The following is a 57,671-nucleotide window of genomic DNA, read 5'->3' as shown; positions in this document are numbered from 1 at the left end:
CGAACAGGCGTTGGCGCTGGCAGATGGCTCCGTATTTACTGGTCGTCAGGCTCTATCGAACAAACTTATCGACGCGCTTGGCGGTGAAGAAAAGGCGCTTGAATGGCTTGAAGGTAAGGGCGTAGACCCGAAACTTAAGGTCGTTGAATGGAAACCGGTTGAAAAATCCACCTTTGGTTCTCTTTTCTCGCAATCGGCGATGAAAATGGCTGCCAAACTGCTGGGTCTGCCTGAGACAAGCACTGGAGTGCTCCACGAAATTACTGGCGACAGGATGTTTCTTGACGGACTCGTTTCGGTTTGGCACGTTGACGGCAAGCCCGTGGGAGCGCAATAAGCTATTTACATATAAGATCAGTGGCATAGTCCAGTTCGACTGTGTATCCTGATCTCAAAACCAGAAGGGAATTTTGCTGTGATCAAATCAGAGCTTGTGCAAATAATTGCCAACCGCAATCCGCATCTATTCCAGCGCGATGTGGAGAATATTGTCGGCGCCATCTTTGACGAAATTACAGATGCTTTGGCTGAGGGCAATCGCGTCGAGCTACGAGGCTTCGGTGCATTTTCCGTAAAGAACCGGCCGGCCCGCAGCGGCCGCAACCCGCGAACAGGTGAAAGCGTTGACGTCGAAGAGAAGTGGGTACCGTTCTTCAAGACCGGCAAGGAACTCCGCGACAGGCTGAATGCAAACAGCTGAATCCATACTTAGTGAATAAGCAAAAAGAGGCTTCAATATGATTAATCGCGTGGTCGCCGTACTGATTCTCGTACCGATCGCGATTATTCTGATCGCTTTATCGGTTGCCAATCGCGGTAATGCCCTGTTTACGATTGATCCCTTTAATCCGGGCAACCCTGCGCTTTCCTACTCGGCTCCTTTGTTTGTCTGGTTGTTTGCCGCTTTGATCATCGGTCTTGTTCTCGGCAGTCTTGTCACTTGGTCCAATCAGGGCAAGCATCGCAAGCTGGCGCGTCAACGCAAGCTCGAAGCAGAAATGTTACGCAAGGAAGCGCGCAAGGCAGCCACTGAAACGGCCTCGACACCCAATCTTCCCTCCTTGCATTAATTTCTATCAAGGACCTTTAATGAAACTCGTCTCCCCCGTTGAGGTCGATGCCCTGTTGAACTGGCCCGACATGATTAACGCAATCGAGCTGGCATTCCGCCAAGGCGTGATCCAGCCCGTGCGCCACCATCATACTGTTGAGCGCCCGGATGGAGCGGCCTCCACACTGCTTCTAATGCCCGCATGGTCCGATTTTGATGCGCTGGGCGACTCGTCCAAGGGTTATATGGGCGTTAAGATTGTAACTGTCTCGCCAGATAATGGTGCCGTCTCGAAACCTGCCGTGATGGGTGTATATCTGTTGCTCGACGGTAAGACCGGTGAACCAAAAGCTCTTATAGATGGTCAACGCCTGACCTTATGGCGGACAGCAGGGGCGTCCGCTCTTGCAGCACGCTATCTCGCCCGGGAAGATGCATCAAAGCTTGTGGTTCTCGGTGCGGGCGCACTTTCGGGCTTTTTGGCCCGAGCTCATAGCGCCATACGTCCAATTAACGACATCTCGATTTGGAACAGAAATTTTGCCGGAGCCGAGAAAGTAGCGGCAGAGTTGATCCGGGACGGTTTTAACGCCAGAGCTGTTGAAGACAAGGATGCAGCGATCGCGGAGGCCGATATCATCACCGCCGGTACGCTATCCACCGAGCCGTTGATCCTTGGAAAACATCTGAAAGCCGGCGCGCACGTCGATCTTATCGGTGCTTTTACGCCGAAGATGCGAGAAAGTGACGATGAGTGCATCAAACGAGCGCGTGTTTTTGTTGATACGAGAGACGGAGCGCTAAAAGAGGGCGGTGATATCGTCCAGCCGATCAAGGCCGGGGTAATCGATTCCGGCCACATAATTGGCGATTTGTTCGACCTCACACGAGGAACAATGAGAGGTCGTCAATCGACGGGCGAGATTACGTTGTTCAAATCCGTTGGCGCAGCTCTTGAAGACCTTGCTGCGGGTATCCTTGTCTATGAAAAGGCAATGGCGTAGTAACCTTGGAAAAGGTTGCAAGGAAAATACGGTTTGAAATCGCACGGCGGTAAAATTAGAAAAACGAAAAACGGCAGTGGCCGACAAGGTGACGTTTCAAAAAATGCTGTGCAGCGGCAAAGCGTAACGAAGCCCCGCCCGCAATTCGCCAAAGCGCACCGTTCCTCCGATGAAGAAACGGAGCGTGCATCGCCGCGAACAGAACAAACTCCAAAGCGCGTGGTTACCCGCCGTACCGGTGCACGTCCGCAGGAAAAGACCGGGCTTATTCTGGAAACGCTTCCGTCTGAAGATTATGCGCTTCTTGATAGCGGCAATGGTTTGAAACTGGAACAGTACGGCCCTTACCGGATTGTCCGCCCGGAAGGTCAAGCGATCTGGCTTCCGGCGTGGAGCAAGAGCGAGTGGGACAAGGCCGATGCAATTTTCACCGGCAATACAGATGAAGAGGGCGTTGGACGTTGGCAATTTCCTAATGTGCCGTTGGGTGAAACCTGGCCGCTCGCTTATGATGGCATTTCGTTTTTGGGCCGTTTCACCTCATTCCGGCATGTTGGCGTATTTCCTGAACAGGGGACGCATTGGGCGTATATGCATGATCTGATCCGCGGTGCAAAACGCCCGGTCAAAGTGTTAAACCTCTTTGGTTATACGGGGGTTGCTTCACTCGTAGCAGCCCGGGCAGGCGCCGAGGTCACGCATGTAGACGCGTCGAAGAAAGCCATTCTCTGGGCACGCGAAAATCAGGAAATGGCTGGACTATCGAGCAAGCCTATTCGCTGGATATGCGAAGATGCAATGAAATTCGTGGCGCGGGAAGAACGCCGCGGAAATGGTTACGACATCATCCTCCTTGATCCACCTGCCTATGGGCGCGGCCCCAACGGCGAGGTCTGGCAACTTTTCGACAATTTGCCAGACATGATTGATTTATGCCGATCAATTCTTACCCCAAATCCCTTGGCGGTCGTCTTAACTGCCTATTCGATCCGCGCATCATTTTTTGCCATTCACGAATTGATGCGGGATACGTTTACGGGCCTTGGCGGCGAAGTGCAGTCCGGCGAACTTATTCTTCGCGAGCGCTCCTCAAAGCGCGCCCTTTCCACATCTCTCTTCAGCCGCTGGGGTGCATCATGAGCAAGCAGGACGACCACCATCGCGGCAGCGGCATTGTCCGCCCGGGCAAAGTCAAGGAAGTCACCAGCCTTACAAACCCGATCGTCAAGGATCTGCGTTCGCTGGCATTGAAAAAATTCCGCGATCAGCAGGGTGTGTTTCTTGCCGAAGGACTAAAGCTCGTCATCGACGCACTCGACCTTGGTTGGACAATCAAGACCTTGGTTTACTCCAAAGCCGGTAAGGGAAACTCGCTTGTCGAGCAAGTTGCCGCCAGAACGGTGGCCAAGGGCGGCGATGTGCTGGAGGTCAATGAAAAGATCATCTCGGCAATAACCCGGCGTGACAACCCGCAAATGGTAGTCGGGGTGTTCCAGCAAAACCTCCAAATGCTTTCCAACATCCGTCCACAAGCCAATGACGTTTTCGTGGCTCTGGATCGGGTTCGGGACCCTGGAAACCTCGGTACAATCATTCGAACTGCCGACGCAGCAGGCGCCAAAGGTATTATCCTCATCGGCGACACAACGGACCCGTTCTCGCTTGAAACGGTTCGCGCGACAATGGGGTCGGTATTTGCAGTTCCCCTCATCAGGGCAACGGAAGCAGAATTTCTATCCTGGAGAAAGAGTTTCACGGGTCTGATCGTTGGAACGCATCTCAAGGGTTCAGTGGACTATCGGACTATCCCTTACGCCAATAAGCCGGTCGTCTTGTTAATGGGCAACGAGCAGCAGGGCCTACCCGATCAGCTGTCCTCGGCATGTGATCGGCTGGCGCGAATACCCCAAGCCGGCCGAGCTGACTCCCTTAATCTTGCCATCGCAACCGGAGTAATGCTGTTTGAAATCCGGCGTGATGCCCTGAAGCTTGACGCGACCACTTGAGAAAATGCCATTTATGAGCCGCACGCGTTTTTTTAGCCTTTCTGCAATCATCATGGTTGCTGTCCTGACCGACCAGATAATCAAATATCTCGTCGAAACAGGTATGGATTATCAGCAGCAAATCGATCTTTTACCCTTTCTGGCATTGTTTCGTGTTCACAATGAAGGCATTGCCTTTTCAATGTTGAGCGGAATGCACGACATTGCGCTCATAGGGCTTACACTCGTCGTCATAGGCTTCGTAAGTTACCTTTGGTGGAGTACAAACCCGGATCGGTGGATTTCTCGTGCGGGCTTTGCGCTTATTATTGGCGGCGCTCTCGGTAACCTCATTGATCGCAGCGTTCATGGCTATGTAATCGACTATATTCTTTTCCATCTGCCATCATGGTCATTCGCCGTTTTCAATCTCGCCGATGCCTATATTTCTGTTGGTGCAGCATTGGTTGTAATTGAAGAGTTTTTTGTTTGGGCTAAAGAGCGGAAGAACCCGCCTGATAAGGCAAACTAGCTGATCAAGCATCGCCGGTTTGGCCTTCGTTTTACGTCATGTTGCCGTCATTAAATCGTAGTAATGAGGGCGAGAACGACTACCGGTCAACCTCCGACGAGGGTCAAATCGATATGGACATCTCCTTGCTTGAATCCGCTTCAATCTCTAAAGATCAAAGCATCATGTCGCAGGTTGATTCAACATCTTCGCCATTTACGGCTCCACAGATTGTCTCGGTGCTTGGCCGAATCGGGACTATGGAGGTTTGCCTTGCGCAAACCGAGGACGAAATTGCCTCCTCCCAGCAATTGCGGTTCAAAGTATTCTTTGACGAACTGGGCGCCAAAGGTTCTGCAACATTAGAGCAGCGCGACGCTGATCGGTTTGATCCCTTTTGCGATCACCTCCTTGTTTATGACACAGCAATACCTGGACCAAAGCACAAACAGATCGTTGGAACATACCGACTCCTGCGCTCCGAAAAAGCTTTCGAGACAGGCGGTTTTTATACTGCAAGCGAATTTTCCATCGAACGCCTCGTCGCCGCCAAGCCGGATTTACGTTTTCTCGAACTTGGCCGTTCCTGTGTCCTGCCTGAATATCGCTCGAAACGTACTGTCGAATTGCTCTGGCAAGGCATCTGGACCTATTGCCGGTTCCATTCAATTGGCGTGATGTTTGGATGCGCATCCTTCCAAGGCACTGTTCCGGCCGCCCATGCTTTGCCGCTCTCCTTTCTTCATCACAATTGCCGGGCAACGGCCGACTGGGATGTCAAAGCTTTACCTGCTCTTTATCAAGCCATGGACCTTGTTCCGAACGAAGCTATCAATGCCCGTGTGGCACTCTTTGCGATGCCACCCTTGATCAAAGGTTATTTGCGACTTGGTGCAATGATAGGTGATGGTGCCGTTATCGATCACGATTTTGGCACAACGGATGTTTGCATCATTTTGCCCGTTAGCCGCATCTCCGAACGCTACGTCAGCCATTATGCGGCCGAATCGAAACGTTTCGGATAGACATCGTTTTATCACCTGTGGAGAATATCGCAGTTTGACTCTGCAGAGGTGTGTAAATTCGCGGATACCGAATAGATTGCTCCTGCTTAGCTCAGGAGACAAGTTTTGGCCGAATTGGCATCCTCTGTAATTGAACAATCCCCATATGAAGCGAATATCTCGGCGCGTCCAACGCCGATGATGGAGCAGTATATCGAGATTAAGGCGACTAATCCTGACAGTCTTCTGTTTTATCGAATGGGCGATTTTTACGAGCTTTTTTTCGACGATGCCGTCGAAGCTTCCAGGGCCCTCGGGATTACCCTGACAAAGCGTGGAAAACATCTTGGCGAAGATATTCCCATGTGCGGCGTCCCGGTCCATGCCGCTGATGACTATTTGCAGAAACTGATAGCACGAGGCTTTCGGGTTGCAGTTTGCGAACAGGTGGAAGATCCGGCCGAAGCAAGGAAGCGTGGTTCAAAATCCGTTGTAAAGCGCGATGTTGTTCGATTGGTTACACCGGGAACGATCACTGAAGAGAAACTCCTTGATCCTTCTGAAGCAAACTATCTGATGACTATGGGCCGCGTCAAAGGCGCGGATAAGACCCAATTTGCCCTTGCCTGGATCGACATCTCAACCGGAACTTTCCGCGTCAGTGAATCGGACGCTTCGCGTTTACTGGCAGATATACTCCGCGTCGACCCTCGCGAACTGATTGTGGCGGACACAGTTTTTCACGACCCGGAATTGCGTGCAGTTTTTGATATTGTCGGGCGCGCTGTGAGCCCCCAACCGCCAAGCCTGTTTGACAGCGCCACAGCAGAAAATCGCATACAACGCTATTTTGATGTCAGCACTCTAGATGGGTTTGGTCAGTTTTCACGCGCTGAACTCTCCGCCATATCGGGCGCTATCGCCTATGTAGAAAAAACACAGCTCGCGGAACGCCCTCCCTTGATGCGTCCGGAGCGGGAATCGGAAGGTTCTTCGCTTTTCATAGATCCAGCGACGCGGGGGAACCTTGAGCTCCTACGCACGCTTTCCGGCAAACGTGAAGGTAGCCTGCTGCGAGCGATTGATCGAACGACTACCGGCGGCGGAGCGCGTCTTCTGGCCGAACGTTTGACATCACCTTTAACAGATACCACAGCCATATCCGAGCGCCTCGACTCCATCTCATTCTTCCTTGCGCGGCAATCCCTTGCCGATCTGATGCAAGGAGCCCTGAAAGGCGTTCCGGATATGCCCCGCGCATTGTCGCGGCTGGCTGTCGGTCGTGGCGGCCCCCGTGATCTTGGGGCTCTCGCGCTTGGTCTGGAAGCCGCCTCCGAGATTTTTCACTTGTTTTCGGGTGAAGAATTACCATCGGAACTTGCCCGCGTTCGCGAATGTCTCGCCCAATTGCCTCTGGATTTTGCCGCACACCTTGACCGGTCTTTGGCTGATGAATTGCCGTTGCTAAAACGTGATGGGGGATTTGTTCGTGCGGAGTATCACGCCGAACTCGATGAAATGCGTGCTCTGCGGGATCACTCGCGCCGGATCATCGCCGGCTTGCAAGCCGACTATATGGAAACCACAGGCATCCGATCGCTGAAAATCAAGCATAATAATGTGCTGGGCTACTTCATCGAGGTAACTGCGAACAATGCTTCCGTCATGACGGATAGCGTTGAGGCAAAGAGCAAGTTCATACATCGTCAAACAATCGCCAATGCCATGCGGTTTACAACCACCGAGCTGGCTGAGCTTGAAACCAAAATCGCAAATGCAGCAGAACGGGCTCTTTCGATCGAACTTGGCATCTTCGACGCTTTGACAAATGAAACGATTCTCAATGCTGACGCCATACGTGCTGGCGCACTCGCATTATCAACCCTTGATGTATCCGTTGCTCTGGCTGCTCTCTCCGGCGAACAAGGATATTGCCGCCCACTGGTCGACGACAGCTTAGCCTTTGAAATTGTCGCCGGGCGTCATCCCGTGGTCGAGCAATCCCTTAGACGACAGGCAGAAAATCCTTTTGTTGCTAACGACTGCAATCTCTCGCCGCTCACCACCGGTAAAGGAGCCATTTGGCTCCTGACGGGCCCCAATATGGGCGGTAAATCAACTTTTCTGCGCCAGAACGCGCTTATAGCCATCCTCGCCCAAATGGGTTCTTTTGTCCCTGCGGGTTCAGCGCATATAGGCGTGGTCGATCGGCTGTTCTCCCGCGTTGGTGCATCCGATGATCTGGCGCGCGGCCGCTCTACATTCATGGTAGAAATGGTTGAAACGGCTGCGATTTTGAACCAGGCAACGGATCGTTCCCTTGTGATCCTTGATGAGATCGGACGCGGCACTGCCACTTTCGATGGTCTTTCCATCGCGTGGGCAGCGGTTGAATATTTGCATGAGAAAAATCAATGCCGCGCAATCTTTGCAACGCATTTTCATGAAATGACTTCGCTTTCCGAAAAGCTTGAGCGCCTAAGCAATGTAACAATGCGGGTAAAGGAATGGGACGGAGACGTTGTATTTTTGCATGAGGTTGCCAAGGGTGCAGCCGACCGTTCCTATGGTGTGCAGGTGGCACGTCTGGCGGGTTTGCCTGAAGCTGTCGTAAATCGGGCCCGCGATGTTTTGCATCAGCTGGAAGCTGGCGAAACCTCTGGCAAAGCGGATAAGCTAATTGATGATTTGCCGCTGTTTTCCGTAGAGGTAAAACGACAGGCACCCAAGCCAGTCCAAGGGAAAGACAGTGCGCTCCTTGTCGCCCTATCGGCAATTAACCCCGACGAGTTGACCCCACGCGAAGCACTTGAAGAACTTTACCGCCTGAAAGGACTAAGCGCACATTAGCGCCAAGACGTATTACTGCCTGCTTCAAAATGTAATCGTTTCGTTTGGCGCAAATTCGCGCTATAGCGTGCGGCCATCATTTGTAAAGTCGTGTTCATGAGCGCCACAGACCTGAAACTGGAACAGATCGTCAGCCCGGACAGGCTTCATCAACAATTTGAAGATCTCGTCAAAGCGGCAGCCAAGCAGGGCAAACCGTCTGTCGAGCGCAGCGATGTTTTGCAGCTCATCAAGCAAACGCTGGAACTTGGCCGCAAAAGCGCTGAAACGATGCTGATGCAAGATGCCCGCGGCACGCGATGCTCCGTGCGTCTCTCATGGTTGATGGATCAGATCATTACGGCGCTCTATAATTTTGCAACCCGCCATGTTTATCCCGCAGTCAATCCTTCGACTTCAGAGAAAATGACGATCATAGCGGTTGGTGGTTATGGTCGCGGCGGTCTGGCTCCAGGTTCTGATATCGATCTGTTATTTCTCCTACCCTATAAGCAAACCCCCTGGGGTGAGCAGGTGGTCGAATACATTCTATATATGCTTTGGGATATTGGCCTGAAAATCGGTCATGCTACCCGCAATCTGGATGAATCAGTCCGCTTATCGCTTTCGGATATGACCATCCGCACCAGTATTCTGGAGGCACGCTATATTTGCGGCAATCAGGAGCTGTTCGACAAGCTCATTGAGCGATTTGATAAAGAGGTTGTTGAGGGCACCGGTCCCGCCTTCATCGAAGCAAAGCTTGCAGAGCGGGATGCGCGCCACAAGAAATCCGGCGCAACCCGCTATCTCGTTGAACCGAACGTAAAGGAAGGCAAAGGCGGTCAGCGCGACCTTCATACTCTCTTCTGGATCGCCAAATATTATTATCGCGTCAAGACAAGTGATGAATTGGTCAAACTGGGCGTGCTTTCGCGCGCGGAACACAATATTTTCCGCAAGGCTGAAGACCTTTTATGGGCAGTTCGCTGCCACATGCACTTCCTTACAGGAAAGTCCGAAGAACGTCTTTCTTTCGATATACAGAGCGAAATCGCAAGGCGCCTTGGCTATACCGCGCATCCCGGACAACGGGATGTCGAGCGCTTTATGAAACATTACTTTCTTGTGGCGAAAGAAGTTGGCGATCTAACGCGTATCATTTGTGCTGCGCTGGAAGAGGAGCAGGCGAAGCATGTTCCAGGTTTCAACCGGATTTTCCTCACTTTTTCGCGCCGAAAACGTAAATTGGCGGGAACCACGGATTTTGTTGTCGACAATCACCGCATTACGATTGCCAATGACGGAGTATTTCACAAGGACCCTGTGAACCTCATCCGTCTTTTCCATCTTGCTGACAAACATGGGTTGGAATTTCACCCGGATGCGATGCAACTGGTTACGCGCTCTCTTTTTCTGATCAAAGCAGACCTGCGCGACAATCAGGAGGCCAATAAACTCTTCCTTGAAATCCTGACTTCAGAGCGCAATCCGGAACTTATCCTACGCCGCATGAACGAATCCGGCGTATTGGGTAAGTTCATTCCGGATTTTGGCAAAGTCGTCGCGATGATGCAGTTCAATATGTACCATCACTACACCGTTGATGAGCATTTACTGCGATGCATCGCAGTAATGTCCGAAATCGAGCGCGGCGAACTCGAACAGGAGCATCCCTTAGCCAATCAGATCATGCCCGGCCTGAAAAAGGACCGTAGTCTCATATATATTGCGCTTCTGCTACATGACATTGCGAAAGGCCGCCCGGAAGATCATTCCATTGCAGGTGCACGTATTGCTAAACGCATATGCCCGCGCTTGGGTCTTTCCAAGGCCGATACCCAAACCGTGGCCTGGTTGGTCGAGCAGCATCTGACAATGAGCATGGTCGCGCAATCACGCGACTTGAATGATCGCAAAACAATCGAAGACTTTGCCGAGATTGTACAAACGCTCGATCGCATGAAACTGCTGCTGATCCTGACGATCTGCGACATAAAAGCGGTCGGCCCCGGTGTCTGGAACGGCTGGAAGGGGCAGTTATTGCGAAATCTGTTCTACGAAACCGAATTGATGCTTACAGGCGGCTTTTCGGAAGTGCCGCGCAAAGAGCGAACGGACCACGCCAGAGCGCAGCTTGAGCATGCTCTGTCATCGTGGCCGCAGGTCGAACGTCAATCCTATCTCGCACTTCACTATCAGAACTACCTGCTGACAGTGAGCATTGCCGATCAGGTGCGCCATGCGACCTTTATTCGAGAATCTGACGCCAGTGGCAAAACACTTGCTACCATGGTGAAAACTCACGATTTCGAGGGTGTGACGGAAATTACTGTCCTTTCTCCAGATCATCCGCGACTTCTATCCGTCATCGCGGGTGCATGCGCGGCTGCAGGCGCGAATATCGTCGACGCACAGATTTTTACCACTAGTGATGGGCGGGCGCTCGACACAATCCTGATCAGCCGTGAATTTGCAACTGACGATGACGAGCGGCGGCGCGCCACGCGCGTTGGACGTTTAATTGAGGACGTATTGTCGGGCAAAACCTATCTGCCTGAGATGCTTGCCTCCAGAACAAAGCCTAAGCGCGCTGCAAAGGCATTCAAGATTACGCCCCGGGTGGAGATCAACAATACTCTATCAAACAAATTCACGGTAATCGAAGTTGAAGGTTTGGATCGTCCGGGCGTTCTGTCAGAGATCACAGGAGTAATCTCCGACTTATCGCTCGACATTGCCTCGGCACATGTGACGACATTCGGCGAAAAGGTTATCGACGTGTTCTATGTGACCGACCTTGTTGGCCATCAAATTACCAATACGACCCGACAAAGCCGCATCCGTAAAAAACTTCTCGCGCTTTTCGGCGAGGGCGACATTATTACAGCCCAGCCTCAACGGCAAAACGCCCTCATGACGGCAGAATAGTATGAGCCTCGTCAAGAAATTTGCGACCGTCGCGTCCGGCACATTGATGAGCCGTGTCTTTGGTCTTACCCGCGAAATGCTTATGGCCGCAGCTCTTGGAACGGGTCCGGTTGCGGATGCGTTCAATGCTGCCTTCCGATTTCCCAACACCTTCCGCCGATTGTTTGCGGAGGGTGCATTCAACGCAGCCTTTGTACCTCTTTTTGCAAAGGAAATTGAAGCCAACGGTATGGATGGGGCCAAGCGGTTTTCGGAAGAAGTCTTTGGCGTTCTGTTCAGCGTTCTGATGGCTCTGACCATTATCATGGAACTGTCCATGCCTCTCATCGTGCGAACCGTGATTGCTCCGGGATTTGTCGATGATCCGCAAAAGTTCGGCAATACGGTTTCGATGGCGATCATCATGTTTCCATATCTGGCATGCATGTCGCTGGCAGCCATGATGGGGGGAATGCTGAACTCCCTTCACCGTTATTTTGCCGCTGCAGTAGCGCCGGTTTTCCTGAATATCATTCTGATTGGCGTGCTCGCCTATGCCTGGTATGCCGGCCATGACGGCATTGCAATTGGCTATGGCCTTTCCTGGGGTGTAATGGCTGCGGGGCTGGTGCAATTGACTATCGTCTGGTTTGCCGTGCGTAAAGCTGGAATATCGATTGGCTTTCGCCGCCCCCGCATGACTGCAAACGTCAAACGACTTTTGGTTTTGGCTCTACCCGCAGCAATTACAGGCGGCATAACGCAGATAAATCTGCTGATAAACACCAATATCGCTTCCGGTAAGGAAGGCGCAATTACGTCACTGGCAAACGCTGATCGCGTCTATCAACTCCCACTCGGCGTTGTAGGTATCGCTGTCGCAACTGTGCTCTTGCCAGAACTTGCCCGCGCCCTTCGCTCTGGAAATTTGAAAGAAGCGGGCAACCTCCAAAATCGTTCGGTCGAGTTCATCTTGTTTCTTACATTGCCAGCCGCTGCAGCGCTTCTGGTCATGTCCGAGCCGATTATTCGGCTCTTGCTCGAACGCGGCGAATTTACCGCTGAGTCAACAAGTCGTGTTGCGAATATTCTTGCGATATATGGTCTTGGCCTACCCGCCTTCGTGCTGATCAAGGCGTTCATACCCGGCTTTTTCGCACGTGAAGATACCAAGACGCCTATGATCTTTGCGGCCGTTTCGGTGGTCATCAATATAGCCATGGCGCTGACACTCTTTCCCATTTTGGCAGAGACAGGCATTGCCACCGCCGAAGTGACAGCTGGATGGGTCAACGCCATCCTTCTGTTTGCTACTCTTGTCTGGCGAGGGCATTGGGGACGTGACATCCCGCTTTTGACCCGTATACCGCGATTGATCATTGCCGCTGCCATTATGGCGCTTGCATTGTCCTATGCACTCAAATGGGCGGAGCCCTATCTCGTCGCGCAAGCACCTGTCCATGTTCAGGCAGCTGGCGTTTTCGGTCTCATCTTCATGTCGATGGTCATATATTTCGCATTGGCCTTTGGCAGTGGCGGCGCAAGTCTTGGCATGATCCGCCGCAACGTAAAGCGCCGTGCAAAAGCACCTGAACCACCAGCGGAGAATCCATAATGGCCCGCGGAATTGGACTGATCACACTCGTCGTTGATGACTATGATGAGGCGATTGCCTGGTACACAAATGTGCTGGGTTTTTCCGTTGAGAGCGACACTAAACAATCGGAAACAAAGCGCTGGGTGGTTGTCTCACCGGAAAGAGGTGGCGCAAAGCTGCTTCTAGCTCAGGCTGAAGGCCCGCAACAACAGCAAGCGATAGGCAATCAGACAGGTGGCCGTGTTGCCCTGTTTCTCTATACGGATGACTTTTCAAACGATCACGCGAAAATGCTGCGTGCAGGTGTGAAATTTCTCGAAGAACCAAGACATGAAGCCTATGGCAGCGTAGCTGTTTTCGAGGATCTCTACGGCAATAAATGGGACCTGTTGCAGCTCAAATGATGGTAGGGCTTGAATCCCATGCTTTGCTCTGCCAGAACCGCACGTCATGGCTATCCACCTTGGCCGAAGAAGAATTAAGGACGATTTATGAGCACGTTTGAACCGCTCGTTTTTTCCGGTGTTCAACCAACCGGAAATCTGCACCTTGGCAACTATCTTGGCGCAATCCGCCGTTGGGTCGCTTTGCAGGAAAACAATAATTGCATCTATTGCGTGGTCGATCAGCACGCCATAACGCAGGCGATTTCTGTCTGGGGGGGGCCTTCGGAGCTTTTGCGTAACACGCGTGAAGTCACCGCTGCTTTCCTCGCCTCGGGCGTTGATCCCAAGAAACATATAGTCTTCAATCAAAGCCGTGTTCGCCAGCATTCTGAACTCGCTTGGATATTTAACTGCATCGCCCGGATGGGCTGGCTGAACCGCATGACACAATTCAAGGATAAGGCTGGCAAGGATCGCGAAAACGCGTCCGTTGGCCTATATGTCTACCCCAATCTGATGGCTGCTGACATTCTCGTCTATCGCGCTACGCATGTGCCGGTTGGCGAGGATCAAAAGCAGCATCTCGAACTGACCCGTGACATCGCGCAAAAATTCAACACTGATTTTTCCGACCGGATCTCTGAACTTGGCCTTGGAATAGAGACCCAGTCAGGCGACGAAACCATATCAAGCTTCTTTCCATTGACTGAACCAGTCATTGGCGGCCCTGCCGCACGGCTTATGAGCTTACGCGACGGCACCAAGAAAATGTCGAAGTCCGACCCGTCGGATCTTTCCCGAATCAATCTCATCGACGATGCCGATACGATTTCCAAGAAGATCCGAAAGGCAAAGACAGACTCCGATCCTTTGCCTTCCGAAGTCGATGGCTTAAAAGACCGACCCGAGGCGGACAATCTGGTCGGCATTTATGCCGCTTTGACGGATACCGACAAGGAAACCGTACTTCGCAACTTCGGCGGACAGCAATTTTCCATTTTCAAGCCAGCGCTAGCTGAGCTAGCTGTTGAAAAGCTCTCGCCTATCGCTGATGAAATGCGCCGCATTTCCGCTGACCCCGGTTATGTCGACAACGTTCTCAAGGATGGTGGCGAACGGGCTAGTGTCCTTGCGGAAAAGACGATGCATAAGGTTCGTGATATCGTTGGCTTCCTTCAAGACTAGACAAGGCTTGCAGACGATCGACGCTTAAGGCAGGTTGCACAAATGGTATCAAAACGTCTCAGCCGCGAAGCTGGCCATCGCCGTAAATTTCTGGCCATTATTGATGAAACCCCTGAATGTGAGCGGGCGGTTGCTTATGCAGCCCGCCGTGCCAAGACCACTGGGGGTGTTTTGCTGCTCCTGTTTGTCATCGACTCAGCGGACTTTCAAGCGTTTCTCGGAGTTGAGCAAATCATGCGGGCCGAGGCTGAGGAAACCGCAAATTCCACGCTTAGCAAGTTTGCCGCCAGCGTTCGGGAAAGTATTGGCATAGAGTCTGAACTTGCCGTACGAGAGGGGATAACCTCAGAAGAGATCCAAAAACTCATCGAAGAAGATCAGGATATTGCCATCCTGGTTTTGGCTGCCGGTTCCGGCAAGGACGGCCCGGGGCCACTCGTTCAGTCATTAGCAGGTCGGGAAACCTTCTCTATTCCCGTGACCGTCGTGCCCTATAACCTCTCTGACGAAGATCTGGACGCTATTACCTGACGGCATTCTTAAAACGTGATATAATCTTGACTTGAAGAGAATGGTTTAAAGGCCTATATGCTTTTTGAATAGTTCTAAACTAGGGACGCGAGATACGCCATGTTTATCCAGACCGAAGCCACGCCTAATCCAGCAACATTGAAATTCTTGCCGGGAAAGGTGGTGCTTGAGGAAGGCACCGCTGATTTTCGGGATGCAGCTACCGCAGGTGACGCGTCACCTCTCGCTGCCAAGATCTTTGCAGTTCGCGGCGTTTCCGGTGTATTCTTCGGATATGATTTTGTAACTGTGACTAAAACGGATGCGCCCGAATGGCAGCATTTGAAGCCGGCGATCCTCGGCGCCATCATGGAGCATTTCATGTCCGGCGCTCCAGTTATGGCGAATGTGACAGATATTGCTGACAATGCTCAGCGTGAAACTGAAGGCGAGTTCTTCGACAGTGCCGACACCGAGATCGTTGATACGATCAAGGAATTATTGGAAACACGGGTTCGCCCCGCTGTCGCTCAAGATGGTGGCGATATTACATTTCGCGGCTTCGAAAATGGCACGGTGTTTCTCCACATGAAAGGCGCATGCTCAGGCTGCCCCTCTTCCACCGCAACGCTCAAGCACGGTATCCAGAACCTGCTGAAGCACTTCGTTCCGGAAGTTCAACAGGTCGAAGCTATCTGATGTAAAGCTCGAAGCCCGCGCAAGCGGGCTTCTTCTTTATATCAGTTAACGGCGCCTGGTCCAGGAATTGCTCCGGGTGGACATTTGCCCAAGATGATCATGCCGAGCACCTCATCCTCATTTACATCGCCGACCTTTGCGGTTCCGACGACCTGACCATTCTTCATCACCGCGACACGATCTGCGAGATGGAAGACGTCATGAATATCGTGGCTGATAAGGAAAATGCCTATCCCTTCGCTCTTTAGCTGCTTGATTAGCTCGCCGACCTGCGCTGTTTCCTGCGGGCCAAGTGCTGCTGTTGGCTCATCCATGATAAGTATGCGCGCGTTAAAGAGAATAGCTCTCGCAATTGCTACAGACTGACGCTGACCACCTGATAGGGCCTTGACCGGATCCTTAAAGCGTTGAAAGCGCGGGTTGAGACGCCCCATCACTTCTCTTGCACTGTGTTCCATCGCAACATCATCCAGCGTACCCCATGGCGTCATCAGTTCTCGCCCGAGATATAGATTGGCCGCCGTATCCACATTGTCGGCCAGTGCAAGGGTCTGGTAAATCGTCTCAATGCCGTAGGCTTTCGCGTCGCGCGGATTGTTGATCGTGGCCTCTTCGCCACTAACTTTGATCGTACCGCTATCCCGTTTGTAAGCGCCGGATAGAATTTTGATCAATGTCGATTTTCCGGCACCATTATGCCCAAGGAGAGCAACAACTTCCCCCGGGAAAAGATCGATTGATGCGCCATCAACTGCACGGATACCTCCGAAGGCAATTGAGATATTTTCCATATCGATGAGAGCGGTTTGTTTGTTTGTCATAATTTTCTCCTCCCTCAAGCGGTCCGACGGCGATAAATTGTATCAAGCCAAACTGCTATGACGAGCACCAGGCCAACAACGATATTCTGCAATGGAGTGTCGAGGCCCAACAAGACCATCCCGGAACTAAGCGATTGCATTAAAAGCGCTCCGATCATTGCCCCGGCAATCGTGCCCACACCGCCAGCCAATGAGGTGCCACCGATAACAGCGGCTGCAATCGTCAGCAATTCATCCAATGTACCTTGCGCGTTGGTGGCGGCGTTCAGGCGTGCCGTCGAGATGGCGCCGGCTATCGCGCAGAGAATTCCCATAATGATAAAGATTTTCATCGTGACCCAACGCGTATTGATACCCGCAAGGTCGGCTGCTTCCGGGTTACCCCCCATTGCAAAAACGTAACGGCCAAAACGCGTGCGTGTTGTCACGAAAGTCATGATGATGCCTGTCGCCACCGCGATAAGGACTGGTACAGCAATGCCATGGGAAATAAACAACCCACCTTCCGGGATCACAATGCTGTTTGCTTCCGCATATTTACGAACAATGCCTATGGGCCAGTAATAGGCATTTGCGACTGCGACAACGCCCAGCACCAAACCACAAGCGACAAAGCCCATGAATATCTCCGCCCACACAGGGCGACGCGGGAAATTGAAACGTTTCCGCTGACGACGGCTATTAATGATCATGACGACCAAAGCGACACAGGCGACCAAGCCGACAATCCAGCTCCACATCGCGCCAATTGATCCCTCGGGCCCACCGCCCATAAGGCGGAAAGTGGAGTCCATTGGCGCTACGGTTCTGCCGGAGGTTACCCACCACGCAGCACCACGCCAGACCAGAAGCCCGCCGAGCGTTACGATGAATGCAGGGACGCCCATAAATGCAATGATAAAACCTTGAGCGGCGCCGATAATGGCACCCGTTAAAATACCAATGGCAAGGACTATCAGCCAAGTTGCTGAGTGTTCAAACCCCAGCAGTTTGGGTAGAAATTCTGCTTGCGTAACGCCCATGATCATGCCGACAAACCCCAATACCGAGCCGACTGACAGATCAATATTCCGCGTAACAATGATGAGAACCATGCCAGTTGCCATGACAGCCACCGACGAAGTTTGCACGGAAAGGTTCCAGAGATTTCGCGGGGTCAGAAACTGGCCACCAGACAGGAACTGGAAAGCCACCCAGATGATCACCAGCGCCCCTATCATACCAAGGAGCCGCGTATCGAGTTCCGTCGCTTTGAAGAAACGGGCAACAACACTCAGTTCAGAAGCGCGAGCGCGGTCAAGGCTAGTAGCCGGATCACTCATGAAATTTCTCCCAGTTATCTTGTTTGAACGCCGCCGACCCGGAGGATCAGCGGCGTCAAATTTCAGGATATCTTGATCAAACTATTTGCAAGCTGCCACTGCATCGGCTTTTACGCCTTGGCATACGACGTCTTTCGTGACCCAGCCGGCGTCAATGACAACACCCAGATTGTCCTTGGTAACCGGAACTGGTGTCAGAAACACTGCATTGACCTCAACCTTGTTGGCACCGCCAGCAAACTTCTGGACGTTTGGAATTTCTTCCATCTTTTTGCCATCAGCCAATGCCGCCGCGATGTCTGCAGCTTCTTTGCCAAGTTCACGCGAGTCTTTCCAGATTGTCACTGTCTGCGTGCCTAGAGCGACACGATTAAGCGCAGCGAAATCGGCATCCTGACCTGAAACCGGCACGGATCCGGCTAGACCCTGAGCCTGGAGCGCCGCGATGGCACCGCCAGCCGTTCCGTCATTGGCAGCAACAACAGCGTCAATCTTGTTGTCGTTGGCAGTGAGAAACTGCTCCATGTTCTTCTGCGCGTTGGCCGGCAACCAGCCATCTGTATAAGCCTCACCGACATTCTTGATCTTACCGGAATCGATAGCATCTTTAAGTACTTCCTGTGCGCCGGCGAAGAGGAAGTCAGCATTAGGATCGGCCGAGCTGCCCTTGATGAAGGCATAGTTGCCTTCTGGCTTTACAGCCAATACGCCGCGAGCCTGCATGCGTCCAACTTCCTTGTTGTCGAACGTGACATAGAACGCATCTTTATTTTCAATCAAACGGTCATAACCCACAACAGGAATGCCTTCAGCGACAGCTTTTTCTACCGCTGGACCAATTGCGCTGGAATCCTGTGCCAAGATGATCAAGGCATTGGCGCCCTGCGAAATCAGGCTTTCTACGTCGGTTAACTGTTTTGCCGCAGACGACTGCGCATCGGCAGAAATGTACTTGTCACCATTTGCCTCGAGAGCCTTCTTGATGGCAGCTTCATCGGTCTTCCAACGCTCTTCCTGGAAGTTCGACCAAGAAACGCCGATGATCTTGTCCTTCGCCAAAACAGGTCCTGCAAACGAGACAGCTAGAATCGTTGCCCCCGCCAATGCGGCCGCATATTTCTTCATGATAACCCTCCCAGTGCCTTTAGCACGCTGACTATTTATTGCTGGCTTCACCTCCGCCCAGCAATTAAACCTCTTTATTTCGAGGCTCGAAAAAAATAGTGACTTAAAACTAATTCCGTGTCAACTTGGTTTTTGAAGACGCAAGTCATTGCACTGCAACAACTTTTTTGCGTCGCACAAAAAAAGATTTCGGGAGGAAGTCATTTGTTGCTGGATGAGATTGCGCGACCGGACGATGTCCGCCGTCAGAATCGGCGGCTTATATTGGGGTCCATACGACAGCATGAGCATTTATCCAGAACCGACATCGTGGCCCATACGGGGCTAAGTCCATCGACGGTTTCAGCCATTACTACGGCCCTTATAGCCGAAGGTATTATTGGCGAAAACCGCGGCGGCGACCCGGCTGAAACGAAGCGGGGACGACCTCAAATAGCCTTGGCTTTAAACCCTGAAATCGCAACAGTCGCTACGGTGGAACTCGCGCTCAACCTTATCCATGTCGTGCTGTTCGACTATACTGGCCAAGTCACTGCGGAGCAGTTTCGTCATTTACCCACTTTAGAAGCGACAACCGGCGAGTTGATCGCAACTGTCTCATCCATGCTTGATGAGTTAATCGAAAACAGCCCGAAGAATGCTGGTCCCCTGCTCCACATCTCAATGGGTGTGCAGGGCGTCACAGACGCTGCAAGCTCTGCGATGCTTTGGTCTCCCATTACGCCTGACACAAATATCGCATTCGGCAATGCTCTTTCGCAGCGCTATGGAGTGGGTGTAGCCGTTACCAATGATTGCAACATGATAGCGGAAGCTCTGCGCTGGACTGACCCTCAAAATTATACCGAGGATTTTGCTGCTATTTTGCTTTCTCACGGCATCGGTATGGGCCTTTACTTGAAAGGAAAGCCCTTTGTCGGCGCCTACTCCTCCGCATCCGAGTTCGGGCATATGTTGCATGTCCCCAACGGAGCGCTATGCCGGTGCGGGCGGCACGGATGTATTGAAGCCTATGCCAGCGACTACGCCATCTTGAGAAACATCGCTGACGAAGATGAAAAAACACAACCTATACAGGGCGTCGACGCCGCAAGTTTCAACAAGGTTGCCGACCTTGCACGGGCAAAGGATGGTCCGGAACGTGCGGCCTTCGCCAAAGCAGGACAGGCAATCGGTTCAGGACTACGCAGCCTTTTTTCGCTGATTGACCCCGTTCCCGTTGCGCTGGTTGGCCCGGGCGCAGGTGTTTTCGATCTTCTTGAAAAGGATTTGCGCGCCATCATTTCGGGAACATCCGGCTGGGGCGCGACAGAGGACCTCAATATTCGCTGCTATCCTGATGAACACCCGCTTATTTTACAAGGATGCATGATGACATCCCTGCTTCATCTCGATACGCACATTTTTGCCCCCGGAGATGCCCCGGTCAAACGGGCAATTTCAGCATAGTTCAGGAGAAATCTTATGTATCTCGGTCTCGATCTCGGCACATCAGGTGTCAAGGCGTTATTGATTGACGATGAACAGCGGATCATAGCTTCCGGCAATGGATCGCTGGAAGTCACGCGGCCCCACTCCGGCTGGTCGGAGCAAGACCCTGAGCACTGGATCAGAGCAACAGAACACGCTGTACAGGAACTGCGTGCCAGTCATGGCAAGGAACTTGCTGCCGTAAAGGGCATCGGTCTTTCGGGTCAAATGCACGGCGCAACGCTACTAGACGCCAATGATCAGGTGTTACGCCCATGTATGCTTTGGAACGATACACGAAGCCATAAAGAAGCAAGCACGCTTGATGCAGATCCGAGATTCAGGGCGCTCACGGGCAATATTGTTTTCCCGGGCTTTACGGCGCCAAAAGTGGACTGGGTTAGAAACAATGAGCCAGATATCTTCAGTAAAACCCGCTATATTCTTTTACCAAAAGACTATTTGCGGCTTTGGTTGACGGGCGAGTACGTCTCGGAAATGTCGGACGCTGCGGGCACATCCTGGTTGGACGTTGGTAAGCGCGCTTGGTCGCAAGAACTTTTGGCCGCCACCGAATTAAGTCTCGATCATATGCCGTCGCTGGTGGAAGGCACTGATGTCTCCGGCACATTAAAATCCGATATTGCTTCGCGTTGGGGAATGAAAAGTAACGTCGTTGTTGCTGGTGGAGCCGGCGACAATGCAGCATCCGCATGTGGCATGGGAACTGTTGGCGAGGGTCACGCTTTCATTTCTCTAGGCACGTCCGGTGTGCTTTTTGCCGCAAACAATGCCTATTTGCCCAATCCGGAAAGTGCCGTGCATACGTTTTGCCATGCATTGCCGAATACATGGCATCAGATGGGGGTAATTCTGTCGGCTACCGACGCGTTGAACTGGTATGCCGGGATAACCTCGCGCAATGCAGCTGAGCTCACAAACGAGCTTGGGCTAGCTTTACGGGAACCATCGGGCGTCACCTTCCTTCCCTATCTTTCCGGCGAGCGCACTCCGCTTAACGACTCCTCTATTCGCGGATCGTTTTATGGGTTGGAGCACGCAAGTGACCGCGCAGTATTGACACAAGCCGTTCTGGAAGGTGTGGCCTTCGCATTTCGCGACTGTTCGCGTGCATTGGCGGCGGCGGGCACGAAGCTTGAACGCGTTACGGCTGTCGGCGGCGGCTCGCGCTCAACTTATTGGTTGAAAACCATAGCGACGGCGCTCAATATCCCAGTTGACGTGCCAGCAGACGGCGATTTCGGCGCAGCTTTCGGGGCAGCGCGTCTCGGATTGATCGCCGCCGAGCAAGTTAACCCACGTGAAATATGCGTCGCGCCTTCAACCGCTTCGACCATCGAGCCAGAAACAAAACTGACCGCTCAATTTGATGCGGCCTATCATCGTTATCATAATCTATATCCAGCATTAAAAGGAGTTCAGTCATGAACAGCGGATTTTTCGGCGACACCAAACCAGTCAAATATGAGGGGCCGGACAGCACAAATCCGCTAGCCTACCGCTTCTACAATGCGGATGAAGTGATTTTGGGGAAACGCCTTGAAGACCATTTGCGTTTTGCCGTTGCCTATTGGCACTCCTTTGTCTGGCCGGGCGGCGATCCGTTTGGTGGGCAGACATTCGAGCGCCCCTGGTTTAATGAGACCATGGAAGGAGCAAAACTGAAAGCAGATGTTGCCTTCGAAATGTTCTCGATTCTGGGCGCACCTTATTTCTGTTTCCACGATGCCGATGTGCGCCCGGAAGGCGATACACTTGCAGAAAGCAACAAGCGCCTCCATGAAATAGCGGACTATTTTGCCGGGAAGATGGAGAAAACAGGAACAAAGCTTCTCTGGGGCACAGCTAACCTCTTTTCCAACCGCCGTTATATGTCAGGTGCCGCAACCAATCCCGATCCAGACGTATTCGCCTATGCCGCCGCAACGGTGAAAACCTGCATCGACGTTACGCAGAAGCTCAAGGGCGAAAACTACGTTCTCTGGGGCGGTCGCGAAGGCTACGAAACGCTGCTGAATACCGATATGAAGCGCGAACTCGACCAGATGGGACGTTTCCTGAGCCTTGTCGTCGATTATAAGCATAAGATTGGCTTCAAGGGCGCCATCCTTATTGAACCGAAGCCACAAGAGCCGACCAAACATCAGTACGATTATGACGCGGCAACTGTTTACGGCTTCCTCAAGCGCTTCGGTCTTGAAAATGAAGTGAAGGTCAATCTGGAGCAGGGTCATGCGATTCTTGCAGGCCATTCCTTTGAGCATGAACTTGCGACTGCCTCGGCTCTGGGCATCTTCGGTTCGATCGATATGAACCGTAATGACTATCAGTCCGGCTGGGATACAGACCAGTTCCCGAACAACGTTCCGGAAGTTGCGCTGGCATATTTTGAAATTCTCAAAGCAGGAGGATTTACGTCGGGTGGCACGAATTTCGACTCGAAACTGCGTCGCCAGTCACTTGATCCGCAGGATTTGTTGATTGCTCATATTGGCGGCATGGACACTTGCGCTCGTGGCCTCAAGGCAGCAGCAAAGATGATCGAAGACAAGGTGCTGACAGGGTTTGTCGATGAGCGTTATGCTGGCTGGTCAAAGCCGGAAGCCCAGCAAATGCTTTCGGGCAAGCTTTCGCTTGAGGACATTGCGAAAAAGGTTGAGGGTTCAGGACTGCAGCCGCAACCGCGCTCCGGACGTCAGGAATATTTGGAAAATGTAGTCAATCGCTACGTTTAAACCACCAAAGATAAAAGCCACGTCTAATAAACAAGCTCTCATATGAGAGCTTGTTTATCCTTTAGAATCAAACGTGTTGGCCACCATTGATGTGTATTTCCGAGCCGGTGACATAAGATGACGCCTCGGAACAGAGGAAGAAGATCGTTTCGGCAACTTCGGCTGTTTTGCCAAGCCTGCGAAGCGGCAAATGCTCCACCAGCTTGTCGGTTCCGGGAGAGAGAATTGCCGTATCGATCTCGCCAGGCGCGATGGCATTGACTCGAATTCCGTGGGGACCGAAGTCGGATGCCATTTCGCGGGTCAATGACGCCAAAGCTGCCTTGGATGTAGCATAGGCTGTACCTGCAAATGGATGTACGCGACTGCCGGCAATTGATGTCACGTTCACCACAGAACCTTTTGCAGTGGCCAACTCATTGAACAGGCCACGCGCCAGCATGATTGGGGCAAAGAAATTTACCTGGAACACGCTCATCCAGGTCTGCATTGGCGTTTCAATGGAATCGAGACGATTACCCGAGCCATTCTTTGGTGAAATACCCGCATTGTTGACTAGGGCGTTAAGCATCCCGCCTTCGACCTTAAGCCGCTGCCTGATCTCCGACACCGCATGATCTACATCAGCAGGATCAGCAAGATCGACCTTGATATGATCGTCTGGACCAGCAGGCCAAGGGCAGTTGTCATCGAAACTCTGGCGAGAGCAGGTGATAACGCGCCAACCTGCCCGCGAAAAACGCTTAACAGTTGCGTGGCCAATACCGCGGCTTGCGCCGGTCAGTACGAGGACCTTGCGAGGTTCTTTTTCACTCATGAGAAATTCTCCGTTGGAGACTCCATAGCCGATCAGCAGTTGAATATCGAGGCATAACATTCGCGGCGTTATTGATCCCGTTGAACGAAATCAATAACGTCGTTCAAAACGCGGGAGGAAGCATGAACGGATATGTATTGGCCATCGACCAGGGCACGACATCAAGCCGCGCAATCATTTTTGATAAGAGCCGGAAGGTTGTCGGCAAAAGCCAACAAGAATTCACGCAAATATATCCGCAGTCTGGCTGGGTTGAGCACGATCCTGATGAAATTTGGCAATCCGTTCTGGCAACTTGTGAAGTTGCTATCGAGAATGCAAAAATCCAAGCGGGCGACGTTGCGGCAATCGGCATTACCAATCAGCGCGAAACGGTGATCGTCTGGGAAAAGGCAACGGGCAAACCGATACACAACGCCATAGTTTGGCAGGATCGCCGAACCGCTTCCCTTTGCCAAAAGCTGAAGAAGCAAGGGCTGGAAAAGAAATTCACCCGGAAAACGGGCTTGCTGCTCGATCCCTATTTTTCTGGCACCAAGCTTTCCTGGATTTTGGATAAAGTGCCCGGTGCCCGCAAGCGCGCAGCCAATGGCGAACTGCTTTTCGGTACAATCGACAGTTTTTTGATTTGGCGACTGACTGGCGGCAAGGTTCACGCGACAGATGCCACCAATGCCTCACGCACGCTGCTTTTTAACATTGCTACCAATGAGTGGGATGACGAACTGCTCGAAATTCTCCGGGTTCCTCGTGCAATGTTGCCGGAGGTTAAAGACTGCGCGGCAAATTTCGGCTCGGCGGAAGCGTCTTTATTTGGCGCAACAATTCCGATTCTCGGTGTTGCCGGTGATCAACATGCAGCGACCATTGGCCAAGCTTGTTTTGAACCGGGAATGTTCAAATCCACTTATGGTACGGGCTGTTTTGCCTTGCTCAATACGGGCAGCGATATGGTGATCTCCAAAAACCGGCTCCTGACAACCATCGCTTATCGTCTCAATGGCAAAACGACCTATGCGCTGGAGGGTTCGATTTTCATTGCAGGTGCGGCGGTGCAATGGCTGCGGGACGGGTTGAAAATCATTGGATCCGCGCCCGAAACCGGTAAGCTCGCTGATCAGGCAGACCCGAGCCAAGATGTTTATCTCGTTCCCGCCTTCGTAGGGCTAGGGGCGCCCCATTGGGACGCAGAAGCACGTGGCGCGATATATGGACTGACCCGAAACTCTGGCCCTGCGGAATTTGCAAGAGCCGCGCTGGAATCTGTGGCCTATCAAACGCGCGATCTCCTTGACGCCATGCGAAAGGATTGGAAGACTTCTGACACCAAGACCGTGCTGCGCGTCGATGGCGGGATGGTCGCCTCGGACTGGACCATGCAGCGCCTTGCCGATATTCTTGATGCGCCCGTGGATCGACCAACCATTCTCGAAACAACGGCACTTGGCGCAGCATGGCTTGCCGGCTCCAAGGCGGGCATATGGCCAAACCGCCGCGAATTCTCCAAAACATGGGAAAGAGACACGCGCTTTATACCGAAAATGGATGAGAAGACCCGCAAGGCCAAGATTGCCGGATGGAAGATCGCCGTGAAAAGAACCCTGACAAGTTAGTTCCTGGCAAGACGCTTGGTATCGCTCGTTCAATTTCCCATGATGAGATCGAACAGCGTTGTCTTGCGACCTGCCTGACCGTTTTGACCCACGTCTCCCGGTGGAATAGGTCTCGTAGATCCAGTCTGGTCGCCAAGTCCAACCTGCGTGCCGGGGTCGAGTTGTGCTGATGGAGCTGAAGGATCAACACCCGAATCAGGCAAAATATCATTGCCCTCTTCGATCAATTTATCGAGGCGATAATCTCCGGGAAGCGGTGTGATGGGAACACCCTTATGGGCTGCCACCATGAAATCTTTCCAAGCGATTGCCGGTAACGATCCGCCGGTGATCTTCTTCGTTGGCTTGCCGTTATCGTTGCCGAACCACACTCCTGTCGTCAGATTGGACGTATAGCCAATAAACCAGGCATCACGGAAGTTCTGGCTGGTTCCGGTCTTGCCAGCTGCCGGCCAGCCAAATCTTGCCTTGGTTGCCGTGCCAGTCTCGATAGTCTGGCTCAACATGGCGTTCATCATGCTGAGATTGCGCGGGCTTACAACACGGTCCGGTGTCGGCCCCTTATACTCAAAAAGCAGCTTACCGCTATTCGTGGTGACACGGCGAATAATGTGGACAGGCGCCTTGTAGCCTCCATTGGCAAATGGGACAAAGGAATCTGTCAGTTCCAACAAAGTTACTTCAGATGTGCCGAGGGCCAGCGAAGCATTCGACGTAAGGCTGGAATCAATGCCAAGACGATGAGCCGTTGAGACAACGGTTGCAGGTCCCACTTCCATGACAAGTTGCGCAGATACGGAATTGAGCGAGCGGGCCAGTGCTTCAGCCAATGTTACTTTGCCAAAATATTTTCCATTGTAATTTCCTGGTGTCCATTTGCCGATGCGGATTGGCGCATCATTGCGAATAGATTCCGGCGTAAGTCCCTTTTCCAAAGCAGAAAGATAAACGAAAGGCTTGAAGGCCGATCCCGGCTGGCGCTTTGCCTCGCTGGCCCGGTCAAACTGACTGTTGGCGTAATCATACCCGCCTACGAGCGCGCGCACGGCGCCTGTTCCATCAACTGAGACCAGCGCGCCTTGCGAAACATTCAACTTCTCACCGTTTTTACTGATGAGATCGCGGATCGATGCTTCTCCCAACTTCTGCAAGCCAAGATCCACAGTGGTATCAACCACAATATCATTCGATACGTCGCCGATTAGATTTGGCAACTCCTCCATGACGCGGTCAGCAACATACTGTTCTGATCCTGACCAATAGGAAGCGGCGCGTGCTGTAGGCTGCTTCATAGCCACATCCAATTCGTCAACGCCGATCATGCCTTGCTCACGCATTGCAGCAAGCACCAATTGCGAACGTTCGCGGGCAGCTTTTGGATCACGTGCAGGTGACAAACGCGAAGGAGCCTTTAGCAGACCCGCAAGCAGCGCAGCTTCTGGCAAGGTCACTTCTTTGGCTGATTTGTTGAAGTACCGGTGCGATGCAGCGGCCACACCATAAGAGCCAGACCCCAGATAGACCCGATTAAGATACATCTCCAGGATTTGTGTCTTGGTATATTTCTGCTCCAGCCACAGCGCCAGCAATACCTCCTGAACCTTGCGTTCAAGGGTGCGATCAGGTGTCAGGAAAAGATTCTTGGCCAACTGCTGGGTGATCGTCGAGCCCCCCTGTACCAAGCGACCCGAAATCACATTGGTTACCATCGCCCGGGCAAAGCCAATAGGATCGACGCCAAAATGCGAATAGAACCGGCGATCTTCAATGGCAATAACCGCCTCAGGTATATAGGGCGACATATCATGCAGCCCGATTGCCTCTCCGCCCGAAGCGCCACGATTGGCGATCAGTTCGCCTTCCACGGAAACTATCCTAACGTTGGGTGCACGGTCAGGAATGGTCCATGTCGTCGTCTGGGGCATCTTGGCGGCGAAATAGAGAACCGTGCCTGTCAGAGCGATTCCACCCCAAATGCATAAAACAAACGACCAATAAACTGCACGGCGCACCAACCCAATAAATCCACTGCCGTTTTTGCCGCGGCGTGAACTGCTACGCTTTGACTTTGAGACTTTGCGCACTGTCGATTTGCGTTTTGCCACGGGCCTATCCTCCGGATCTGCACGCATGTCATCGCTCGAATCTCGACCGGAGCCAAAGCCGGGTTCGATGCGTTGCCTGCCTTTATCGCGTGGTGCCATTGATGATAAATTCCGCGCCGTTGTACCCATCTGGAGTGATAGCCACGCGTTGCAGAGTAAATGCGGCGATTTAAGGTGCGGTTAAGGACCAGTGAAGTTAAATTCATTTAACAAAACAGCGGCGCTAAGACAGGCCAGCCAAAGCAGCTCTATCGTGTGCAGTTGCAGTTTTTGCGACTATTACACTAAAGGGTTGCGATAGTGTGCAGCTTCCTTTAGGTCTCGGCGCTTCGCTGTCTTATAAGGTCCGTGACATGGAACAGGCAAAGTTCACAACGGGTTTCGCGCTGCTTTTACTGGCTGCACTCGTTATCAACATCGGTTATTTCGCGTTTTCAATCGACCCGCTGGACGTTTCTGTTTCGCTGGATGAGTCGGGTGCGATTGAAACTTTCCAGCTGGCATATATCGCCGGTGCAACTGCCCTGTTCCTCATCGCAGGCCTGCTCCAGCATAAAGCTGGCCGAATGTTTTCCATTGGCATGGGTGTGCTTTGTATCGTTTTTTTCCTGCGTGAGCTTGAGGTTGATCGCGTGGGTCCAATAACGACCTATATGAACAGCAAAGTATTCCGCATTCACGAAGCTATTATAATAATTGCGGTGGCATGTGTTTATCTGGCCTTTCGCTGGCGGACAGTTGGCGAAATTGCGCGATTTGTTTTCAGCAAATCTGCTTGGCCATTCTACGTCGCGGCAATTTTTCTTCTTATTGGTGCCTATTGTGATTCACAGCACGGCACAGTTTCCATGCAGATAAAAGAAGAGATTGCGGAAAGCGCAAGCTATCTTGCATTAATGGTTACAGCGGCGGGCCTGTGTTACCAGCATTCTCGCCACAGTGAGCATAAGAATGGCATTAATGCCTTGATTATAAGCATTTTTATGTTGGTATTGGTGGGCGCATATGCACATGGTCTTTACGTGCTGACATAAAACTCAATACCGCAATCGGACACGCTTTTTACATTGTCAGAAACGAATTTGGCATTTCCCGACAAGGGCTCACCGGCAATCGAACGCAGTCTTTTTCAAAGGCTGAGGAGCCGTCTGGATTCGTGGCGGATCGAGACGCGATTGAAGCGCCGAAAAAATAATGTTGCCGCGATATCACCTCTTGGTTCTGGAATGCGCCCGTTACAGAATACGGACATTCCACTCATTTTCCTGACGCGCAATAGCGTAAATTTCCTGCCCTCATTTCTGTCTCACTATCGCAAAATTGGTGTCACACGCTTCCTATGTATCGATGATAATTCGTCTGATGCTACCCGGGACATATTGCTGCAACAGCCCGATGTCGATCTCTTCAAGTCACCCCTACGCTATGGGGAAGCTGACCGTGGGAAGCTCTGGAGACATGAACTTCTGAAACTGTATGGAATCAATCGCTGGTATCTTAATGTCGATTGCGATGAATATTTCATTTATGACAATTGCGAACAAGAACCGTTACCGGAGCTCATTGCAAATCTTGAGCTGAAGGGCATTAGGCATTGTCCAGCGCCCATGATTGACCTTTATCCTTCGGGCCCGCTGTCATCGGCAGTGTTCGATGGTTCCAGCGAGATCATGCCTTGGAAAATTGCCGATATGTTTGACGCATCCGGCTATCGCATGAGCGCGGATAACCGTTTCATGTCTTTAACGGGTGGCCCCCGCGGACGTATTCTCAAGGAACATGTTGAATTGATGAAATACCCGCTTCTATACGTGGAGACGACGATGGCGTTCGCTTCCAGTATTCACAAGCCATTGCCATTCTATCGCAATTTTTCTCCTATTTATGGCTCGCTATTGCATTTCAAATTTTTCAGTGATGCCTTGCTTTTCGCGCAGGCCGCTGTTGCGGACGCGCAATATTATGGTGGCTCACATGTTTACAAAAACGTGGTTGACGTGCTTGGTGCCGAAGAAAATGTGAGCTTGATTGGGCCGGACTCCATAAGGTTTCGAGATTCCCGTCAATTTACAGAGCTGGGACTCTTCGCGCGCCCGTGATGCTCCGATAGGACGATGGCTGATGCGTTTTCTTTTTATTATAGCAGATCTCGGGCCGAACGGAGTCACCTATTCACGGCTCCGTTATGCAGGGGAGTTGGCGCGTCGCGGTCACAAGGTCAAGATTTTGGCACTTGTAGATGGCGAGACAAGGACCATCCCAGACGGGGTTGACTTTGAGGTTTTGGATCGCTCGACGACCAGGCTAAGTGGTTTCGTTCAACAGATAAAATCCGCGTTACGTCTGCGGCAGTGGTTCAAACAGGCCTCACGCCTTCAGCCCTTTGATTTTGTTTCTTCTTCGCTCACGCCGGCTGACCGCGTTGTAGCCAGAGCCGGGCTAATAAACGTACATCATTGGATACATATTGCGACATCAGAGCTTATTGCGGGCGTGTCCGATCTTCGAAAACGGCGGCGGCGCGCGCGGCTTTTATCTAGTATCTATCACGGAAAACCGGTCATAGGCGTATCAAAGGGCGTGATTGACGATCTTGCAAAACTGGATGCCATCCCATCCAGCGCAACGCTGATACATAATGGCTACAATGTTGAACACATACGCAAATTGGCAGCTGAAAAGCCTGCCGATTTGCCCTCCGAACCGTATTATATCCATGTGGGCCGATTTGCTGCGGCCAAACGCCATGACGTGCTGTTCGAAGCGTTGAAGGGCAGCGGATCAACACGCAGGCTCTTGCTTTTGACTGATAAGCCCGATGAAGCCATGCAACTTGCGCGGCAATATGCATTGGAAGATCGAGTGGCTGCCCTTAACTTTCGCGACAACCCCTTTTCCTATATGGCGCGCGCAGATGCTTTATTGCTGTCATCCGATTTTGAAGGCTTTCCAAACGTTCTGGTCGAAAGTCTTATCTCGGGAACGCCTATCATATCCACCGATTGCCCCTATGGACCGGCAGAGATCCTCACAGACTCCTACGCACAATGGCTCGTTCCCACCGGCGACGCCCAAGCGCTGTCCGACAAAATCGCGCTTTTCGAAACTTTACCATATAAAGTTGAGCCTTGGCTTTTTCAGCGCTTCACTCTTGCAGGTGCGATGAATCAACTTGAAGAACTTGCCCGCATGCCGGAAAAGCCATCTTTGGGACAATTTCGTCCGCTGCTTTGAATGACCTGCCGCCAGTTGAGAAATCCATCTGCTGGGGTTAATCTTGCGTATCAATGAGGAATGTTCATGCGCCTTATCATGCTTGTAGTTCTCACGATTGGAATTAGCGGATGCGGTGGCGGTGCCATTAAGCGCCTCAGTCCCTCACCCGACTCAGAGGCGCAATACCGTCTTGGCGGGTGCCAGTTACGAGGACACGGGGTATGCAAGGACAGCCAAGAATTTGAAAAACAATCTCCGGCTGCTCAATAGCAAAAGATTATTATTTGCAGGCTCTTGAATATTTCCTTTATCAGCTATACTTTAATCCTTGCGTAACGAGCGGTTCTCCTCCCATTTTTCGCTCGTTGCGTGTTCCCCTCTGGACGCATTAGCGTTCACAATTCGCCGGGCTCTTGCCCGGCTTTTTTGTGCCTTGTACAGTCTCGTACGCGTAGCACTCCGAAGAACGACTTCTGATAATTACAATAAAAATTCGATCGCTCGAAATACGGTCTAGCAATCATGTTTTATGGAAACATCTTCGGGCATTCGTCCATCACCTGAATTTTACTTCCTATTCTGAATCTTCGCGTATCAAAGACGAATGGTGAGGGAGCACGACGAATGAGTACCGTGGAAAAGATGCGGGTAGACTGGGTCGACATTGCCAAAGGTATCTGCATCATTTTTGTAGTGATGATGCATTCTGTTCTGGGTGTAGAGAACGAGACTGGCACGCATGGGTGGATGCATCCGGTTGTAGCATTTGCTCAGCCATTTCGGATGCCAGATTTCTTTTTGATATCGGGGCTTTTCCTAAGCGTCGTCATTAACCGCTCGTGGCTGCGCTATATTGATCGAAAGGTCGTGCATTTTGCCTATTTCTACGTGCTTTGGCTAACCATTCAATTTGTGTTCAAGGCACCAGGGGTTGTGGCGCAAGACGGAGCGACGGGTGCCATATCGGCTTATCTGCTCGCATTTGTGCAACCATTTGGCACATTGTGGTTCATATATTTGTTGCCGGTGTTCTTTATCGTTACCCGATTGCTGAAGACGACAAATGTCTGGCTGGTCTTTGCAGCATCGGCACTTTTAGAAACGTTGCCGATCCACACGGGATGGCTTGTTATTGACGAGTTTTGCAGCCGATATGTGTATTTTTTTGCAGGATATGCATTTGCTCCAGCAATCTTCAAACTGGCCGAGAAATTGCGGGCAAGCCCCGCTATTGCTGCAATCATTCTAGGTGCATGGGCTGTCTTAAACGAGTGGCTGGTCTTCCATCCTGCACCGGCACCATTTAGCGCGTGGATACCACAAGAGACTTATACTTCGGGCGGGCTTGGTGGTTGGGCAAGTGTGCCGGTTATCTCGTTGATCGCCGGCTTTGCTGGAGCACTGGCTATTGTTTCAAGCTCAGCTCTTATTGCAAGTGTGCCATGGAAGCCCATAACTGCAACGCTGCGCTGGCTTGGTGCTCACTCAATCGTGGTGTACCTGGCCTTCTTTCTGCCCATGGCAGCCGCTCGCACTATATTGCTTAAAACTGGAATCATCACTGATATTGGCACTATTTCACTACTGACGGTGATGAGCGGCGTCATCGGTCCGGTCATTCTTTATAGAATCATTCAACTCACTGGCTATGGGGAATTTCTATTCAAAAGACCGGCTTGGGCGCATGTAGATCGCGCTCCACACCAGGAAACAGCTCAAGCCACCGCCGCGCAATAACTCAGCTATGCGCAAAAATGTCCTGCTCGTCCCATCCCATCAAATCCAGTTTGGCGCGGGTAGGCAAAAACTCAAAACAAGCCATCGCCTCTTCTGCTCTCCCGTCCCGTTCCAGACGCTGCTGGAGAATGGTTCGCAGGCGATGCAGATAAAGAACGTCGGAGGCCGCATATTCCAGCTGTGCCTGACTGAGTTGCGGTGCACCCCAATCTGAAGACTGCTGTTGTTTGGAAAGGTTGATTTCCAGCAGTTCACTGCAAATCTCTTTCAATCCGTGGCGATCCGTATAGGTGCGTATCAGCCGGGATGCGATCTTGGTGCAGAAGACAGGTTTCGGCATGATGCCAAACGTATGAAATAGAACTGCAAGGTCAAAACGTCCGAAGTGAAAAATCTTGGTGACGGCATTATCGCCCAGCAGCCTCTCCAAATTCGGAGCACTTTTCTGTCCCTTATCGATCTGGATAACGTCCGCTGTACCATCGCCAGGTGAAATTTGAACGACACAAAGCCTGTCGCGATGCGGATTGAGACCAAGTGTCTCGGTATCGATGGCAACCGCATCGACCTGATAGTTGCTCAGGTCAGGCAGGTCATGGCGGTGAAAGCGAATGGTCATATTCTTTTCCTGTTTATTTCGCGAGGGCGTCGAGAATGCGCGCCCAAGACCGCTGGCCTTTGTGGAATGAATTCAATTCATATTTCTCATTCGGAGAATGAATCCGGTCATCTTCGAGGCCGTAGCCTACGAGCAAAGATTCCATGCCCAGCATATTCTGGAAGTCACCAACAATCGGAATTGAGCCACCCATTGCAATCAGCACTGCCGGGTTTGGCCATTCATCGCTCAGGGCATTTTTTGCCTTGGAAAGCAGCGGCGATTCGTAGGAAAGCTGGATGGCGGGTGATCCACCATGCTCATGGAACTCAACTGTGCAATCGGCAGGAACACGCGCTTGGACAAAGGCGCGGAAAGCCTCGCGGATTTTCGCCGGACTTTGCTTGTGCACCAATCTGAACGATACTTTTGCAGAGGCTTGGGCCGCAATGACGGTTTTGAACCCTTGTCCCGTGTAACCGCCGGTTATGCCGTTAAATTCGGCGGTCGGACGCGCCCATATCAGTTCAAGGATTGAACGGCCCTGCTCGCCTGATGGTATAGAAAGACCAACAGGACCAAGAAAGTTTTCCGGCGTGGCATCGAGCCCTTCCCACATCTGCAATATTTGCGTGGGTGTTTCTTCAACGCCATCATAGAAACCAGGGATCGTCACCGCGCCATTCTCGTCATGAATATCAGCGAGAATTTTAGTAAGGATGCGGATCGGGTTTGCCGCTGCGCCGCCAAACATACCGGAATGCAAGTCCCGGTCGGCCGCTTTGACAATAATCTCTTCGCCAACTAATCCGCGCAGCCCGACAGAAATCGCAGGCGTTTCCGAATCCCACATTCCAGTGTCGCAGACGAGTGCAAAATCGGCCTTCAGCTCATTCTTGTGCGACTCAAGAAATGGCTTGAGAGACGGCGAGCCCGATTCTTCTTCGCCTTCAAACAGAATGGAAACCTTTATCGGCAATTGGCCATGTACCGCTTTATAAGCACGGCAGGCTTCAACAAAGGTCATCAACTGGCCCTTGTCGTCAGATGTGCCGCGACCGGTCAGAATTTTGCGGCCATTGCCCATGTCCTTGATCGCAGGATCGAATGGATCGTTTTCCCACAATTCGAGAGGATCGACAGGCTGGACATCATAGTGGCCGTAAAAAAGCACATGGGGAGCATCTTCGCTAGGGCCAGCATGATGTGCGACAACCATCGGATGACCCGGCGTGTCGCGTATACTTGCTTCAAATCCAATCGATTGCAGATCGGCTACCAGCCATTCAGCGGCTTTGCGACAATCCGCTTTGAACGCCGGATCAGTTGAAATGGACTTGATTCTCAGCAGATCAAAAAGGCGCTCCAAGCTCTTGTCGAGGTTTGTATCAAGCGCATTCAAGACAGGTTCGAGAGCTGACATAATATTTCCTGAGTTCATTGACCGGGATTCGTGAAGGGAGCTCTTCTTAGCGTATTTTCAAGCCAACGGCATAAAAAAATGGCAGGGCGGCACGCTATAAAAGAAATGGCCGCCTTGGCGGGGGGACCAAAGGCGACCAGATCACTACTACACTCATTTGCAGCCACCCTGGAGAGGGGAATGGGAGGCTGCGACACTGGTGTCAGGCGGGGGACGAGCCTTAAAGACCAGCGATCGATCTAATGTCGATGAACTGGATTTGGGGGGTAAACCGTGGCAATTCAAGGGCACAGAAGATTACATCTTTGTAACAAAGGCGTGAAGCGAAATTAACGTCAGGATGCCCACAGGAGTCGCTGGAAACAACACAACTCGTCATTTCCTTTTTTACCATGTTCATTTATTTCTGTTGCCATGAAAAAAGGTGATCATCTCTTCCTCGTCGACGGCTCCGGCTATATTTTCCGCGCCTACCACGCTCTTCCGCCCCTGACGCGGAAATCGGATGGCCTGCCGGTCGGCGCCGTTTCAGGTTTTTGTAACATGTTGTGGAAGCTGTTGCGGGAAGCGCGAGACACGTCTGTACGCGATACGCCCACACACTTCGCAGTAATTTTCGATTATTCCTCGACCACCTTCCGCAAGGAAATTTATCCGGAGTACAAGGCAAACCGCTCTGCCCCTCCGGAAGACTTGATCCCGCAATTCGGTTTGATCCGGCAAGCAACAAAAGCCTTTAATCTGCCGTGTATTGAGAAGGAAGGTTATGAGGCTGACGATCTCATCGCCACCTATGCCCGTATGGCAGAAGCTGTGGGAGCAGAAGTTACGATTATTTCATCAGACAAGGATTTGATGCAGCTCGTTACGCCGCTGGTGTCCATGTATGACAGCATGAAGGACAAGCAGATCGGCATTCCTGAGGTAATCGAGAAGTGGGGCGTGCCGCCCGAAAAAATGATTGATCTACAGGCAATGACGGGCGATTCGACCGATAATGTTCCTGGAATTCCCGGTATTGGACCAAAAACAGCGGCGCAGTTGCTGGAGGAGTTTGGTGATCTCGATACGCTGCTTGCGCGTGCCGGAGAAATCAAACAGCAGAAACGACGCGAGAACATAATCCAGTATGCCGAGCAGGCATTGATATCCCGCCAGCTTGTGACCCTGAAAACCGATACGCCCATTGACGTAGGTCTTGAGGATTTCGGACTCGAGCCTCAGAACGGACCAAAGCTGGTTGCATTTTTCAAATCGATGGAATTCAACGCCCTGACACGTCGCGCTGCCGAGGCAACCGGAGTGGACGCCAGCGAAATTGAAGCTGCCAACCTTAAGATTGAGGCCGTCGCCGAAGCCCGCGGCCCGGATTTAGATAGTGCTGGATCTGATGCCAGCCCTGAAGCTGCAACCGCATCAAGCCAGATGGTTGTCTCCAGCAAACCGCCATCATCAAACGTGTCCGCTACACCTGCTGACCTTGTAAAGGCTCGCACCGACGAAGCGTTGTCAGCCAAAATTGATCGCAGTGCCTACACAACGATTCGCGATGTTGCCTCGCTGCAAATCTGGATTGATGAAGCCATGGCGTCGGGTATCGTCGCTTTCGATACGGAGACAACATCCGCCGATCCAATGCAGACCGAAATTGTGGGCCTGTCCCTCGCCACGCGGCCGGGCAAGGCTGCGTATATTCCAATCAATCATAAATCACGCGACGGCGATCTGCTTGGCGGTGGACTGCTTGAACATCAGATTCCTGAAGCAGAGGTTTTCCGTCTGTTGAAGCCGATGCTTGAAGACGCATCGGTTCTCAAAATTGCCCATGCCATGAAGTATGAGTGGCTGGTCATGCATCGTCACGGCATTGATCTTCATCCGGTCGATGACACCATGCTTATTTCCTATGTGTTGGATGCTGGCGAAGGTCACCATACCATGGATAGTCTGTGTGACCGATGGCTGGGCCACAAGCCTTTGTCTTACAAGGATTTGGTCGGCTCTGGTAAATCCTCACTCACATTTGACAAAGTTGAAATAGAAAGAGCCACCGAATACGCCGCTGAGGATGCAGACGTTACTTTGCGGCTATGGCGGCTTCTGAAGCCTCGGCTTGTCGCCGATGGCCTCTCCTCGGTTTACGAGCGGCTCGAACGGCCCCTTATTCCTGTGCTCGCCCGTATGGAGGAACGAGGGATTTCTGTCGACCGACAGATTCTGTCTCGCTTGTCAGGTGATCTCGCACAGTCAGCAGCGGCTATCGAGGACGAAATCTACAAACTTGCAGGAGAGAAGATCAATATCGGGTCTCCCAAGCAGATGGGTGATATCCTGTTCGGAAAAATGGGGCTGCCGGGGGGATCGAAGACGAAAACTGGGCAGTGGTCAACATCTGCTCAGCTTCTCGAAGACTTAGCCGCTGAGGGCCATGAACTACCTCGCAAAGTCGTTGACTGGCGTCAGCTGACAAAGCTGAAATCAACTTATACCGACGCCCTTCCCGGCTACATTCATCCCGACACCAAGCGGGTCCATACGTCCTATGCCATGGCCGCAACCTCGACAGGGCGTCTGTCGTCCTCAGAGCCCAATCTGCAAAACATTCCGGTTCGCACCACCGAGGGGCGCAAAATCCGTACGGCCTTTATAGCCGCGCCCGGTAATAAGCTGATATCGGCAGATTATAGCCAGATCGAACTCCGTGTGCTTGCACATGTTGCGGAAATTCCACAGCTGACTCAGGCCTTTGCCGATGGCATCGACATTCATGCTATGACCGCTTCTGAAATGTTCGGCGTCCCGGTGGAAGGCATGCCTTCGGAAGTGCGACGACGCGCAAAGGCCATCAACTTCGGCATTATCTACGGTATTTCCGCATTCGGTCTTGCCAACCAGCTCTCCATTCCGCGCGAAGAGGCCAGCCAATACATCCGGACCTATTTTGAACGCTTCCCGGGGATCAAGGATTATATGGAAGCGACGAAAGCCTTTGCCCGTCAACACGGCTATGTCGAAACCATTTTTGGCCGCCGTGCGCATTATCCCGAAATTCGTTCGTCAAATCCGCAACTGCGCGCGTTCAACGAACGTGCAGCGATCAATGCACCCATTCAAGGCTCTGCAGCGGATATTATTCGCCGGGCAATGGTACGCATGGATGCCGCTTTAAAAGATGCAAAACTCACGGCGCGCATGCTGCTTCAAGTGCATGATGAATTGGTTTTCGAGACCATTGAGGATGAGGTGGAGGCAACGCTTCCTGTTATTCGCGAAGTGATGGAAAACGCGGCCATGCCAGCAATTGCGTTATCAGTTCCACTACAGGTGGATGCACGTGCTGCGCATAACTGGGAAGCGGCGCATTAGAGCCCTTCCCAGTTACTGCAAAGCGTCCAATGCTTTGCGCTGGGCATGCATTTCAAGGAAGATTCGATAGTCGCGATCAAGGCGCTGACGCGCTGCCGGATCAGGTCGACGGACATGCCCGCCCTGCTTCATCGCTGTGCAGGCCGAAGGTAGATCAGCATACACCCCCGCAGCCGCCGCAGCTACCATCGCTGTGCCAAGGAGCACCGCGTCTTCCGCCGCAGAGGTTATAACCGTACAGCCGGTCGCATCGGCATAAAGCTCCATAAGCAGCGGGCTCTTGATGTGGCCGCCAGTGACATGCATCGTGTCGATTGCGTAACCCTTGTCATTGAACGCATCCAGAATATGGCGCACGCCGAGCGATATGCCGATAGCAGTACGCCAATAAAGACGGCACAGGCTGTCGAAGGATGAATCAAGTGTCAGACCACTGATAACCCCGACCGCATGCGGGTCAGCCAGCGGCGAACGGTTTCCATGGAAGTCGGGCAGGACGTGTAAACGATTTGCGAGATCCGGCTCGGTTGCACGAAGCTCCATGATACGTGCTGTGATCTTTCTGTGCACATCGCCACTTGGCTCGCCTCCAGCCCCATGCCAGCGGATAATATGGTCGAGTAAGGCACCAGTTACGGATTGACCGCCTTCGCTCAGCCAAACATCTGGAAGTGCAACGCCGTGATAGGGGCCCCAACCACCGCGAAACGAGATCGGCTCCCGGGACAAGGCCATCAGGCAGCTTGACGTTCCAGCTATCAGCGCAAGATGGCGATCAATCTGTGAAAGATCGCCAGCAAAGCCACCTAGAACGCCAAGCGAGCCGGCGAATGCATCAATGAGTCCGGCTCCTACATGACAGTTTGGCGTGAGGCCCAACTCTTTTGCCGCTTCGCTTGTCAGTGCGCCTAAATCCGTTGCCACAGGACTTGCGACGTCCGGAAGATTGCCGCGTTCAATCAAGTCCTCCAAGCCGATTGCTTCCAGATAATCTACCTGCCAGCCCTGCTTTTCATGCGCGAGATAGGTCCACTTACAGGTTAACGTGCATTGCGACCGCGCCAACGATCCTGTTGCTTTCCAGCTCAAATAATCGGCCAGATCAAAAAAATACCCCGTCTTGTTCCAAGTGGTCGGCAAATGACGCTTCAACCACATCAATTTTGGCGTCTGCATTTCCGGCGACATGACACCGCCCAGAAAATCGAGGACTTTGTGGCCCGTTGCCGTGCATTCATCGGCTTCGTCCAAAGCGCGATGATCGAGCCAGACAATTGTATCCCAGCGCTGCTCGCCAGATGTTGAGACGGTAAGCTGCTTGCCATGCGTATCGCGAACGACCAATGAACAGGTGGCATCAAAACTCAAGCCCACCACATCTGCAGGATCAATTTTAGCCGCCGCAATCGCGCCTTGCACAGAAATACATACAGATTTCCATATATCTTCCGAATCGTGCTCGGCATGATCACCCATTGGGCGATTCATTAAGATTGGGTGCTCCACGCGGCCCAGAAGGTTGCCATTTGCATCCAGAATGCCCGCACGGGCGCTTCCTGTACCAACATCTACAGCGCAGACAAATTGCGGCATCAACGAACTTTCAGTACGGCTTCCTACGACTTGAGTAGGTCAGGCAATTGCAACATGTCGTCGAATATAAGGTCTGGGCCAAGAGACGCAAGCGTTGACTCCAGCCTGCCACCGCGGGAATGCGTCCCGCCCGTAAATGCGAAAACGCGCATACCCGCCGCTTTGGCAGCTTGTATACCTGCTGGACTGTCTTCGATCACCACACATTCAGCCGGATCGACATTCATTGTGTTCGCAGCAAATAAAAACAGGTCTGGAGCGGGCTTGCCATTCTTGACCATAGTGGCGCTGAAAATATGCGGATCAAGCAGGTCGATGAGCCCGGTCAACCTTAGCGATAAACGAATGCGTTCTGGCTGGCTCGACGAAGCAACACAGCGGCGCTGTGGCAATTTCTTCAATGTATCAGCGATGCCGGGGATGGGCTGGAGATCCAATTCGAAGCGCGAATAGAGATTGGTCCGCATTTCGTCGAGGTCGGCTTCGCTGGCAGCGAAACCGTATTCTTCGTGGAGAATCTTGCTAATGGTCGCCATGCTACGACCAAGAAAACGATCATAGGCATCATCTTCTGACATGGTGACACCGCTTTTGGCGATCATCTCCAGCAGCACCGCTATGGAGATAGGTTCACTGTCGACCAGAACGCCATCGCAATCGAAAATAATAAGCGAGGGATCAGCCATTAGAGTTTATTTTCAAGATAGAGTTCCAAAGTTTCACGTGCTCCCTTGTCCCATAGTGTCCGGAGAATACGCGAAAATGATTCGACGAAAACCGGTGCTGTCCCTACATCGCCAAAAATATCTGTCATGGCAAGGAATGCCTTCGGATCGCCCTTTGCCTTCAAAGCCTCGATCTTTAATCGCTCAGCGCTCGCATCCAGATAGTCGGTCGGTTTGCCACTATCCGTTGTCCCTGCGCAGAACCGGCACCAAAGCGCAGACACCAGGGATAGGCCGGTAATGCTGTCGCCTGCCCTCAACCTGTCGGCAGTCGTCGGCAGAATGAATTTTGGCTGGCGGTTCGATCCATCTTGGCAAAGTCGCTGGATGGTATCGCCGATTTTTGGATTGGAAAAACGCCGGATAATAAGATCAAAATACTGATCGAAAGGCATATCAGGTACGGGTGGCAACACCGGAATGATCTCTTCGCGCTCAAGCTTCGTTAGAAAATTGCGTATCAATGGCTCTTCCATCGCTTCGTGAACAAAATGGATGTCCATGAGTGAAGCCGGATAGGCGATTGCCGCGTGCCCGCCATTGAGAATGCGTATTTTCATTAATTCATACGGTGCAACATCTTCGACAAACGTCACCCCGACCTTTTCAAGCGCAGGACGACCAGTTGGAAAATGATCCTCGAGCACCCATTGCTTGAACGGTTCGCAAAATACCGGCCAATTATCTTCAACTCCAAATTCCGTTGCCAGGAAGTTGCGCTCGCGGTCGGTTGTTGCTGGTGTAATACGATCCACCATCCCATTCGGGAAAGCCACATTTTGCTTCACCCAATCTGCAAGTACAGGATCAATCAGCGCCGCCAATCCACAAATGGCATCGCTGGTGACGTGGCCATTGCCTGGAATATTGTCGCAAGACATAACCGTAAAAGCAGGCGTGCCCTCGCTGCGCCGACGAATCAGGCCAGCCAAAATCAAGCCGAAAACGGTTTTCGGGCTGCCTATATTGGCCGCATCTGCCGCAATGGCAGGATGTTGCGGATTGAATTTTCCTGAAGCCGGATCAATAAAATAACCGCCTTCGGTAATGGTCAATGACACGATCCGGATTTCAGGATCAGCAAGACGGGCAATTGTGTTTGCAGCGTTACCCGGCTGAATATAGTCGATCATTGATGACGTGACATATGCTTTGCGATGCCCGCTGTCTTGTTCAACTACAGTTGTAAGCCAGTCTTGGTCCTTGAGTTTCTGACGCATGATTTCATCGGAAGGCAGGACCCCAGCACCAACCAGACCCCATTCGTGATCCGTCCCTGCATTGAACAACTCATCAAGATAAACCGCCTGATGTGCACGATGAAAATTCCCGACACCAAAGTGAATAATCCCGGCTTTCAAATCCGATTGCTTGTAACTGGGTACGCTGACACTGGCCGAAAATTGGGACAAAGCGTTCTGCGAAAGTTTAATTGTCATCGGGATCAACCCTTCTTTTCATTCATGCTGCAAGCGTCCATCACGACCGACTTGCAGTCAGCTCATCCAGTTGCCGCCATCGACATTGTAAGTTTGTGCGACGACGTAATCGCTATCGCTTGAAGCCAGAAATACGGCCATGCCAACGAGATCGTCTGCGGTGCCCATCCTGCCGAATGGTACAGCTTCGCCAACGAGTCGCTTCTTTTCTCCACGCGGCCTGTTCTCGTATTTTGCAAAGAGGGCATCCACGCCTTCCCAGTGCTCTCCATCAACGACACCGGGCGCAATGGCATTCACGTTGATGCCGTGCTTGATAAGGTTGAGGCCTGCCGATTGGGTAAGACTTACTACTGCTGCCTTCGTTGCACAGTAAACAGCGACAAGCGGCTCTCCGCGGCGCCCCGCCTGGCTGGCCATGTTAATGATCTTGCCGCCTTTTCCGCGAGCAATCATGTTTTTGGCAACGGCTTGCAGTGTGAAAAGTGTTCCTGCAAAATTTACTGCAAACAATTTATTGTAGCTATCGCGGGTGATATCGACGATTGGCGCGAGATCGAAAAGCGCTGCATTATTGATCAGGATATCGACGCCGCCAAAATGCTCGACCGTTTTGGTAACTGCCGCATCGATGGACTGCTGATTGGTCACATCAAGCCGGACCGCAAGAGCCTTGTTGCCCAGGTCAGTTGCGGTTTGCTGCGCGCGCTCCAGATCGATGTCAGCAATTACCACATGGTCTATGCCTTCACGTATATAAGCCTCTGCAAATGCGCGGCCGATACCTCGTGCCGAACCTGTGATAAATGCCGTCTTGCCCGCAAGCCTGCTCATTTCGAGTGCCTATATGGCTTGGCCGTTTGCATCAAAAAGATGCAAACGGGATGGATCAGGTGTCAAGTACACTGACTGCCCATGTTCCGTAGCGAAATCGCCATCTGTGCGCACCGTGATCTTTCCGGTATTCTCGGTCTGTACATGGATAAATGTATCGGACCCGAGATGCTCGGTTACTCCAACAGTGCCTTTCCATAAGCCCTCAGTTTTGGAAATTTGGACATGTTCCGGCCGTACACCCAACGTTACCGCATTGTGTTTTGCAGCAGCTGGCCCTTCGACCAAATTCATGCGCGGTGATCCAATGAACCCGGCTACAAAGACGTTTTTCGGGCTCTTATAGAGTTCCAGAGGCGATCCCACTTGCTCAATGCGACCTGCATTCAGCACCACGATCTTATCTGCCATTGTCATGGCTTCCACCTGATCATGCGTCACATAGATCATGGTGGTTTTTAGCTGATGATGTAGATCGCTGATTTCGAGACGCATATTGCCCCGAAGAGCCGCATCAAGATTGGAAAGCGGCTCGTCAAATAGAAACGCCTTCGGCTGACGCACAATAGCACGGCCGATAGCAACGCGCTGGCGTTGACCGCCCGATAGTTGTCCAGGCCTGCGATCGAGATAGTTTGTCAGATTGAGGATATGTGCTGCGTCCTTGACCTTCTTGTCGATCGCGGACTTTTCCTGGCCATCCATCTTCAGCGGAAAAGCTATATTCTGGTAGACGCTCATATGCGGATAGAGCGCATATGACTGAAACACCATCGACAATCCGCGCTTGGCTGGCGCTTCGTTGGACATGTCTTTACCGTCGATAACGATACGCCCACCGCTCAAATCTTCCAGACCAGCGATCATGCGCAGCAATGTTGATTTTCCGCAGCCGGATGGCCCTACGAAGACAACGAATTCGCCGTCATTGATTTCAAGATCGATTTCCGGAATGACCGAAGTGCTACCGAATGACTTCGATACTTTTTCAAGTGTTATGCTTCCCATAATATTGTTCCCATCTCTTTTGGCGAGGCCAAAGGTCAGAAATTATTTGACGGCGCCAAAGGTCAAACCGCGAACCAATTGCTTCTGGCTGAACCAGCCCATAATCAGGATCGGGGCGATTGCCATGGTGGACGCAGCCGACAACTTTGCCCAGAACAGCCCTTCGGGGCTGGAATAGGAGGCGATGAAAGCTGTCAGTGGCGCAGCATTTGCGGCTGTTAGGTTGAGCGTCCAAAATGCCTCATTCCATGCCAGAATGATGTTCAGCAACATTGTCGAAGCAATGCCGGGAATGGCCATGGGCGTCAGCACATAGATAATCTCTTTCATCAGCGATGCGCCGTCCATACGGGCAGCCTCGAGTATCTCGCCTGGTATCTCCTTGAAGTAGGTGTAGAGCATCCAGACAATGATCGGCAGATTGATCATGGTGAGAACCGCAACAAGGCCGAGACGCGAGTCGAGCAGGCCCCAATCGCGGAAGATCAAGTAGAGCGGAACAAGCACGCCGACAGAAGGCATCATTTTGGTGGATAGCATCCACATCAAAATATCCTTGGTGTGTTTGGTTGGCGAAAAAGCCATCGCCCAAGCGGCCGGGATTGCCAATACGAGGCCGAGCAGTGTCGAGCCGACCGAAATGACTATCGAATTCATAACATGCTTGCCGTAGTCAGACCGGCTCTGCACTTCGTGATAATTTTCCAGCGTCCAATCGAAGAACAGGAACTGAGGCGGCGTTGCCACGGCCGTTCCTTCCGTCTTAAAGCTTGTAAGAAACGTCCACAGGATCGGGAAAAAGATCAGGAACCCGATACTCCATCCAATTATTGTAAAGATGAGTTTGCGTTGCGTGGTAACGGACCGAGCCATTTTTCTACCTCTCCAGGTTCTTGCCGATGAGGCGAATGAGGAAGAAGGCAACGATATTGGCGAGGATGACCGCCACAATACCGCCAGCGGAAGCTCCACCCACATCGAATTGCAAAAGCGCTTGTGAATAGATCAGATATGCAATGTTTGTGGTCTGCAGGCCCGGTCCCCCATTTGTGGTCACCAGAATTTCAGCGAAAACACTCAGCAGAAAAATGGTCTGAATTAGAATAACAACGGTGATCGCGCGAGCAAGATGCGGAAGGACCAGATAGATGAAACGCGATATCGGTCCGGCTCCATCCATTTCTGCCGCTTCTATTTGCTCGCCATCCAGCGACTGCAATGCGGTCAACAGGATAAGCGTTGCGAATGGCAACCACTGCCATGCAACGATCAGGATAATCGAAAACAGCGGAACCTGCGCAAACCAGTCCACCGGCTGAATCCCGAAGGATCGTGCGATCCAGGCAAACAAGCCGTTGACGGGATGCATGAGCATATTCTTCCAAACCAATGCCGAGACGGTTGGCATAACGAAGAATGGCGCGATGACCAGAAGGCGGACAATGCCTTGGCCCCAGAATGGCTGGTCCAGAACAATCGCCAAAAGAATGCCGCCAATCACCGTGATCAGCAATGTTCCACCAACCAGAAGCAAGGTATTGCCAAGGGCAGTGAAGAAGGCGGGATCAGTCAGAAAATACTGGTAATTGAGAAAGCCGACATATTCTTCGGTTCCCGGCATCAAGAGATTGTAGCGCAGGAATGAAAAGTACAGCGTCATGACAAGCGGCACGATCATCCACAGGAACAAGAGGATGACGGCGGGCGACATCATGATACGGGCAGTTGCGCGTGTCTGAAGCGTAGCCATGGTCAGGATCCAATACAGCGATCATTGAAAATGCAGATGAGCAAAGGAGGCCCGGGCGGCTCCGGCATTTGCGCCGAAACCGCCCGGAGCCAGGAGGATCTACTTGATGTAACCGCCCTTCGTCATTTCGCGGGTTGTCAGTGCCTGTGCGCTCTGCAAGGCCTGATCAACGGTTACAGAACCGGCAAGCGCTGCCGAAAACTGCTGGCCCACTGCCGTGCCGAGCCCTTGGAACTCGGGAATGGCAACGAACTGACCACCCGTATAAGGCACCGGCTTGACGGTCGGCTTGCTTGTATTGGCTGCAGTCATGGCTTCGAGCGTAATCTTGGCGAAAGGCGCAGCCTTCTGATATTCCGGATTGGCATAAAGCGAAGTGCGTGTGCCGGGCGGAACGTTTGCCCAACCTTCCTTGCTCGCAACCAATTCCGTATAAGCCTTGTCAGTCGCCCAGGAGACGAATTTCTGTGCTGCTTCTGCCTTTTTCGTACCGGCAGGAATGCCAAGATTCCACGCCCAGAGCCAGTTGCCGTGGTTCTCCACGCCGCCCGTGGGGAAGAGGGCGTAGCCCACCTTATCTGCAACCTTCGATTCTTTCGGATTGGTCACGAAGGACGCCGCAACTGTAGCATCGATCCAGATGCCGCACTTGCCCGTCTGGAAAAGTGCGAGGTTTTCGTTGAAGCCGTTCGATGAAGCACCGGCAGGTCCGGCTTCCTTCATCAGGTCGACATAGAATGTGAGTGCCTTCTTCCATTCCGGCTGATCGAACTGCGGTGTCCACTTTTCATCGAACCAGCGCGCACCGAAGGAGTTTGCTGTTGCCGTCAACAGCGCCATGTTCTCACCCCAACCGGCCTTACCGCGCAGGCAAATGCCGTAAGTCTCGGTGGACTTGTCGGTCATCTTCTTCGCAGCATCAGCGATCTGGTCCCAAGTGGGCTTTTCAGGAATGGTCACACCGGCCTTTTCAGCCAGATCCTTGCGGTACATCACCATCGCGCTTTCGCCATAGAATGGCGAGGCATAGAGCTTGCCGTCAACGGAAACAGCATCGCTGATCGATGGCAGAAGATCGGCCTTGTCATAATCCGCACCCAGACCGTCAAGCGGCAAAAGCCATCCCTGCTTGGCCCAGATCGGCACTTCATAGGTGCCGATTGTCATCACGTCATACTGGCCGCCTTTGGTGGCGATATCGGTTGTGACGCGCTGGCGAAGAATGTTTTCTTCCAGCGTTACCCATTCGAGCTGAATGTCCGGATTTTTCTTGGTGAAATCTTCGGTCAGTTTCTGCATGCGAACCATGTCGCCATTATTGACCGTGGCAATGGTCAATGTCTCCGCATGCGCAAAGCTGACCATCGCCGCGACAGAAACCGCGCCGAGCAGAAGCGTTCTCTTAAACATTTCATTCCTCCCGAATGTTATGAGCAATTGCTTGTATTGTGGGCAAATACTCACACATGGGCGAAGTTAGTCAAGGGCAATTCGTCGCTGCAGTGCACAATGAAAGGGAGTTTAGTCTGCGAGCAGAGCCTCTGCGGTGTGCTCGTCGGTGATCAACCCATTGATAAGACTGCCCTTGAGGGCGGCCGCTATGCCGGGCATCTTCTTTTCGCCTTTGGCGATAGCAATGACCATGGCCGTCTCACGGGAAGGAATAAGGGCGCTGGCAACGCGCTCATTGGTCAATCCTTCAATAGCAATACCATTGCGATCAAAGGCGCGCCCGACGATTTCAAACACCGCACCCGCCCGCTGCAAGGTCTGTAATTCGGCGCGGGAAATAAATCCGTCGACAAAAAGCGGCGCGTCATCCCCCAGATCGCCAATGCCGATAAAGGCGACATCCGCCTTGGCCGACAATTCCAGCACGGAGCGGATCATTGGCTGACTGTGCAGCAATTCGCGCTCTTCGGGTGAAGAGGCGATGACCGGCAGCGGCATAGGGAAACTGCGCGCCTTTATCTTTTCGGCAATATTGAAGATGACGTTATAAAAGGCAGCCGAACCATCCGGCGCGATATTGCCCGTCAGCGATACCACCTTGTGTTGCGGGCAATCGATGGGCGACAACATTTCAATGGCAGCCTTCAGCGTGCGCCCGGTGCCGATACCGACAACCACCGGCGCTTCCGTCTTCAGCCAACGCGTCATCTCCGCCGCCGCCGCATCGGCAACACCGAGCGTGGTTGAGGTGGAGCCCGGATCAGTCGGCACAACTTCGGCCATTTTCAAGCCAAAGCGCTTTTTCAGCTGTGCCGCCAGATCAAGACAATGGGCAATCGGATGATCAAGCCGAACCTTGACCAGCCCTTCCGAAACAGCCAACGACACCATGCGCTGGGCCGACTGGCGCGAAACGCCAAGCTTTGCGGCAATCTCATCCTGCGTATTGCCGGCAACATAATAGAGCCAGCCCGCGCGCGCCGCATCATCCAGCTTGGTATTGGTAATTTCGGACTTACTCAATTCTCTGCCCCGCCCTTAAGCGCCTCGCTTTGCTCGTTGCTGGCGGGGACCCCATCTGCCCCGCCCTTAAGCGCCTTGTGCCCGTCGGAATGGCCAAGATCACGCTCCGGCCAGACAATATCGCGCAGCTTCTGCTTCAAAACCTTGGCTTCCGGAAAGCCGCCATCGCGCTTGCGCTCCCAGATAAGGTCGCCATTAACGTGGATTTCGAAGATGCCGCCTGTGCCGGGAATCAGCGCCACCTCACCCAGATCAGCGCCGAATGTGGAGAGCAGCTCCTGCGCCATCCAGGCGGAGCGCAGCATCCAGCTGCATTGCGTACAATAGGTGATGGTGATGCGCGGTTTCGTGGTCATGGCTCGACTTCTAGCATTTTCTCGCCGGGATGTAAGGTGCCGTCGGGCGCGACGAGCGGGTTGTAACCGGATTTCAGAATAGCAAGCATCTTGGGTACGGCCGCGCGTGCCCGCTCCGCCATCTCCACCGTGCCGCAAAGGGGAAAAAGCACGACAGGATAGTCGTCTTTCGGAAAAAAATCGCGCCGTCCTATACAGCATTGTTTGCGGCGGCAGGCGGGCTTGTTGCAAATCTTATGGTAGCCAAGTGCCGTTGCCATGGCCTGAAACAGCGAGAGCATCACCACATAGCGACGGTGGGCGCGCTTTTGTCCCTCTATATCGGCAGCATATTGCTCATCTGTCTGTTGCGGATGTCTTGGCTGCAACGTGAAGGGCAGTTCCGGCAGCGGATTTGGTATGAATGAGCAAAATGGCACCAGATCATCCTCCGAATATTTTTTGCGCTTACCCATGCTGATTTTCTCCGTGCTTTTACCTTGCCACGCCCGCTTTCCGCGTCTGGCTATTGAGATGGTGGGAAAGACGGGCGGTCATCGAAGCGCGTCTTTGTAGTAGGTTAAGCGATCCGAAGACCGCCCGTCCGGCGATTTGCATTCTGTCCGTTCCGCTTGGGAGGCCTCGGCTACCCAAGGCATGCCATTTGCGGCACGCCATGCGTTAGCCTTGCGCCCCTTAAAGTGCTCGTCCAGCACACGCCGTTCCTAGTAACGGCAGGGGAACCCTTGGACAGAACGTCCCCGGATAGCGGGTCCGTAACCCGCCATCGGAGGCGCCCATCCTTCCCCAAACTTCGAACGGCTCCGGAAGCTGTTCCCCGCAGGAAGGACAGGAACAGAATAGTTCAGTGCCAGAGCTGTTGGATAAGTTTGTCGAGATTATTTTTGGAAAGTCTGATTTGCACAAGCTAAGTGCGTCCTTCGACAAGCTCAGGATGAGGGAGGTCGATTGATTGCAGGGCGCCAACTATTGCAACTATTGCAACGCTAGCAAGTTGTCGCTGCAACCCACAAAACTTCCCTCATGGTGAGCGTGTCGAACCACGCACACTCTCAGATGCAGCCAAAAGACAAACACTGCCATCAAGACAGATCAGCGACCGGGCATCTCGAGGGCAATGCGGTTGCTCCCCCTGGTGGGGGTGTGAAGGACGGAAGAGACAAGTGGCTCGCCCCGGGGACGCGGAGCATCAGGGAGGGGAATTTTATGAATCAAACATGCCACCCAACTGACACCCTCCTGACAGAAGGTTGTCAGGAGCCCTGCGCTATAAAACATGCGCGAAACGGGCGAGAGGCGCGGACATGGACGGATCAGCACAGATCAATGGCAGTGCGACGGATTTTGATTTCCTCATTGGAAACTGGAACATTCGCAATTTGCGGCTGAAGGAGCGCTTTGCCGGATGCCATATCTGGGATGAGTTTCACGCCACATCGACCGTGCGCAAGCTTTTGGACGATACCGCCAATCTTGAAGAAATGGACATGCCGAGCCAAGGTTTTTCCGGCATCACGCTGCGCCTGTTTAACCCGCGCGATGGATCATGGTCGCTCCATTGGGCCGACAGCCGCAGCAACTTCCTGTTTCCGCCGGTCATTGGCCATTTTGACGATGGCAAAGGCGTGTTTTACGGCAATGATACGGATAATGGCACGCCGGTGCGCGTGCTTTTCACTGGACGCCCTCGCCCAAAGCTCCCCTCTGGGAGCAAGCCTTTTCCAAGGATGGCGGCGAGACATGGGAAACCAACTGGGTGATGAAATTTACGCGCATGCCCGCTTAGGCTTCGCCTTCAAATCAAAAGACCCCACCGTGGCATTGCGGCACGACAAGCCGAAAGCAATGGCCAGCGGCTGAAGATGAGGGAAAAGGTGGAGGCATTTTCTTGCCCCCCGCCCTTATACTGAGCTTGGCAAGCGGCGCACTGCCATCAAGCAGATTAGCGGCGGGTCATCTCGCGGGCAATGCGGGTGAAATCCGCCTGCTTGATGCCGATATCGGCACGGTCTGCGGCGCTCATGCTGTTCAGCAAAGCCAGTGCATTGCGATAATCCGCATCATTGCGGCGACGCCCACGCGTGGCAAAATCAAAGATAAAACTCATGGCCTGATCCTATGGCACTGTTTGGTTAGCCATAGGATATGTCTAGATAACCGGATTGTGCAGTGCAATATTGGAATGGCTGGTATGTGAGAATAAAAAAGGGGATGGAACTATTAAGCCATCCCCTTACTTGATCGCATTTTGGGACAATCTAACCCTTGGGCGGGAAAGGATCATTGCCGTAAGAATCTCTAGCTCTAATCTGGCCGTTCTCGCCATGGATTAGTAATTCAGTTCGTTGATTTTGGGCGATGTTGCGTCCCGCACTTATTGCCGCCGACTGTGTCGGATGTACCGAAGTTGCTTTTCCAGCACCCGCTCCTTTAACGGCCCATCCGTTTGAGTGCGGAACAACATGTTGATTGCGCTTAGTCATGGTTTTATTTCCTTTCAAGAAACGAAACTAGATGCATTATCTTCTATCGTTGCACTCAAAGCATTTGCCTTGAGTGCTTCTGCGCAGCTCTTTGCATTGTGCTTCTGAGTGTATGTTTCCGTCCAAACTAATGTTTCACCGTTTGAACCTTTTAGACGTCCGAAGTATTCGCCGTTTGTGCTTTTCAAAATTTCAAATCGGCGACCTGAAGCCTCCTCACCTATTGTTGTGTCGACAATTGGCGCGATTGGCGCGTTGGCTTTTATGGAAACAATACAATTCTGAGCATTAGCTTTGGTCGTGTAATTCTCAGACCAGAACATTATTACCGAATTGTACAGAAATTGGACTCGGTACTGGCTGTTCGCACCATTCACGATTTTAAATTTGTACATCTTTAATTCCTCGATCTAGGCGTCCTTGGGAGGATCGCTTTTGCAAGACATTAGTATTGCACTTACAATACTAGAATTAGTATAGCGATCGTGATACTGTCAAGCTCTAATTTTACATTCCAAGGGGAGCGAACAATTGTCAGAAATTTTTGGTGAGAAACTTAGAAAACGAAGGATCGAAATAGGCCTTACATTAGAGTCTTTGGCAGATAAAGTTGGAACAACAAAAGCCTATGTTTGGCAACTTGAAAATAAAAAGCCAGCAAAACCCTCAGGAGAGCTGCTTCTAAAGATTGCAAATGTATTAGATATTTCTGCTGAATACTTGATTGATGATTCGTCTTTGCAGCCAACATCTAGGCAGGCAGAGATTGCACTTGCACGCGGAGCTGATAATCGAGGACTAACTCAAGAAGATGTTGATAGATTGTTCAAGCTCTCGGATATAATGAAAGATGACAAAACTCGTAAGAGAAGCAACTAGAATAATTACGCTATGGAGGTTACACGGCCCTAACACTCCAAGGCTCGATCTCAATACAATTTTTAACGAGATTATTCTTCCAACATCGAATGGCGATCAGTGCAAAATCGTCCACGAATCGTTCGATTCATTCGAAGGCATTATGGCGAGACTGGATGGAAGCAAAGAATGGCGAATAGGCGTTAGCACAAGAGTCCTTTATGAACCTCGCCGAAATTTCACTCTCGCCCACGAAATGGGGCATTTTATCGGCCACCGAAGGTTGAAAGATACTTTTCAATGCACCTTTGAAAACCTGAACGATTTCCAAAATGCCGGTATGGAGAAGGAAGCAAATGAATTTGCCTCCAATCTCCTGATGCCGGCTGATGTTGTGAGGCAATATGACCGGGAAAGAACCTTTAGTCATACGTCAGTGAGTGAGATTGCTTCACTTTTGGGTGTATCTAGAGAGGCAGTGGCATATCGATGGATAAACCTCACGTCAAAACGACTGGGGTTTGTCATTACCAGGGATGGGATGATCGACAAAGGTAGAGCCAGCGAAAAGCTCTACGCTGAAGGAGTCTTCTTTAAACAAGGCTGCGAGATACCCAGTCAAAGTCTCATCAATAATTTGCGTGCGGAAGGCGAGGAACTGAATGAAGTAATGCCTCTCAACGTCTGGCATACCGATCTTACCTGTAAAGAATCTAGCTTTGCGACGAGGCTGAACGGCTATGTATACACATATTTGGATTTTGACAAAATTTAATCTACCTATCCAACCCACTCCTCCTGCTCCACCGTCAAGGGCTTGATGCCTGGCGTGGCAGGTTCGGGGCGTTGCGGGTCGATAATGACCGGCGTGGGGGCTGGGCGTGGCGTGGTGCAGGCTGTGGCAGCGCACAGGACAAATGTGCCGAAAAGAAATGCGCAGAGAAGGCGCAAGGGCCTTTGGGCGAGGACGATGGCGCGAGGGAAGCGCGGATAGCGGCGGGCCGCTATCCGGTTTTGTCTGGTTCGTGATCCCGGCAAAGCGGTTCCACCATCCGGCACTATATTAGTTATCGCTCATCTTCAGCGCCTGAATGAAGGCTTCCTGCGGAATTTCGACCTTGCCGAACTGGCGCATGCGCTTTTTGCCTTCCTTCTGCTTTTCCAGAAGCTTGCGCTTGCGCGAGACGTCGCCGCCATAGCATTTTGCCGTCACATCCTTGCGCAGGGCCGAGATGGTTTCGCGCGCGATCACCGTGCCGCCAATGGCCGCCTGGATCGGGATTTTGAACATGTGCTTGGGGATGAGGTCCTTGAGCTTTTCGCAAAGGTCGCGGCCACGCTTTTCGGCAGCACCGCGGTGCACCATCATCGACAGGGCGTCCACGGGCTCGCCATTGACCAGCACGGACATCTTGACCAGATTGCCCTCGCGGTAATCCGACAGATGATAATCAAACGAGGCATAGCCCTGGCTGATCGATTTCAGGCGGTCATAGAAATCGAACACAACTTCATTGAGCGGCAGGTCATAGGTGACCATGGCGCGCTTGCCGACATAGTTGAGATCGATCTGGATGCCGCGGCGGTCCTGACACAATTTGAGGATCGAGCCGAGATAATCATCCGGCGTGAGGATGGTTGCCCTGATCCACGGTTCCTCGATGGTGGCGATCTTCATCACGTCCGGCATGTCGGCTGGATTGTGCAGCTCGATCTGCTTGCCGTCGGTCATGTTGAGCTTGTAGACAACGCTTGGCGCGGTGGCGATGAGATCAAGATTGAACTCGCGCTCCAGCCGCTCCTGAATGATTTCCAGATGCAGGAGCCCAAGGAAGCCGCAGCGGAAGCCGAAGCCCAGCGCGGCGGAGCTTTCCATCTCAAACGAGAAGGACGCATCATTGAGCCGCAGGCGGCCCATGGCAGCGCGCAAATCTTCAAAATCCGCCGCATCGACGGGGAAAAGGCCGCAGAACACCACAGGCTGCGCAGGCTTGAAGCCGGGCAGGATGGAATCTGTCGGGCGTTTGTCCTCGGTGATCGTATCGCCAACGCGCGTATCGGCCACTTCCTTGATCGAAGCGGTGATGAAGCCGAACTCGCCGGGTCCAAGCTCATCCATGGCAACCATTTTCGGCGTGAACACGCCGGTGCGCTCAACCGGATATTTCGCGCCGGTGCCCATCATGCGGATGGTCTGGCCCTTTTTGAGCACGCCATCAATGATACGCACAAGCACGATAACGCCGAGATAGGAGTCATACCAACTGTCAACCAGCATGGCCTTCAGCGGCTTGGTGCGATCTCCTTCGCGCGGGGGCGGCAGCTGCTTGACGATGGCTTCCAGCACATCAGGAATGCCAAGGCCGGTCTTGGCCGAAATCAGCACAGCCTCACTGGCATCAATGCCGATGACATCTTCCACCTGCTCGCGGATACGCTCCGGCTCGGCGGCGGGAAGATCGACCTTGTTCAGCACCACGACGATTTCGTGATTATTGTCGATGGCCTGATAGACATTGGCCAGCGTCTGCGCCTCAACGCCCTGCGAGGCATCGACCACCAGCAGTGAGCCTTCGCAGGCCGAGAGCGAGCGCGACACTTCATAGGCAAAGTCGACATGGCCGGGCGTGTCGATCAAATTGAGGACATAGGTCTCGCCATCATTGGCCTTGTAGTGCAGCCGGACGGTCTGCGCCTTGATGGTGATGCCGCGCTCGCGCTCGATATCCATCGAGTCGAGCACCTGCTCCTTCATGTCGCGAAGCTCCAGCCCGCCCGTCGATTGGATCAGGCGGTCAGCAAGGGTGGATTTGCCATGGTCGATATGGGCGACGATGGAGAAATTACGGATGTGATCTAGTGGAGTGCTCATGCGCGCCACATAGAGCATTTTCAGGCGATTTGGAAGGGCGAGCGTAGCGGCAGGCAATATTCGCTGCGAATAGTTTTACCCGGGTATATTGACGGCAGAATTTTATCCGGGTAAATCCAGGGTAACGTTTGAGCAATGGATGATGATTATGAACAGTGTGAGCGCCTTTCAGGGCAACAGGAAAATCGCAAGTGGAACGCCAGCGGAGGTGGCTCTGACGCTGAAGCGTCTGGACGATAATGGCGAGGCGGTTCTCATTTTCGATGATGCAACAGGCAGGCAGATTGAATTTGATCTGCGCGGCACCGATGCGGAGATATTGGCGCGGCTGGACAATAGTGAACCGCGCAAGCCGGGCCGCCCGAAACTTGGCGTTACGGCACGCGAGGTAACGCTCCTGCCGCGCCATTGGGACTGGCTCGCAGCGCAACCGGGCGGCGCCTCCGTTACGTTACGCAAGCTGGTGGATGCAGCGCGGGCCGCAAATGGTGGGCGCGAGGCAAAGCGTCAGGCGCAGGAAGCGGCCGACCGCTTCATGTTGGCCATGGCCGGCAATCAGCCGCATTATGAAGAGGTCACCCGCGCGCTTTATGGCGGAAACTACCAGCGCTTCGCCGAACTGACGGAGGACTGGCCGCGGGATATCCGCGACCATGTACGCGCTCTGGCAGAACCAGCGTTTGATTGGCCGGATTGAACCAGCCTAATACGTTCGTTGAATACGTGCCTTTTTGGCACGTTTATTGCTCTGTTATCGGCATCCACTTGGCGCGAGGCCCTCAGCCGACACGCCAGTGAATGCCGATTTTTATTTTAAGCGCGTGGCTGGAATATTTTAGCAGCCTAATAATAAGGATTACTGTTTCATGAAGGATATTTTTCGAAAACGCATTATTCGATCATGCATAATTTCAGCGCTGTTTGCCGTTTTATCAGGCTGCAGCGAGAGTAACGATACAACTTCGGAAACTGCGTCGACCTTTCCAGCCATCGTTGCGGAAAAGATCGTTGCACCTCCTGCCTTAGTAGATAGCTCGGACGAAGTAGTCGTGGGGATAGTAACGGCAGTTCCCGGCACGTCATCTGCTGTCCCGCCCGAGGCGAGTGTCGTGGTCCAAGACCCGCTCGTTATATTCGATGGTGGGAAGGTGACAACAACAGAACAGGAAATAGCGCCATTAGCTGTGAAGGAGCGGGAAGAGGTTACACGCTTTGTCACAACCTCGCCCGATACGATTGAAAATCCGACATTCTGGTCTTCACCGGCCTATGAGTATGATCTCGGCAATCTTGTAGCATCCGTGAGCACTGACTCCAGCAGTTTCACATACGGGCAGATTCTGATCACCCCGATCAAGGGATGGATTCGCTATCCCATGAAGTCAGTCTCGCCGACGCCGCCAGGCCAATATCCCGTCATTGTCTTTCTACATGGACAGCACACCCCAGCAGATCCAAATTATCGGGGTTATGATTATCTGGCAGAGAATCTGGCCACTCACGGCTATATTGTACTCTCGATTGACGCTAACGCCATCAACGCTGATGGCGACCAATCCGGTCAGTCGCGGGCGCAACTGGTTTTAGGGACATTGGACCGGCTACGCCAGATTAACGAGCATGGTCAAGTTGACAAAAATGGCAATGCTGGCGCACTGAACAAACTCAAAGGAAAATTTGACTTTGAGCGCATTGGCATTATGGGCCACTCGCGAGGAGGACAAGGTGTTGCAAACACAATCAAATTCAACAAGAACCGTCGAGGTGCCAGCTATGCGGGACTGGCAGTAGCGCTTTCGGTCAATCCAACAAAATACATAACCGCATATCCGGACTTTGCCGATGTGTTTATACCAAAAACAGCTAAAACTGTTGTAAGTCTCGACGAAGAAAAATTCAGAGCAGCGATAGCCAAATACAATATTTTCTATGCAGAAGGTAGTGACACGGCTTCACCCTATGACTTCAGGGCAGCCTTTCTTCTCGCGCCTACAGATTTCGGCGGCAACAAGGATTTGAACGGCGTGCCGCTTGCTGTACTTCTACCCACCTGCGATGGCGACATGCTCAATCTGCAAGGAGCAATCTCCTATGATCACAACAGATTTGGCAATGGCAGCGATACGGCAACACGCTATCAAATAGCGGTTCAAGGCGCCAACCATAATTATTACAATACAACTTGGATCAATGACGATTTCTCCACTACCGCAGGACCTGGCCATTGCATGGCGAACCACACAGATACCATAAGGGTCAGCGATGAAGACCAACGACGCAACGGACTTTATCTTATTAATTCTTTCATGCGCTATCATGTGGGAGGAGAACAACAGTTTGCAAGCTGGTGGAACGGAATGGCCAAACTGCCAGAGGCTGCCTGCCCTGTAGGACGCGGCCCCTGTGACGAACGCGTTATCCTGACAATTCAGCGAAATGAGGGCCAACGCAAACTGATTCAGCACTTCGCATCGGCAGAAAGCCTTAGCATCAATTCGCTCGGCGGCCCGGTCACCTCTACCGGCTTCAACAACTTAGCCCGGTGTGACATGCCTGATGGAGCGCTGATCGCAGGCGATTGCTCACCTGCCCGCATAGCAGGTTTTGAATTCAATAGTTGGGGTGGTTCTGGCCTACGATCCATAGCAGAACATGCTGAACTTTCGTGGACCAAAGCTGGCGCAACAATTACAAATGATCTACTTGGCACTTCGGCAGCGCCCCACGATACTTTGAGCTTCCGCATAGCGGTCGTGCGCCCGATGGGGCAGGAGGTTTTGGTAACACTGACTGATAATGTTGGTAAGGAAGCGACTATCGAAGCCAGCGATTTCAGTGGTGCGCTCTATAACGCACCAAAAACCAAGGCTGAAGGCCGGCCCATGATTGATGATCCCATCGACAAGCCCTATTCAACCGGGCAGGTTAAGATGCTTCTCAACATGGTGGCGATACCACTGAAAGCATTTGCTGGAATTGACTTAAACAATCTGAAAGAACTCAAGCTGACGTTTCCTAAAGACAGAGGCAAGGTTGCTCTTGCGGACATCCAGTTCCAGACATTGGGACGGGATCAGTTCGGCCCTCGAATGGTCGCTGTCCAAAATAAGAACAGCAAAGCGCAATAGTAATATACGATAAGGCCCGGCTCTGAGCCATTTCAGAGCCGGGCCTTTCTCAATGATTGTGCTAATCAGACGCCGATCTTGCCACCACCCTTTTTGGTTATTGCGACGAC

The 57,671-nt window shown here is 52.4% G+C and carries 52 protein-coding genes and 1 pseudogene (2 of these 53 cut by a window edge); 29 read left to right on the top strand and 24 right to left on the bottom strand.

The window, feature by feature from the left end:
- The 15 genes from sppA to AC6CHM_RS21120 all read left to right on the top strand — a co-directional run.
- Nucleotides 1–337: the 3' portion of a signal peptide peptidase SppA gene (gene sppA, locus AC6CHM_RS21190; protein ID WP_498174651.1), read on the top strand. Its footprint begins 650 nt before the window's first position; only the last 337 of its 987 coding nucleotides appear in the window; its start codon lies beyond the left edge, outside the window; its stop codon occupies nucleotides 335–337.
- 78 nt (nucleotides 338–415) lie between these two features.
- Nucleotides 416–700 carry an integration host factor subunit beta gene (locus AC6CHM_RS21185; RefSeq protein ID WP_115051536.1) on the top strand — a complete coding sequence of 95 codons (285 nt, stop codon included), beginning with the start codon at nucleotides 416–418 and terminating at the stop codon, nucleotides 698–700.
- Between the two features lie 37 nt (nucleotides 701–737).
- On the top strand, nucleotides 738–1,070 hold the full coding sequence (locus tag AC6CHM_RS21180; RefSeq protein ID WP_115051537.1) for a LapA family protein: 333 nt from the start codon (nucleotides 738–740) through the stop codon (nucleotides 1,068–1,070).
- A 19-nt stretch (nucleotides 1,071–1,089) separates the two neighbouring features.
- Nucleotides 1,090–2,055 (top strand): bifunctional Delta(1)-pyrroline-2-carboxylate/Delta(1)-piperideine-2-carboxylate reductase, encoded by a 966-nt coding sequence (gene lhpI / locus AC6CHM_RS21175; RefSeq protein ID WP_115051538.1) that lies wholly within the window; start codon nucleotides 1,090–1,092, stop codon nucleotides 2,053–2,055.
- A 33-nt stretch (nucleotides 2,056–2,088) separates the two neighbouring features.
- Nucleotides 2,089–3,195 carry an RsmD family RNA methyltransferase gene (locus tag AC6CHM_RS21170; RefSeq protein ID WP_498174648.1) on the top strand — a complete coding sequence of 369 codons (1,107 nt, stop codon included), beginning with the start codon at nucleotides 2,089–2,091 and terminating at the stop codon, nucleotides 3,193–3,195.
- Complete coding sequence (locus AC6CHM_RS21165) at nucleotides 3,192–4,061, top strand: TrmH family RNA methyltransferase (RefSeq protein ID WP_115051540.1); 870 nt, start codon at nucleotides 3,192–3,194, stop codon at nucleotides 4,059–4,061. The genes AC6CHM_RS21170 and AC6CHM_RS21165 overlap by 4 nt, the downstream gene beginning before the upstream one ends.
- A gap of 13 nt (nucleotides 4,062–4,074) precedes the next feature.
- Nucleotides 4,075–4,572: a signal peptidase II gene (gene lspA, locus AC6CHM_RS21160; protein ID WP_115051541.1), complete on the top strand. Its 498-nt coding sequence runs from the start codon at nucleotides 4,075–4,077 to the stop codon at nucleotides 4,570–4,572.
- Between the two features lie 113 nt (nucleotides 4,573–4,685).
- Nucleotides 4,686–5,576, top strand: coding sequence for a l-ornithine N(alpha)-acyltransferase (olsB, locus tag AC6CHM_RS21155; protein WP_370878770.1), 891 nt, complete (start codon nucleotides 4,686–4,688; stop codon nucleotides 5,574–5,576).
- Between the two features lie 177 nt (nucleotides 5,577–5,753).
- Nucleotides 5,754–8,405: a DNA mismatch repair protein MutS gene (mutS, locus tag AC6CHM_RS21150; protein WP_498174690.1), complete on the top strand. Its 2,652-nt coding sequence runs from the start codon at nucleotides 5,754–5,756 to the stop codon at nucleotides 8,403–8,405.
- A gap of 96 nt (nucleotides 8,406–8,501) precedes the next feature.
- Nucleotides 8,502–11,315, top strand: coding sequence for a [protein-PII] uridylyltransferase (locus AC6CHM_RS21145; RefSeq protein ID WP_498174645.1), 2,814 nt, complete (start codon nucleotides 8,502–8,504; stop codon nucleotides 11,313–11,315).
- Nucleotide 11,316: 1 nt separating this feature from the next.
- Nucleotides 11,317–12,909 (top strand): murein biosynthesis integral membrane protein MurJ, encoded by a 1,593-nt coding sequence (murJ, locus tag AC6CHM_RS21140; protein ID WP_498174643.1) that lies wholly within the window; start codon nucleotides 11,317–11,319, stop codon nucleotides 12,907–12,909.
- Nucleotides 12,909–13,295, top strand: a complete 387-nt coding sequence (locus tag AC6CHM_RS21135) for a VOC family protein (RefSeq protein WP_354342784.1) — start codon at nucleotides 12,909–12,911, stop codon at nucleotides 13,293–13,295. Before murJ ends, AC6CHM_RS21135 begins: the two co-directional genes overlap by 1 nt.
- A gap of 87 nt (nucleotides 13,296–13,382) precedes the next feature.
- Entirely contained in the window at nucleotides 13,383–14,462 is a 1,080-nt protein-coding gene (gene trpS / locus AC6CHM_RS21130) for a tryptophan--tRNA ligase (RefSeq protein ID WP_354342785.1), read from the top strand.
- Between the two features lie 42 nt (nucleotides 14,463–14,504).
- Nucleotides 14,505–14,993, top strand: a complete 489-nt coding sequence (locus AC6CHM_RS21125) for a universal stress protein (protein ID WP_008127009.1) — start codon at nucleotides 14,505–14,507, stop codon at nucleotides 14,991–14,993.
- Nucleotides 14,994–15,092: 99 nt separating this feature from the next.
- Nucleotides 15,093–15,671, top strand: a complete 579-nt coding sequence (locus AC6CHM_RS21120; RefSeq protein ID WP_115051546.1) for a NifU family protein — start codon at nucleotides 15,093–15,095, stop codon at nucleotides 15,669–15,671.
- Nucleotides 15,672–15,712: 41 nt separating this feature from the next.
- Here the strand turns inward: AC6CHM_RS21120 and AC6CHM_RS21115 are convergent, their stop codons facing one another.
- The 3 genes from AC6CHM_RS21115 to xylF form a co-directional block, all read right to left on the bottom strand.
- Nucleotides 15,713–16,492 carry an ATP-binding cassette domain-containing protein gene (locus AC6CHM_RS21115; RefSeq protein ID WP_115051547.1) on the bottom strand — a complete coding sequence of 260 codons (780 nt, stop codon included), beginning with the start codon at nucleotides 16,490–16,492 and terminating at the stop codon, nucleotides 15,713–15,715.
- A gap of 14 nt (nucleotides 16,493–16,506) precedes the next feature.
- Nucleotides 16,507–17,814 carry a sugar ABC transporter permease gene (locus AC6CHM_RS21110; protein ID WP_498174639.1) on the bottom strand — a complete coding sequence of 436 codons (1,308 nt, stop codon included), beginning with the start codon at nucleotides 17,812–17,814 and terminating at the stop codon, nucleotides 16,507–16,509.
- 81 nt (nucleotides 17,815–17,895) lie between these two features.
- On the bottom strand, nucleotides 17,896–18,939 hold the full coding sequence (gene xylF / locus AC6CHM_RS21105; protein WP_115051549.1) for a D-xylose ABC transporter substrate-binding protein: 1,044 nt from the start codon (nucleotides 18,937–18,939) through the stop codon (nucleotides 17,896–17,898).
- Between the two features lie 207 nt (nucleotides 18,940–19,146).
- Here xylF and AC6CHM_RS21100 point away from each other — a divergent pair, with 207 nt between their 5' ends.
- The 3 genes from AC6CHM_RS21100 to xylA are packed head-to-tail and all read left to right on the top strand — an operon-like array spanning nucleotide 19,147 to nucleotide 23,165.
- Nucleotides 19,147–20,388 (top strand): ROK family protein, encoded by a 1,242-nt coding sequence (locus AC6CHM_RS21100; RefSeq protein ID WP_498174636.1) that lies wholly within the window; start codon nucleotides 19,147–19,149, stop codon nucleotides 20,386–20,388.
- Between the two features lie 15 nt (nucleotides 20,389–20,403).
- A complete protein-coding gene (xylB, locus tag AC6CHM_RS21095; protein WP_498174634.1) occupies nucleotides 20,404–21,858 on the top strand; it encodes a xylulokinase in 1,455 nt (484 codons plus the stop codon).
- Entirely contained in the window at nucleotides 21,855–23,165 is a 1,311-nt protein-coding gene (gene xylA / locus AC6CHM_RS21090) for a xylose isomerase (protein ID WP_498174632.1), read from the top strand. The genes xylB and xylA overlap by 4 nt, the downstream gene beginning before the upstream one ends.
- A gap of 67 nt (nucleotides 23,166–23,232) precedes the next feature.
- Here the strand turns inward: xylA and AC6CHM_RS21085 are convergent, their stop codons facing one another.
- A complete protein-coding gene (locus tag AC6CHM_RS21085; RefSeq protein ID WP_115051552.1) occupies nucleotides 23,233–23,982 on the bottom strand; it encodes an SDR family NAD(P)-dependent oxidoreductase in 750 nt (249 codons plus the stop codon).
- 122 nt (nucleotides 23,983–24,104) lie between these two features.
- Here AC6CHM_RS21085 and glpK point away from each other — a divergent pair, with 122 nt between their 5' ends.
- The gene (gene glpK, locus AC6CHM_RS21080) at nucleotides 24,105–25,595 is read left to right on the top strand and encodes a glycerol kinase GlpK (RefSeq protein WP_337354008.1); all 1,491 of its coding nucleotides are present in this window, start codon (nucleotides 24,105–24,107) and stop codon (nucleotides 25,593–25,595) included.
- A 29-nt stretch (nucleotides 25,596–25,624) separates the two neighbouring features.
- Here the strand turns inward: glpK and AC6CHM_RS21075 are convergent, their stop codons facing one another.
- Nucleotides 25,625–27,799 carry a transglycosylase domain-containing protein gene (locus AC6CHM_RS21075; RefSeq protein ID WP_498174629.1) on the bottom strand — a complete coding sequence of 725 codons (2,175 nt, stop codon included), beginning with the start codon at nucleotides 27,797–27,799 and terminating at the stop codon, nucleotides 25,625–25,627.
- 203 nt (nucleotides 27,800–28,002) lie between these two features.
- Here AC6CHM_RS21075 and AC6CHM_RS21070 point away from each other — a divergent pair, with 203 nt between their 5' ends.
- The 4 genes from AC6CHM_RS21070 to AC6CHM_RS21055 all read left to right on the top strand — a co-directional run bounded on the left by AC6CHM_RS21070 (nucleotide 28,003) and on the right by AC6CHM_RS21055 (nucleotide 32,653).
- A complete protein-coding gene (locus tag AC6CHM_RS21070; protein ID WP_498174627.1) occupies nucleotides 28,003–28,734 on the top strand; it encodes a hypothetical protein in 732 nt (243 codons plus the stop codon).
- A gap of 192 nt (nucleotides 28,735–28,926) precedes the next feature.
- Nucleotides 28,927–29,799, top strand: a complete 873-nt coding sequence (locus AC6CHM_RS21065; RefSeq protein ID WP_498174625.1) for a glycosyltransferase family 2 protein — start codon at nucleotides 28,927–28,929, stop codon at nucleotides 29,797–29,799.
- A 22-nt stretch (nucleotides 29,800–29,821) separates the two neighbouring features.
- Nucleotides 29,822–30,934, top strand: a complete 1,113-nt coding sequence (locus AC6CHM_RS21060; protein WP_336442296.1) for a glycosyltransferase — start codon at nucleotides 29,822–29,824, stop codon at nucleotides 30,932–30,934.
- Between the two features lie 606 nt (nucleotides 30,935–31,540).
- Nucleotides 31,541–32,653 carry an acyltransferase family protein gene (locus AC6CHM_RS21055; RefSeq protein WP_498174623.1) on the top strand — a complete coding sequence of 371 codons (1,113 nt, stop codon included), beginning with the start codon at nucleotides 31,541–31,543 and terminating at the stop codon, nucleotides 32,651–32,653.
- A gap of 1 nt (nucleotide 32,654) precedes the next feature.
- Here the strand turns inward: AC6CHM_RS21055 and AC6CHM_RS21050 are convergent, their stop codons facing one another.
- Together AC6CHM_RS21050 and AC6CHM_RS21045 are read right to left on the bottom strand one after the other, a co-directional pair.
- The gene (locus AC6CHM_RS21050; protein ID WP_354342801.1) at nucleotides 32,655–33,272 is read right to left on the bottom strand and encodes a ribonuclease D; all 618 of its coding nucleotides are present in this window, start codon (nucleotides 33,270–33,272) and stop codon (nucleotides 32,655–32,657) included.
- Between the two features lie 13 nt (nucleotides 33,273–33,285).
- Entirely contained in the window at nucleotides 33,286–34,674 is a 1,389-nt protein-coding gene (locus tag AC6CHM_RS21045) for a M20/M25/M40 family metallo-hydrolase (RefSeq protein WP_498174621.1), read from the bottom strand.
- Between the two features lie 414 nt (nucleotides 34,675–35,088).
- On the opposite strand from AC6CHM_RS21045, the gene polA reads away from it, so the two are divergent.
- Nucleotides 35,089–38,040, top strand: coding sequence for a DNA polymerase I (gene polA / locus AC6CHM_RS21040; protein WP_498174619.1), 2,952 nt, complete (start codon nucleotides 35,089–35,091; stop codon nucleotides 38,038–38,040).
- Between the two features lie 12 nt (nucleotides 38,041–38,052).
- Here polA and AC6CHM_RS21035 read toward each other — a convergent pair whose 3' ends face one another.
- The 11 genes and pseudogenes from AC6CHM_RS21035 to AC6CHM_RS20985 form a co-directional block, all read right to left on the bottom strand.
- Complete coding sequence (locus AC6CHM_RS21035) at nucleotides 38,053–39,633, bottom strand: FGGY-family carbohydrate kinase (protein ID WP_336442291.1); 1,581 nt, start codon at nucleotides 39,631–39,633, stop codon at nucleotides 38,053–38,055.
- A gap of 23 nt (nucleotides 39,634–39,656) precedes the next feature.
- Nucleotides 39,657–40,319: an HAD family hydrolase gene (locus tag AC6CHM_RS21030; RefSeq protein WP_498174617.1), complete on the bottom strand. Its 663-nt coding sequence runs from the start codon at nucleotides 40,317–40,319 to the stop codon at nucleotides 39,657–39,659.
- Nucleotides 40,319–41,797, bottom strand: a complete 1,479-nt coding sequence (locus tag AC6CHM_RS21025) for a mannitol dehydrogenase family protein (protein WP_498174615.1) — start codon at nucleotides 41,795–41,797, stop codon at nucleotides 40,319–40,321. The genes AC6CHM_RS21030 and AC6CHM_RS21025 overlap by 1 nt, the downstream gene beginning before the upstream one ends.
- Before the next feature lie 57 nt (nucleotides 41,798–41,854).
- Nucleotides 41,855–42,631: an L-iditol 2-dehydrogenase gene (locus AC6CHM_RS21020; RefSeq protein WP_498174613.1), complete on the bottom strand. Its 777-nt coding sequence runs from the start codon at nucleotides 42,629–42,631 to the stop codon at nucleotides 41,855–41,857.
- Nucleotides 42,632–42,640: 9 nt separating this feature from the next.
- Nucleotides 42,641–43,639 carry an ABC transporter ATP-binding protein gene (locus AC6CHM_RS21015; RefSeq protein ID WP_354342811.1) on the bottom strand — a complete coding sequence of 333 codons (999 nt, stop codon included), beginning with the start codon at nucleotides 43,637–43,639 and terminating at the stop codon, nucleotides 42,641–42,643.
- A 42-nt stretch (nucleotides 43,640–43,681) separates the two neighbouring features.
- Nucleotides 43,682–44,512, bottom strand: coding sequence for an ABC transporter permease subunit (locus tag AC6CHM_RS21010; protein ID WP_115051588.1), 831 nt, complete (start codon nucleotides 44,510–44,512; stop codon nucleotides 43,682–43,684).
- Nucleotides 44,513–44,516: 4 nt separating this feature from the next.
- Entirely contained in the window at nucleotides 44,517–45,389 is an 873-nt protein-coding gene (locus AC6CHM_RS21005) for a carbohydrate ABC transporter permease (RefSeq protein WP_307282119.1), read from the bottom strand.
- A 99-nt stretch (nucleotides 45,390–45,488) separates the two neighbouring features.
- Nucleotides 45,489–46,799 carry an ABC transporter substrate-binding protein gene (locus AC6CHM_RS21000; RefSeq protein ID WP_115051590.1) on the bottom strand — a complete coding sequence of 437 codons (1,311 nt, stop codon included), beginning with the start codon at nucleotides 46,797–46,799 and terminating at the stop codon, nucleotides 45,489–45,491.
- 111 nt (nucleotides 46,800–46,910) lie between these two features.
- The gene (locus AC6CHM_RS20995; RefSeq protein WP_498174609.1) at nucleotides 46,911–47,864 is read right to left on the bottom strand and encodes a sugar-binding transcriptional regulator; all 954 of its coding nucleotides are present in this window, start codon (nucleotides 47,862–47,864) and stop codon (nucleotides 46,911–46,913) included.
- Nucleotides 47,865–47,947: 83 nt separating this feature from the next.
- A pseudogene (locus tag AC6CHM_RS20990) lies at nucleotides 47,948–48,220 on the bottom strand (Rdx family protein); the annotation flags it as partial.
- Nucleotides 48,217–48,675, bottom strand: coding sequence for a hypothetical protein (locus AC6CHM_RS20985; protein WP_498174607.1), 459 nt, complete (start codon nucleotides 48,673–48,675; stop codon nucleotides 48,217–48,219). The gene AC6CHM_RS20985 and the pseudogene AC6CHM_RS20990, both read right to left, overlap by 4 nt.
- 849 nt (nucleotides 48,676–49,524) lie before the next feature.
- Between AC6CHM_RS20985 and AC6CHM_RS20980 the strand changes: the two genes are divergently transcribed.
- Entirely contained in the window at nucleotides 49,525–49,980 is a 456-nt protein-coding gene (locus tag AC6CHM_RS20980; RefSeq protein ID WP_498174605.1) for a hypothetical protein, read from the top strand.
- Between the two features lie 182 nt (nucleotides 49,981–50,162).
- Here AC6CHM_RS20980 and AC6CHM_RS20975 read toward each other — a convergent pair whose 3' ends face one another.
- From AC6CHM_RS20975 to AC6CHM_RS20965, 3 genes are all read right to left on the bottom strand, one after another.
- On the bottom strand, nucleotides 50,163–50,327 hold the full coding sequence (locus tag AC6CHM_RS20975; RefSeq protein ID WP_307282110.1) for a hypothetical protein: 165 nt from the start codon (nucleotides 50,325–50,327) through the stop codon (nucleotides 50,163–50,165).
- Between the two features lie 151 nt (nucleotides 50,328–50,478).
- Nucleotides 50,479–50,703: a DUF2188 domain-containing protein gene (locus tag AC6CHM_RS20970; RefSeq protein ID WP_498174602.1), complete on the bottom strand. Its 225-nt coding sequence runs from the start codon at nucleotides 50,701–50,703 to the stop codon at nucleotides 50,479–50,481.
- A gap of 14 nt (nucleotides 50,704–50,717) precedes the next feature.
- Nucleotides 50,718–51,098, bottom strand: coding sequence for a YegP family protein (locus tag AC6CHM_RS20965; protein WP_498174600.1), 381 nt, complete (start codon nucleotides 51,096–51,098; stop codon nucleotides 50,718–50,720).
- 136 nt (nucleotides 51,099–51,234) lie between these two features.
- On the opposite strand from AC6CHM_RS20965, the gene AC6CHM_RS20960 reads away from it, so the two are divergent.
- Nucleotides 51,235–51,582 carry a helix-turn-helix domain-containing protein gene (locus tag AC6CHM_RS20960; protein WP_498174598.1) on the top strand — a complete coding sequence of 116 codons (348 nt, stop codon included), beginning with the start codon at nucleotides 51,235–51,237 and terminating at the stop codon, nucleotides 51,580–51,582.
- Nucleotides 51,554–52,336, top strand: coding sequence for an ImmA/IrrE family metallo-endopeptidase (locus AC6CHM_RS20955; protein WP_498174596.1), 783 nt, complete (start codon nucleotides 51,554–51,556; stop codon nucleotides 52,334–52,336). The genes AC6CHM_RS20960 and AC6CHM_RS20955 overlap by 29 nt, the downstream gene beginning before the upstream one ends.
- Nucleotides 52,337–52,341: 5 nt before the next feature.
- Here the strand turns inward: AC6CHM_RS20955 and AC6CHM_RS20950 are convergent, their stop codons facing one another.
- Together AC6CHM_RS20950 and lepA are read right to left on the bottom strand one after the other, a co-directional pair.
- Nucleotides 52,342–52,599, bottom strand: a complete 258-nt coding sequence (locus tag AC6CHM_RS20950) for a hypothetical protein (protein ID WP_498174594.1) — start codon at nucleotides 52,597–52,599, stop codon at nucleotides 52,342–52,344.
- A 25-nt stretch (nucleotides 52,600–52,624) separates the two neighbouring features.
- Nucleotides 52,625–54,433, bottom strand: coding sequence for a translation elongation factor 4 (lepA, locus tag AC6CHM_RS20945; protein WP_307282096.1), 1,809 nt, complete (start codon nucleotides 54,431–54,433; stop codon nucleotides 52,625–52,627).
- A gap of 148 nt (nucleotides 54,434–54,581) precedes the next feature.
- Between lepA and AC6CHM_RS20940 the strand changes: the two genes are divergently transcribed.
- Both AC6CHM_RS20940 and AC6CHM_RS20935 read left to right on the top strand, forming a co-directional pair.
- Nucleotides 54,582–55,130 (top strand): DUF2239 family protein, encoded by a 549-nt coding sequence (locus AC6CHM_RS20940; protein ID WP_498174592.1) that lies wholly within the window; start codon nucleotides 54,582–54,584, stop codon nucleotides 55,128–55,130.
- Between the two features lie 169 nt (nucleotides 55,131–55,299).
- Complete coding sequence (locus AC6CHM_RS20935; RefSeq protein ID WP_498174590.1) at nucleotides 55,300–57,561, top strand: alpha/beta hydrolase family protein; 2,262 nt, start codon at nucleotides 55,300–55,302, stop codon at nucleotides 57,559–57,561.
- 65 nt (nucleotides 57,562–57,626) lie between these two features.
- Here AC6CHM_RS20935 and AC6CHM_RS20930 read toward each other — a convergent pair whose 3' ends face one another.
- On the bottom strand, nucleotides 57,627–57,671 hold the final stretch of the coding sequence (locus tag AC6CHM_RS20930) for a PhoX family protein (RefSeq protein ID WP_307282086.1). 1,938 nt of this gene lie beyond the right edge of the window; the window shows 45 of its 1,983 coding nt (coding positions 1,939–1,983); its start codon lies off the right edge, out of view; it ends in the stop codon at nucleotides 57,627–57,629.

Source organism: Phyllobacterium sp. GQ127 (assembly GCF_059758635.1).
This window is presented reverse-complemented; position numbering and strand designations above follow the sequence as displayed.

Coding starts and splice junctions, on each gene's coding strand:
- AC6CHM_RS21180 (WP_115051537.1), top strand. CDS start 738: ATGATTAATCGCGTGGTCGCCGTACTGATTCTCGTACCGATCGCGATT.
- lhpI (WP_115051538.1), top strand. CDS start 1,090: ATGAAACTCGTCTCCCCCGTTGAGGTCGATGCCCTGTTGAACTGGCCC.
- AC6CHM_RS21165 (WP_115051540.1), top strand. CDS start 3,192: ATGAGCAAGCAGGACGACCACCATCGCGGCAGCGGCATTGTCCGCCCG.
- lspA (WP_115051541.1), top strand. CDS start 4,075: ATGAGCCGCACGCGTTTTTTTAGCCTTTCTGCAATCATCATGGTTGCT.
- olsB (WP_370878770.1), top strand. CDS start 4,686: ATGGACATCTCCTTGCTTGAATCCGCTTCAATCTCTAAAGATCAAAGC.
- mutS (WP_498174690.1), top strand. CDS start 5,754: ATGATGGAGCAGTATATCGAGATTAAGGCGACTAATCCTGACAGTCTT.
- AC6CHM_RS21145 (WP_498174645.1), top strand. CDS start 8,502: ATGAGCGCCACAGACCTGAAACTGGAACAGATCGTCAGCCCGGACAGG.
- murJ (WP_498174643.1), top strand. CDS start 11,317: ATGAGCCTCGTCAAGAAATTTGCGACCGTCGCGTCCGGCACATTGATG.
- AC6CHM_RS21135 (WP_354342784.1), top strand. CDS start 12,909: ATGGCCCGCGGAATTGGACTGATCACACTCGTCGTTGATGACTATGAT.
- trpS (WP_354342785.1), top strand. CDS start 13,383: ATGAGCACGTTTGAACCGCTCGTTTTTTCCGGTGTTCAACCAACCGGA.
- AC6CHM_RS21125 (WP_008127009.1), top strand. CDS start 14,505: ATGGTATCAAAACGTCTCAGCCGCGAAGCTGGCCATCGCCGTAAATTT.
- AC6CHM_RS21120 (WP_115051546.1), top strand. CDS start 15,093: ATGTTTATCCAGACCGAAGCCACGCCTAATCCAGCAACATTGAAATTC.
- AC6CHM_RS21115 (WP_115051547.1), bottom strand. CDS start 16,492: ATGACAAACAAACAAACCGCTCTCATCGATATGGAAAATATCTCAATT.
- AC6CHM_RS21110 (WP_498174639.1), bottom strand. CDS start 17,814: ATGAGTGATCCGGCTACTAGCCTTGACCGCGCTCGCGCTTCTGAACTG.
- xylF (WP_115051549.1), bottom strand. CDS start 18,939: ATGAAGAAATATGCGGCCGCATTGGCGGGGGCAACGATTCTAGCTGTC.
- xylB (WP_498174634.1), top strand. CDS start 20,404: ATGTATCTCGGTCTCGATCTCGGCACATCAGGTGTCAAGGCGTTATTG.
- xylA (WP_498174632.1), top strand. CDS start 21,855: ATGAACAGCGGATTTTTCGGCGACACCAAACCAGTCAAATATGAGGGG.
- AC6CHM_RS21085 (WP_115051552.1), bottom strand. CDS start 23,982: ATGAGTGAAAAAGAACCTCGCAAGGTCCTCGTACTGACCGGCGCAAGC.
- glpK (WP_337354008.1), top strand. CDS start 24,105: ATGAACGGATATGTATTGGCCATCGACCAGGGCACGACATCAAGCCGC.
- AC6CHM_RS21075 (WP_498174629.1), bottom strand. CDS start 27,799: ATGGCACCACGCGATAAAGGCAGGCAACGCATCGAACCCGGCTTTGGC.
- AC6CHM_RS21065 (WP_498174625.1), top strand. CDS start 28,927: ATGCGCCCGTTACAGAATACGGACATTCCACTCATTTTCCTGACGCGC.
- AC6CHM_RS21060 (WP_336442296.1), top strand. CDS start 29,822: ATGCGTTTTCTTTTTATTATAGCAGATCTCGGGCCGAACGGAGTCACC.
- AC6CHM_RS21055 (WP_498174623.1), top strand. CDS start 31,541: ATGAGTACCGTGGAAAAGATGCGGGTAGACTGGGTCGACATTGCCAAA.
- AC6CHM_RS21050 (WP_354342801.1), bottom strand. CDS start 33,272: ATGACCATTCGCTTTCACCGCCATGACCTGCCTGACCTGAGCAACTAT.
- AC6CHM_RS21045 (WP_498174621.1), bottom strand. CDS start 34,674: ATGTCAGCTCTCGAACCTGTCTTGAATGCGCTTGATACAAACCTCGAC.
- polA (WP_498174619.1), top strand. CDS start 35,089: ATGAAAAAAGGTGATCATCTCTTCCTCGTCGACGGCTCCGGCTATATT.
- AC6CHM_RS21035 (WP_336442291.1), bottom strand. CDS start 39,633: ATGCCGCAATTTGTCTGCGCTGTAGATGTTGGTACAGGAAGCGCCCGT.
- AC6CHM_RS21030 (WP_498174617.1), bottom strand. CDS start 40,319: ATGGCTGATCCCTCGCTTATTATTTTCGATTGCGATGGCGTTCTGGTC.
- AC6CHM_RS21025 (WP_498174615.1), bottom strand. CDS start 41,797: ATGACAATTAAACTTTCGCAGAACGCTTTGTCCCAATTTTCGGCCAGT.
- AC6CHM_RS21020 (WP_498174613.1), bottom strand. CDS start 42,631: ATGAGCAGGCTTGCGGGCAAGACGGCATTTATCACAGGTTCGGCACGA.
- AC6CHM_RS21015 (WP_354342811.1), bottom strand. CDS start 43,639: ATGGGAAGCATAACACTTGAAAAAGTATCGAAGTCATTCGGTAGCACT.
- AC6CHM_RS21010 (WP_115051588.1), bottom strand. CDS start 44,512: ATGGCTCGGTCCGTTACCACGCAACGCAAACTCATCTTTACAATAATT.
- AC6CHM_RS21005 (WP_307282119.1), bottom strand. CDS start 45,389: ATGGCTACGCTTCAGACACGCGCAACTGCCCGTATCATGATGTCGCCC.
- AC6CHM_RS21000 (WP_115051590.1), bottom strand. CDS start 46,799: ATGTTTAAGAGAACGCTTCTGCTCGGCGCGGTTTCTGTCGCGGCGATG.
- AC6CHM_RS20985 (WP_498174607.1), bottom strand. CDS start 48,675: ATGGGTAAGCGCAAAAAATATTCGGAGGATGATCTGGTGCCATTTTGC.
- AC6CHM_RS20980 (WP_498174605.1), top strand. CDS start 49,525: ATGGACGGATCAGCACAGATCAATGGCAGTGCGACGGATTTTGATTTC.
- AC6CHM_RS20975 (WP_307282110.1), bottom strand. CDS start 50,327: ATGAGTTTTATCTTTGATTTTGCCACGCGTGGGCGTCGCCGCAATGAT.
- AC6CHM_RS20970 (WP_498174602.1), bottom strand. CDS start 50,703: ATGACTAAGCGCAATCAACATGTTGTTCCGCACTCAAACGGATGGGCC.
- AC6CHM_RS20965 (WP_498174600.1), bottom strand. CDS start 51,098: ATGTACAAATTTAAAATCGTGAATGGTGCGAACAGCCAGTACCGAGTC.
- AC6CHM_RS20955 (WP_498174596.1), top strand. CDS start 51,554: ATGACAAAACTCGTAAGAGAAGCAACTAGAATAATTACGCTATGGAGG.
- lepA (WP_307282096.1), bottom strand. CDS start 54,433: ATGAGCACTCCACTAGATCACATCCGTAATTTCTCCATCGTCGCCCAT.
- AC6CHM_RS20940 (WP_498174592.1), top strand. CDS start 54,582: ATGAACAGTGTGAGCGCCTTTCAGGGCAACAGGAAAATCGCAAGTGGA.
- AC6CHM_RS20935 (WP_498174590.1), top strand. CDS start 55,300: ATGAAGGATATTTTTCGAAAACGCATTATTCGATCATGCATAATTTCA.